Raw genomic sequence first — 53,840 nt, forward strand, 5'->3', positions numbered from 1 at the left:
CCAGGGGCCCGGGCGTTGAGCCACATTTCCATCTTCATGGCCTCGACGCTGAGCAGCGGCTGGCCTTCGGTGACGGTGTCGCCAGGCTTGACCAGCACCTGCGCCACCACGCCAGCCACGGGCGAGACCGCGCGGCTGGGGTCGTTGGCGACGTCTTTGCTGGGCCAGGGTGAGACTTCGGTGAAGACAAAGGTGGCGGCCTGGATGACCACGTGCAGGGCGTCGTCGATCCACACGGCCAGCACGCGCTTGCGCACACCGTCGATCTCGTAGCGCAGGGTGCCGCCTTGCCCATGGCCTCCGTGGTCGATGAGGCGGAGCTTGTGCGCGGTCGGGTCCTTGTCGATGTTCAGCGCGATGGCGCCTTGCGGGCCAGGGCGGATGTGCAGGCGGTGCTGCACGCCATCGCAGGCCAGTTGCAGTTCGTAGTCGGTGACGCTGGCCGAGCGCAGGATCTTGGCGCTTGGGTCTTCGCGGCCCTTCTGGGCGTAGGCAGCGGCGGCGATCAGCCAAGCCTCCGTGCCGGCCACCGGTCGATCGAGGATGGGCTGCTTGGCCAGTCCCCATTGGTCGATCAGGGCCGTGGTCATGGCGCCATCGCGGAAGGATTGACTGTCGATCAGGTCGCGCAGGAAGCGGCTGTTGTTGCGCAAACCGAGCAGAGGCGCGTCGTCCAGCGTGGCGATCAGGCGGCGAATGGCGTCGTCGCGGTCGCGGCCGTGCACGATGAGCTTGGCCACCATGGGGTCGTAGAAAGGCGTGACTTCGCCGCCTTCGCGGATGCCGCCGTCGATGCGCACGCCGTCGTGCAAGGCGTGCTGCGGGCGCCACCAGCGGATCGGGCCGGTTTGCGGTGCGAAATCGGCGTAGGGGTCTTCGGTGTACAGGCGTGCTTCGATGGCGTGGCCGGTGAGCCGGATCTCATCTTGCTTCAATGGCAAAGGCTGGCCGGCGGCCACGCGCAGTTGCCACTCCACCAGGTCCAGGCCCGAGATCATTTCGCTGACCGGGTGCTCGACCTGCAGGCGCGTGTTCATCTCCAGGAAGTAGTGGTTCAGGTCGGCATCGACGATGAACTCGATGGTGCCGGCGCCCCGGTAGCCGATGGCCAGCGCGGCGGCCACGGCATCGCGGCCCATGCTGGCACGCATGGCGGGGCTCACGATGGGCGATGGTGCTTCTTCGATCACCTTCTGGCGGCGGCGCTGCGCGCTGCAATCGCGTTCGCCGATGTAGACGGCGTTGCCGTGCGCATCGGCGAACACCTGGATCTCGATGTGGCGGCCATTCTCGATCAGGCGCTCCAGCATCAGGGTGCCATCACCAAAGGCACTTTGCGCTTCGCGGCGGGCGCTGACGATGGCTTGCGCCACCTCGCCCTTGGCGTGGACCAGGCGCATGCCCCGGCCACCACCACCGCTCACGGCCTTGACCAGCAAGGGGTAACCCAGCTTCTCGGCTTCGTTGATGAGGTGCTGGTCGTCCTGGTTCTCACCCAGGTAGCCGGGTGCGGTCGGCACCTTGGCCTCGATCATCAGCTTCTTGGCCCGGGCCTTGTCGCCCATGGCGTGGATGGCTTGCGGAGGTGGGCCGATGAAAGTCACGTTCGCGTCGAGGCAGGCCTGCGCGAAAGCCTCGTTCTCGGACAGGAAACCGTAGCCGGGGTGGATGGCGTCGGCGCCAGTCTTCTTGGCGGCATCGAGGATCGCGTCGATGCGCAAGTAGGACTCGCTGGCGGCCGAGCCACCGATGTGCACGGCCTCGTCGGCCAGGTCCACGTGGGGCGCTTGCGCATCGGCATCGCTGTAGACGGCCACGGTGCGGTAGCCCAGCTTGCGCGCGGTGCGGATCACGCGGCAGGCGATTTCGCCCCGGTTGGCGATCAGGATTTTATTCAACATGGTGTCTCGATCAGTGACCTGTTCAGCTTGCTTGCGGAACCCAGTTGGGCTTGCGTTTCTGGATGAAGGCCGTCGTCCCTTCCACACCTTCGGGGCTCTGCACGGCCTGCGAGAACATCACGGCCGCATCCTGGATCAGGTCCTGTGGCGGCTCGAACCGCGTGCGGGCCAGCAAGGCCTTGGTGGCGGCGATGGCGCCCGGCGCGCAGCCCATGATGCGGTCGACGACCGCGCGCAAGGCCGCGTCCAGCGAGGCCGCATCGCCATGCACTTCGTGAACCAGGCGGATCGCCAGCGCTTCACCGGCCTCCACCTTGCCGCCCGTCACCGACAGGCGCTTGGCCTCGGCATAGCCGATGCGCTCGACCAGGAAGGGCGCGATCTGCGCGGGGATCACACCCAGCGAAGTCTCAGGCAAACGGAACACCGCGTTGCCCAAGGCCAGCGTCACGTCAGACACGCAAGCCAGGCCGAAGCCGCCCCCCATCACCGTGCCTTCCAGCACGGTGATGATGGGCAGGCTGGAGCGCGCATAGGCCAGGCACAGGCGGCCGAACTGCGCATTGACCTCGGCGGCGGCGTCCACGCCGGGCTGGGGCGGGGCCATGCGCGCCTTGGCCATGTCCTGCAGGTCGCCACCGGCACAGAAGTGCCCGCCCGCGCCGCGCAAAACCACCACGCGCACGCCAGCATCCTGCTCGGCTTGCGACAAAGCCTGGATCAACTCGTTCACCATGGCCAGCGACATGGCGTTGCGCACCTCGGGCCGGTTGAGCGTGATGCTCAACACGCCATCCGATCGCTGCAAGAGCAAGGTGTTCATCGTGGCTTGCGTCATGGCTTACTTCGCCTTCTTGGGCAAGGTGCCTTCAAGCTTGGCGATGATGCCCAGCATGATCTCGTCGGCGCCCCCACCGATGGACACCAGGCGGCCATCGCGGTAGGCCTGCGAGACTGGGTTGTCCCAGGTGAAGCCCATGCCGCCCCAGTACTGCAGGCAGCTGTCGGCCACTTCGCGGATCAGGCGACCGCACTTGAGCTTGGCCATCGAGGCCAGGCGCGTCACGTCGGCGCCACCGATGTACTCATCGACCGCGCGGTAGGTCAGCGAGCGCAGGGCCTCGACCTCGGTGCGCAACTCGGCCAGGCGGAAGTGCACCACCTGGTTGTTGATCAGCGGCTGGCCGAAGGTGTGGCGCTCTTTGCAATAGGCGATGGTCTGGTCGATCAGGTTGTCCAGCATCTTCAGCGAATTGGCGGCGCCATACAGACGCTCTTCCTGGAACTGCAGCATCTGCATCATGAAACCGGTGCCTTCCACGCCGACCAGGTTGCGCTTCGGCACGCGCACGTTGTCGAAGAAGATCTGTGCGGTGTCCGACGAGTTCATGCCGATCTTCTTGATCTTCTGTTTGTCGATGCCCTTGGCGTCCATCGGCACGATGATCAGCGACTTGTTGGAATGCACCTTGCCTTCAGAGGTGTTGGCCAGCAGGCAGCACCAATCGGCCTGCATGGCGTTGGTGATCCACATCTTCGAACCGTTGATGACGTAGTCATCGCCTTCAGTGCGGGCCGTGGTCTTGAGGGCCGCGACGTCGGAGCCGCCACCGGCTTCGCTCACGCCGATGCAGCCGACCATGTCGCCGGCAATCGCGGGCGCCAGGTATTCCTTCTTCAACTCATCAGAGCCGAAGCGGGCCAGGGCCGGGGTGCACATGTCCGTCTGCACGCCAATGGCCATGGGCACGCCGCCGCAAGGGATCGCGCCCAGGGTCTCGGCCACCACCATCGAGTACGAGAAGTCCAGGCCCATGCCGCCATAGGCGGGGTCGTACTTCACGCCCAGCAGACCCAGATTGCCCATCTTCTTGAAAACCTCGTGCGCCGGAAAGATCTCGGCTTCTTCCCATTCCTTCACGTAGGGGTTGATCTCCTGCTCGCAGAAGCGTTTGACGGTGTCGGCCAGCTGGATGTGTTCGGGGGTGAATTTCATGGGGTTCCTTCGTTACAGGCGTGCAACGCCAAAGGTGTTCGCGTTCAAAGTGCGCTGGGCGGCTTCCTTGGCCAGGTCCAGGCACATCGACAGCACGCGGCGGGTGTCGCGCGGGTCGATGATCCCGTCGTCCCACAGGTGCGCGGTGCCGAAGAGCACGCTGGATTCGGCATCCAGGCGCTTCTTGATCTCGTTGGACATGCCTTCCAGCATGGCGTCGTTCACGGGCATGCCGGCGCGTTCCATCTTGCCGCGCGTGACGATCTCCATCACCTTGGCTGCCTGCGCGCCGCCCATCACCGCCGTGCGCGCCGAAGGCCACGAGAAAATGAAGCGCGGATCGAAGCCCCGGCCGCACATGCCGTAGTTGCCCGCGCCAAAGGAGCCGCCCAGCACGATGGTGAACTTGGGCACGCGCGCATTGGCCACGGCCTGGATCATCTTGGCGCCATGCTTGATGGCCCCGGCGCGCTCGGCCGCCGAGCCCACCATGTAGCCGGTCGTGTTCTGCAGGAAGAGCAAAGGCGTGCCGCTTTGGTCGCACAGCTGGATGAACTGCGCGGCCTTGGTCGAGCCATTGGGCTGGATGGGGCCGTTGTTGCCCAGGATGCCCACCAGGTGCCCATTGAGGCGGGCGTGGCCGCACAAGGTCTCGGGCGCGAGGTTGGCCTTGAACTCCAGGAAGTCGGAGCCATCGACGATTCGGGCGATGACCTCGCGCGTGTCGAAGGGCTCACGCTCGTCGGCAGGGATGCAGCCCAGCAATTCTTCTTCATCGAACAAGGGCGCGGGCACTGGCAAAGCCGTCGGCACGCTGTCCCATTGCAGTTTGTCGACCAGCTCGCGGCACAAGGCCAGCGCGTGCGCGTCGTTGTCGCTCAGGTACTCGCCCAGGCCGGTCACTTCGGCGTGCATCTGGGCGCCGCCCAGGGCTTCGTCCGTGGTGTCTTCGCCGATGGCGGCCTTCACCAGGGGTGGCCCGGCCAGGTAGATGCTGGAACGATCCCGCACCAGGATCACATAGTCCGACAGGCCTGGCAGGTAAGCCCCACCTGCGGTCGACGAGCCATGCACCACCGCGATCTGCGGGATGCCCATGGCCGACAAGCGAGCCTGGTTGGCAAAACTGCGCCCGCCCTCCACGAAGATCTCGCTCTGGTACATCAGGTTGGCGCCGCCGCTTTCCACCAGGCAGATGATGGGCAGCTTGTTCTCGCGGGCGATTTCCTGCGCGCGCAGGGCTTTCTTCAAGCCCATGGGCGAAACCGTGCCGCCCTTGAGCGCGCTGTCGCTGGCACTGACCAGGCAGCGCTTGCCGCCCACCAGGCCGATGCCGATGATGGTGCCGCCGCCCAGCACATTCTTCTTGCCATCGTCGTCGTGCATGTTGAGGCCAGCCAGTGTGCTGATCTCGAGGAAGGGCGAATCGCGGTCGAGCAGTCGGGCCACGCGTTCACGCGGCAGCAACTGCCCGCGCTTGTCGAACTTGTCGCGCTTGGCGGCCGACTCGCGGCGCACCTGGGCCTCCAGCGCCTGCACCTCGGCCAGGCGCTCGCTCATCCGCTTCACATTGTTCTGAAAGGCCTCGGACTTGGGGTTCAAGGCGGAACGCAGAGCTGGCATGTCAGGCTTTCCCGTTCTTCTGTTGATCTTGCGCCGCGATGTCCTGCAGCACCTTGGGCACGCTGGACCGGTGGAAGCCATCGAAAGCCGGTGCCGGCTGGCCTCCCATTGAAGGCCAGGTGGCGCTGTGTAGGGGGGCGCCGCCATCGATCGGCAAGGTGATGCCGGTGATGAAGGTCGAGCCCGGACTCAGCAGGAAACAGATGGCCGAGCTGACCTCGGCCTCCAGGCCCATGCGACGCATCGGCAGGTTGTCCTTCAGGCCACGGATGACGGGCGCCATGGCGGGACCATACGCGTCCATGCCGCTGGAGGCAATCCAGCCTGGCGCCACCGCATTCACACGAACGCGCGCACCAGCCCATTCAAAGGCTGCCGTCTTCGTCAGGTTGACCATGCCCGCGCGCGCCGCGCCCGAGTGCGCCATGCCCGGCATGCCGTTCCACATGTCGGCGGTCATGTTGACGATGGCGCCGCCGTGCTTCTGCATCGATTGCAGGTAGACCTCGCGCGCCATCAGGAAGCCGCCGGTCAGGTTGTTGGCCACCACGGCCTCGAAGCCGCGCTTGGAAATGGCCTCCATCGGCGAGGGAAACTGCCCGCCCGCGTTGTTGACCAGGCCATGGATGCGGCCATGCTTGGCCACGATCTCTTTCACGGCGTTCTTCACGGCCTCGTCGTCGCGGATGTCGAAGGCGATCGAATCGACCTTGCCGCCGTCTTCCAGAATCTCGGCCGTGACCTTGGCCAGCTTTTCAGCGCTGCGCCCGGTGATGACGACGGTGGCACCCAAGGCCGCCAGTTCGTGCGCCACGCAACGCCCGATGCCGCTGCCACCGCCGGTGACGACGTGCACCTCGCCCTGGAACAGGCCGGGCTTGAGAACGCTGTCATAGCGCTTGGAAGCTGTGGGAGGGGCGTCGGCGGGATGCGTCATGACCTGGGCTTGTGTTGAAGGACCAGCACAAACTGTAGGTCATGCTGACGTTAACGTCAACAAGCTACACCATTGGGTAATCCCTCGAACCCATGGGGAAGGCATCGTTCATAATGCGGGGATGACGGAAGACAAGAACCCTGGTGACAGCGAGGCCCTGATGGGGATCGCCGAGATGTGCGCAGCCTTCGAGGTCTCGCCCCGCACGCTGCGTTTTTACGAAACCAAGGGTTTGCTGTCACCGCGTCGCCTGAATGGCACGCGGGTTTATTCCAAGGTCGACCGTGCCCGCCTGTCGCGCATCTTGCGCGCCAAATCGCTGGGCATGCCGCTGTCAGAGGTCAAAGCCTACCTTGACATGTATGGCGACCAGGGTGAAGGCCGCGTGCAGCAACTCACTTACGTGATCGAGACCACCGACGCCGCCATCCGGGATCTGGAAACGAAACGTGCCCAGATCGACACTTCGCTGGCCGAACTGCGGCTGATCAATGAACGCAGCCGCCAGGCGCTGGACAGCAAGCGTTCGTCGCCTTCAACCAAGGCCAAGCCGCGCTGACTGATCATCCCGATCAGCAGTCTTCGGCGCAGCGCGCCCGGGCCACGATGGTGCGGGCCATCACTTCGGCGTCGGAGCTCGCCTGCAACGGCGAGCGGCACAGGCCGGCGCGTTCGTAATTCACGTTTTCGTACAACTCGGCCATCGCGGGAAACGAGTCCAGCAATGGCTGCAGGGCCACGCCGGGCCCCACGGTGCGCAAGGCTTGGCTCAAACGCGCGGTCAGTTGCTGGTATTGCCGAGGACTGACCGAGCTGAAGCCGCGTTCGACGCGTTCCAGCGCATACGCCAGGGTCTCGATGATCGACAGTTGGGCGGAACCCGCCGTGGGCGAAGGTTGGGTCATGGCTGACATCTCCTGTTCGAAAACTTGCGAAGGCACCCACAGCATGTAGGGATGTGCAGGCGCCAATCAAGAGGCATGACCCGTAATCCCGTGTGTAAAAGCTGCATCGGCCCGCGGGGTTCAAAAGGTTTTCACATCGAAAGCTTTCACCGTGGTGAAAGGCACCTTGGGCGAAGCCTGGAATTTCCAGACACCGTCCGGCTCGATGTTGCTGGCCCGCGTTTCCGCATTGCCCACCAGGTTGCCCTGGCTGTCGTAAAGGTTGAAGTGGATCACCGCTTCCTTGATGACGCGGCCCGCCACATTGCGAGCCTCGCCGGTGAACGAACTGGTGGGAATGCCTGCGACCACATCCAGCGACCGGATCTGAAGCGATTCGTTGCTTTGCGCCACGACCACAAAGGCACTCGCGGCCATGAGGGCCGCGGTCAACCATTTCTTCATCATGATCACCTGAGAGGTTGATTGCGATGACTGTGCATCGCAATCAACGTGCCCAAGACCGATCAAGGCATGGTGTACACCGAGTCGAAGTAAGCCTTCTCAAGGATGCCCTGGGCGCCAGCGCCACCCGACACGTTCGAATTCAGGAACAGCACGCCCACCAAGCGGGGACCCACCACCGGGCCAAACACCGCCACCGACGTGCTGACCGTGTCACACACCTTGTTGGCGTCACAGTTCGCGCCCCAGCCGCCGTTCTTCTCGAGTTCGGTGTTCAAGACGACGTCCCAGCCCAGGCCACGCTTGCGCATGGTGTCGAACAGGTCCTTGCCCGCAGTGGCCGACAGGATCTTGCCGTCCTTGGCATTCAGGCTCAACAACACCTTGGCGATGTCTTCGGTCGACAGGTACCAACCCGCGGCACCACACACCAGGGACACGTCGCCGAAGTCGGTGCCGTGCGCATTGCTGCCCACGCCCTTGTAGGCATACGCATGGTTGTTGGACACGGGTGGCTTGCAGCTCACGCCCGCCTGACCCACGCGGTCGAACACATTCTGCTGCACCAGTTGCACATACTGATTGGCCAGTGTCTGGGGACGCGAACCCTGGTTGGCATCCTCGGCGAAGCCCGCCACCTTGGGCAACAGCACCCGCATGATCGCGAAGTTGTAGTTGCTGTAGCACCAGCCCATGTCAGTGGTGTTGATGGGGTTCATCGGATTGACCACATCGGACTTCTGGCATGAAGTCGAGCCCTTGGGGTTGACACTGGCCGTGAAGAATTTCTTGAGCTGCGCATAGTCCTGCGACACATTGCCATAGTCCTTGATGCCACTGCGCTGGCCCAACAGTTGCGAGAAAGTGATGCCCTTGACATAAGCACTGGCCGACGACCAATCGGCCGGCAGATAGGGCCCGATTGCCGCGTCCAGGCTGACACCGGCCTTGTCCAGGATGCGCACCGCGGCCACGGCCGTGACGAACTTGCTGACGCTGGCCACCGTGATTTTGGTGTTCGAGGCGAAGTCCAGGTCCCCGTCGACGTTGGTGCGCGCCTGCCCACCGCTGCCGAACTTGGGGTAGTTGCCCACGAAGAAGGAGTAACCCGTCACCTTGCCGTCCAGCTGGGCACGGATCTTCTTCTCGATCTCGCAGACCGACACGCAGGCCTTGCCATTGCAGACCGGCACGCTGGGCGGCACCTTGGCGTAATCGCTCCAGCCTTCCTTGACCAGCAGTGATTCAAGGTGGTCACCCATCGGCGTGTTCGCCTGGGCGCCACGCCAATCCATCACGCTGCGCAGCTGGATGCCGCAGGCCGCGCGGTACTGCTGGCTCCACTGGGCATATTGCTGGTCTTGCGGCAGCTGGGACTGGGCCGGGGGCAGCACCGCGTCGAGGTGCACGGTCAAGGTCTGCGATGCGCCAGCAGCCAGGGCGGGGATCGCGATCCTTGAACTGTTCTGGCGCATCAGCACATTGAAGTCCTTCAAGGACAACCACATCGGGTCGGTGGCCTGGTTGGTCTTGTTGCTCACACGCAAGGTCACGTCGGCACCTGCGTAGTGGATCTGCGTTTGTGGCACCACGCCGATCTTTTCGTCGTAGTTGATGATCTCGACCTTGGGGAACTTGGCCGGGTCACCCAACACGATGGGCGGCTGGGTGGTGTCGGGCACCTCCGTCACCGTCACGGTGGGCGATGCAGCGCCCAGGGCCACGTTGGCCGCGTTGTGCGGTGTCACCTTGATGTTGAACTTGGTGGCGGTGGCCACGGTGGGCGCCACCAGGAAGGCATTGGCCGGCAGGTTGAACCGCAGGAAATGGCCTGGCGTGGGCGCGGCGGCTTCACCACTGGCCACGACCTGGTTGGCGGCATTGGTCACCTGCCAGGTGCCCCCGGTGGCCGCGGCCTGGTCGGTGGTCCACTGCAAGGTGAGGATCTGCGGCTTGACCACGGTGACCGCGGTCTTCAGGAACTGGAACTCGCCGCTGCCCTCCACGATCTGCAGCGTGGCCGCCGCGATGGCGGTGGAGGGAAGGAAGGCGGCGCCCAGGCCGCCGATGATGAAAGCGCCTGCACCGAGCAGGGCATGTGAATTGAGTTTCATGAAGTATCCAGACAAAGTTAAAAAAATGGAGCGGGCAACCGCGAGCACCACCGCGCAACGCCAGCAGGCGGGGCGTCAGGTCATGAGGTCACGGAGGACATCGGAGCCGGCTGCGTTCCGATGAAATGAAGTTTGCGCAAGCCTCGTTTCAGCAGCGCTTCATCCAAAGAACACTTGTGTTGCAATTGTTGCGATGGAGGACCAGCCGTGTTGGCGTTGTGCTTTGCAATGCACAACAGGCGCCATTGGAATCAAACTGGACCCGGGGGTCGATCCCAAGCTGTAGGGGGTTTTGCCCCCCTACCCACCTCAGAGGGATAGGGACCCACTTCATGCTTAAACTGGGCCCCATCACACATCAAAAGGAGCCCCCATGAAGAAGCTGCTTGTCCTGTCATTGAACGCCCTGCTGGCCAGCGCCGCATGGGCCGCCCCGGTCACCTACACCATCGACCCGACCCACACCTTCCCCAGCTTCGAGGCCGACCACATGGGCATTTCGGTCTGGCGCGGCAAATTCAACAAGACCAGTGGCCAGGTCACGCTGGACAAGGCCGCAGGCACGGGCACCATCGACGTGACCATCGACACCAGCAGCGTCGACTTTGGCCTGGACATCATGAACGACAAGGCCCGCAGTGCCGAGCTGTTCGACACGGCCAAGTACCCGCAGGCGCGCTACAAGGGCAAGCTGGAGGGCTTCAGCAACGGCGCGCCCACACAGGCCGTGGGCGAGTTGACCTTGCACGGCGTGACCAAACCCGTCACGCTGAAGATCAACGGCTTCAAGTGCATCCCGCACCCCATGCTCAAGCGCGAGCTGTGCGGCGCAGACGCGGTGGCCACCTTCAACCGCGACGACTTCGGCATCGACGCGGGCAAGCCTTATGGCTTCAAGATGGCCGTGGACCTGCGCATCCAGGTGGAAGCGGTTCAGGCCCCCTGAGGCGGCCCACCGATCAAGCCTGCTCGGTCGATTGCTGAGCCAGGTAATGCAGGATCAGCTTGTCGCGCTGTGACACCGTCTTGAACGACATGCCCACGTGAACCCCGTCGCCCGCCTCGGCCTTGTGGCTGTGGCACAGGGCGGCGGGGATCTCGAGGTTGACCGCTTCGCCTTCGAAGTCGATGCCCACGGCCAGGTTCACCAGGTCGCCAATCGCACCCACCGTCGTCGGTGCGTGCACCATGGCGCCAAAGGGACTCACGTCGATCAAGGTGGCGTCGATGAAACTGGAGCCGCCAGGCAAGGCCAGCTTCGCCGGCAACGAGGTTTTCATGCGCATGGAGCGGCGCACCAACCGCGCCTTGACCACCTTGGGATACACCAGCAGCGCATAGGCGAAAGGCACTTCGAAGGTTTGGATGACCTGCGCCGTGAACGAGAAGGCGTGCTGGCCGGTGAAGCCCTGGACCGTGACCTCGTCCCCGGCTTTCAAGGGCGATTTGCCGCCGGTGGAGCCGTGGGGGCCCACCATCACACCCTTGCCTTCGATGGCCGCCAGGAATTGGGCCTCGAACTTGGCGGCGCCGGGCGCCGTGCCTTGTGTCTGCAAAGCGACACCGGGGCGCAGCTTGAGTGACCTCAGGCCCATTTCGGTGACGGGGGCCGGGTTCGTGTCGTTTGGCATAAGCCCTCTCGGTTGAAGAACGGCGGTTTTGGTTTTCAGTGTATGTCGGCCCAGGTGCGGGCCAACATGGCCAAGCCCGATTGCCTGGCAAAGCTACGCCATTCTGGAAGGCCGCGACAGCGTCGAGGGCACCATGCGCCCAGCGGCTCAGGACTTGTCGAGCGTGTTCTTGAAGCTGGACGCGGCCAGCTGCTCGCCCATCAGCGCTTGCAAGAATGCCGTCACGCGCTTCGTGTCGATGAAGACCACGCCGATGCGGAAATTGCGGGGCGAGGTGTAGGACGAATAAACCGCCTTGGCGCCCAGTTCGATGGATTCAGGCGGGCCGCCAGCCTGCCCTTCGAAGCGCACCTGGCACCGGCTGCCGGGGGCAATGGGCTTGTCGGTGCTGAGGGACAGCCCCAGTTGGCTGACATCGACGGTGGTGCCGACGCGGGTGCTGCCATCGGCCATGACCAATGAAATGGTTCGCCTGACGGCCAGGCGGGCGTGGATCCGGCGACTGGCACCCGACGCGGCATCGCCGGTTGAGTCAGCGCTGTCATTGGCCAAATGGGGCAAGCGACTCATGGATTGACCCTTGTAAAGCGAAGGCAAGCGCTCACATTTTATTCATGAAACGCCTCGCTTGACGAGTGTCTTCAGGCCAGCAGTTGTCGCCAGGCCACCGCCGGGGCCTTCAACGCCTGGCCGACCAGGCCATCCGCGCCTATTCGGGCAGTGACATCGCGCGCCACAAGATGTTGAAGAGTTCGTCGAACTGGTCGATCAGGGAACGGTCCTCGCGCCGCACGATGTGCATCAGCACCACGCGGCCGACGATGCCCATGAACACGTCCAGCAGGATCTTGCTGGACACCCGGTTGTTGAGCACCCCGCGCTGCTGGCCGTCCTTGAACACCCCCAGGAAGGCGCCCATCAGCTCGGGGCTTTCGTAGATGCGGATGTTGCGGTGGCGTGACACCGGCACGGCCGTGAACAGCAAGAGCATCACGGCCGGGTGCTTGTCCATGTAGTCCAGCGTGACCCAGCAGGTCTTGCGCAGGCGCTCGCGCGCGTCGTCGATGCCCTGAAGGTGGTCGATCATGCGTTCGGCCAGGCGGCCGAGCATCACGTCCAGCATGGCGTAGACCAAGGTTTCCTTGCTGCCGAAGTACTTGTAGATGGTCTGCAGGGACACATTGGCGGTCTTGGCCACGTCCAGCAGGCTCACATCGTGGAAATCCTGCCGCGAAAACAGGTCCAGCACCGCTTTCTCGATGCGCTTGAGCGTGTCGGGGCGCATGGTGGCCAGGATCGCCTGGCGGTCATCGGCCGCGGGATTCGGGGTGGGTGGGTTGGCGGTTGCACTCATGGGTCAGGCGGTTTCCAGCATGGAAATCAATATTACCAAATGATGCATCAGTGGGGCCCGCAAGTCATTTTTGCTTGCCAAGCCACCGCCCTGCCGCCAACATCTCCAGACTTTGCGGTGCACTACCACCAGAGGAATGCATGGCGACAACCCACTGAAGTTTGTCGCCTTTGCCGCCCTGCATGGTGGATCGATAAAAAGGTAATTCAGATTACCGAAATGATCCAAGCCATGCCGCACCGCAGCAATTTTGGCAAGAGCGATACCGAGGACACACACGATGGCGATTCAAAACTTCCCCGCGACCTGGATGACCGACGAACACAAGATGGTGTTCGAGTCAGCCAAGCGTTTCATGACCGAGCAGTGGGGCCCCAAGGACGAAGCATGGCGCCACGCCGGTGTGATGGACCGCCAGGCTTGGCTGGACGCAGGTGCCAACGGTTTCCTCTGCGCCTCCACGCCTGAAGAGTACGGCGGCGGCGGCGGCGATTTCGGCCACGAAGCGGCCCTGGTGCTGGCCCAGGGCGAAGCCTGCATCGGCGGCTTCGGCGGCTCGCTGCACTCGGGCATCGTCGCGCCCTACATCTTCCATTACGGCACCGAAGAACAAAAGAAGCGCTGGCTGCCCCGCCTGGCCACGGGCGAGCTGGTCAGCGCCATCGCCATGACCGAACCCGGCACGGGCTCCGACCTGCAAGGCGTGCGCACCCTGGCCCTGAAAGAAGGCGACACCTACAAGATCAACGGCAGCAAGACCTTCATCACCAATGGCCAACTGGCCAACCTGGTGATCGTGGTCGCCAAGACCGACAAGGACAAGGGCGCGCAAGGCATCTCGCTGTTCGTGGTCGAGACCGATGAAGCACCGGGGTTTCGCCGTGGCCGCAACCTCGACAAGATCGGCATGGACGCGCAGGACACCTCCGAGCTGTTCTTCGACGACGTCGTCGTGCCCGCCTCCAACCTGATTGGCGGCGCGGAAGGCATGGGCTTCTTCCAGCTGATGGAACAGCTGCCGCAAGAGCGCATGCTGGTTGCGCTGGCCGGCATCGCCGCGATGGAGCTGGCCATGAAGGTCACGCTCGAATACACGAAGGAGCGCAAGGCTTTTGGCAAGCCGATCTTCCAGTTCCAGAACACGCGCTTCAAACTGGCCGAATGCCAAGCTTTGCTGCTGGCCTCGCGCGCCCTGGTCGATGCCGCGATGGTGGAACACCTGCAAGGCAAGCTGGGCGTGGACCGCGCCGCGCTGATCAAGTACTGGGTCACCGACAACCAGTGCAAGCTGATCGACGAATGCCTGCAGCTCTTCGGTGGCTACGGCTACATGAAGGAATACCCGATCGCGCGCCTGTGGGCCGATTCGCGTGTGCAGCGCATCTATGGCGGCACCAATGAAATCATGAAAGAGCTGGCTTCGCGCTTCCTCTGATCCTCACTCATTTTTCAAGGAGCTTCTCCATGACCGAAGCCTACATTTTCGACACCGTGCGCACGCCGCGCGGCAAAGGCAAGAAAGACGGCAGCCTGCACCAGGCCACGCCCGTGTGGCTGCTGCGCACGCTGCTGCAGGCGCTGCAAAGCCGCAACCAACTGGACACCTCGCTGGTCGATGACCTGGTGCTGGGCTGCGTGACGCCCGTGGGCGAACAAGGCGCCGACATCGCGCGCACCGCCGTGCTCGACGCGGGCTGGGCCCAGTCCGTCTCGGGCGTGACGCTGTCGCGCTTCTGCGCTTCCGGCCTGGAGGCCGTGAACCAGGCCGCCCAGCGCATCGGCTCGGGCATGGAAGACATGATCGTGGCCGGTGGCGTTGAATCGATGAGCCGCTGGCCCATGGGCAGCGACGGCGGCGCCTGGGTCATGGACCCGCGCATCAACAGTGGTACCGCCTTCGTGCCCCAAGGCATCAGCGCCGACCTGATCGCCACGCTGGAAGGCTTCAGCCGCGCCGACCTCGACGCTTATGCGTCCGAGTCCCACCGCCGCGCCGCCCTGGCCCAGGCCGAAGGCCGCTTCGACAAGTCCATCGTGCCAGTGAAGGATCTGAATGGCTTGCTGATGCTGGGCCGCGACGAAACCGTGCGCCCTGGCACTTCGGTGGAATCGCTCGCCAAGCTGATGCCCTCGTTCGAGATGATGGGCACCATGGGCTTCGACGCGACCGCGCTCGACAAGTACACCACCATCGAGAAGGTGGTCCACAGCCACCACGCCGGCAACTCCTCGGGCATCGTCGATGGCGCGGCCCTGGTGCTGTTGGGCAGCAAGGAAGCCGGCATCAAGGCTGGCCTGAAGCCACGGGCACGGGTGCGCATGTGCTCGGTCATCGGCTCCGAGCCCACCATCATGCTGACAGGCCCCACGCCGGCCTGCGTCAAGGCCCTGAACAAGCTGGGCATGACCGCGGGCGACATCGACTTGTGGGAAATCAACGAGGCCTTCGCCACCGTGCCCATGAAGACGGCCCGCGACCTGGGCGTGCCCCTGGACCGCGTGAACGTCAACGGCGGATCCATCGCCTTGGGCCACCCGCTGGGGGCCACCGGCGCCATCATCCTGGGCACGGCCCTGGATGAGCTTGAGCGCACCGGCAAGGCCACCGCGCTGGCCACTTTGTGCATCGGTGCCGGCATGGGCATCGCCACCATCATCGAACGCGTCTGATCTTCCGGAGGCACACACCATGACTCAATCACAAGCCTTCACCTTTGACATCGACGCCGACGGCATCGGCCTGGTCACCATCGACATGCCCGGCCGCGCGATGAACGTGCTCAACCCGACCTTGGTCGAGCCCTTCGCGGCGCTGGTCCAGCAACTGGAAACCGACGCGGCGCTCAAGGGCCTGGTCATCACCTCGGGCAAGCCGACCTTCATCGTGGGCGCCGACATCGACCAACTCACGCAGATCACTTCGGCTGAAGAAGCCTTCAAGTTGTGCGAAGACTTGAAGAGCATGCTGCGCCGCATGGAAAAGTGCGGCAAGCCCGTGGTGGCCGCGCTCAATGGCACCGCCCTGGGTGGCGGCCTGGAACTGGCCTTGGCCTGCCACGCCCGCATCGCGCTCGACGATCCCAAGCTGAAGCTGGGCCTGCCCGAAGTCAAGCTGGGCCTGCTGCCTGGCGGCGGCGGCACACAGCGCCTGCCGCGCATGATCGGCATCCAGAAGAGCTTCGAACTCATCACGCAGGGCAAGGAGTTGACCGCCGCCAAGGCCAAGGAAATGGGCCTGGTCACTGACCTCGCTTCGTCACGCGACGAACTCCTGGCCAAGGCACGCGCCTGGTGTGCCGCCAACCCCAAGGCCTCGCAGCCCTGGGACAACAAGGGCTTCCGCATCCCCGGCGGCGACAGCAAGAGCCCGGCCGTGGTCCAGGTGCTGGCCATCGCGCCGTCCATGGCGAATGCCAAGGCGCATGGCAACTACCCGGCCATCACGCACATCATGTCCTGCCTGTTCGAAGGCTGCCTGCTGGACTTCGATGCCGGCTCGCAAGTGGAGTCGCGTTACTTCGCGGCCTGCGTGGTGTCGCAGACGTCGAAGAACATGATCGGCACCTTGTGGCACCAGCTCAACGCCATCAAGAAGGGCCAGTCACGTCCCAAGGGCGTGGCTGAGAGCAAGGTCAAGAAGGTCGGCATTTTGGGCGCCGGCATGATGGGCGCGGGCATCGCCTACGTGTCGGCCAAGGTCGGCATCGACGTGGTGCTGCTGGACACCACGCAAGACAACGCGGACAAGGGCAAGGCCTATTCGCAAGGCCTGCTGGACAAGGCCATGGCCCGTGGCCGCAGCACGCCGGACAAGCGCGATGCGCTGCTGGCCCGCATCAAGACCACCACCTCGTACGACGACCTCGCCGGTTGCGACCTGGTGATCGAGGCCGTGTTCGAGGACCGCGCCATCAAGGCGGTCTGCACGCAAAAGGCCGAGGCGGTGATCCCCGCCAGCGCCGTGTACGCGTCCAACACGTCGACTTTGCCGATCACCGGCCTGGCCACCGCCAGCGCCCGCCCGCAGAACTTCATCGGCCTGCATTTCTTCTCGCCCGTGGACAAGATGCCCCTGGTGGAGATCATCGTCGGCAAGGAGACCTCGGACGAAACGCTGGCACGCGGTTTCGACTACGTGCTGCAGATCGGCAAGACGCCCATCGTGGTCAACGACAAGCGCGGCTTCTACACCTCGCGCGTGTTCACGACCTACATCATGGAAGGCATGGCCATGCTGGGCGAAGGCGTGCATCCGCGCTCCATCGAGGTGGCCGGCATGAAGGCGGGCATGCCCATGCCGCCGCTGGCCTTGCAAGATGAAGTCTCGCTGAGCCTGTCGCTGTACATCGCCGAGACCACGAAGAAAGACCTGATCGCCGAGGGCGGCCCGCTGCCTGCGGTGCACCCAGGCTTCGCCGTGGTGCAGAAGATCGGTGGCGAGCACGAGCGCATCGGCAAGAAGGCCAGCAAGGGCTTCTACGACTACAACGGCAAGGAGAAGTCGCTGTGGCCCGGCCTGCTGGAGGTCTACCCGCCTGTGGCCGATCAGCCTTCGCAACAAGAGCTGGTCGACCGCATGCTGTACGCGCAAGCCAACGAAGCGGCCCGCTGCTATGAAGAGAAGGTCGTGCGTTCGGTGGCCGACACCAACATCGGCTCGATCTTTGGCTGGGGCTTCGCGCCCAACCAGGGTGGCGCCTTGCAGTTCATCAACGCCGTCGGCGCCAAGCAGTTCGTCGAGCGCGCTCGCGAGCTGGCCGCGAAATACGGCCCGCGCTTCGAGCCCGCCGCCATCGTCGTCAAGCAGGCGCAAGAGGGCGGCCGCTTCGAAGACGTCGGCGCATGATCGGCGGCAGCCAGCTGCTGTCGGGCTTGCGCGTGATCGACATCACGCGCAACCTGCCCGGCCCCTTCGCCACGCGCATGCTGGCGAACCTGGGGGCCGAGGTGATCAAGGTCGAGCCGCCTGAGGGCGATCCGGCGCGCGCACTCGGGCCCCTGTTCAAGTCCTTGAACGATGGCAAGGAGTGCCGCACGCTGGACTTCAAGTCGGAAGCCGATCTCGCCCAGCTGCGCGACTGGCTGGCCAACGCGGACGTGCTGCTCGAGGGTTTCAGGCCCGGCATCATGGCCAGCATGGGCCTGGATTTCGCCAGCCTGAAGGCGTTGAACCCGCGCCTGGTCGTGTGTTCGATCACCGGCTATGGCCAGCGGGGCCTGTGGGCCCACCGGGCGGGCCATGACCTGAACTACATGGCCATGTCCGGCGCGCTCGACCAGATGCGCAGCGCGCAGGGTGAAGCCACCTTGTCCAACATCCAATGGGGCGACCTGGCCGGTGGCAGCTCGATGGCCTGCATCGCCACGCTGGCGGCCGTGTTCAGCGCCAGGCAAAGCGGCACCGGCTGCCATGTCGATGTCAGCATGACCCATGGCCTGTGGGCCCATCAGGTGATGCCACAGGCCACCGGCGCCATGCTCCAGCCCATGTTGGGCAAGCTGCCCGGCGCACGTGAAGACCTGCTCAACGGCGCCCTGCCCTGCTACAACCTTTACACCGCGCGAGATGGCCGCTCGCTGGCCATCGGCGCGCTGGAACACAAGTTCTGGAAAGCCACCTGCGACGTCCTGCAGCGGGCCGACTGGGCCCCGCAGCACTGGCAACGCGGCCTCATGCCCAACTCGCCCGAATCCAATGCACTGCGCGACCAGGTCGCCGCCCTGATCGCCACGCAACCCTTGTCGCACTGGGCCGAACGCTTCGCCGACGTCGATGCCTGCGTCACCCCCGTGCTGACCTTGGCCGAAGCGCAACAACACCCCTTGTTCACGGGCGACCAGACCCGCCAGCCCTGGACCATCACACCATGACCGACTCTGCCCTGTTCGTCGACTACTTCAACGACACGCACCGCCAAGCCCGCGAAGCCACCAAGCGCTTCGTCGACCAAGCCATCAAGCCGCACATCAACGACTGGGAAGAAGCCGGCACCTTCCCGCGCGAGTTGTACAAGCAACTGGCCGAGCTGGGCTTCCTGGGCATCGGCCACCCCGAGCAATGGGGCGGCGGCGGTGAGCACGATGTCTTCCTCAAACTGGCTGTCAGCGAAGAGCTGATGCGCAGCGGCTCCGGCGGTCTGGTCGCCAGCCTGGGCTCGCTCGACATCGGCTTGCCGCCTGTGTGGCGCGTGGGCTCCAAAGAGCTGCAGCAGCGCGTCGTCCCCGGCGTACTCAGCGGCAACAAGATCGCCGCCCTGGCCATCACCGAACCCAGTGGCGGCTCCGACGTGGCCAACCTGCGCACCCGCGCGGTCAAGGATGGCGGCCACTACATCGTCAACGGCGCCAAGACCTTCATCACCTCGGGCACGCGCGCCGACCACTACACCGTGGCCGTGCGCACCGGCGAGGCCGGCTACGCGGGCGTCTCGTTGCTGCTGATCGACCGCGAGACCCCGGGCTTCACTGTGGGCAAGCCGCTCAAGAAGATGGGCTGGTGGGCCTCCGACACGGCCGAGCTGTTCTTCAGCGATTGCCGCGTGCCTGTGGGCAACCTGCTCGGTCCCGAGAACTCGGGCTTCCTCACCATCATGATGAATTTCCAGGCCGAGCGTTTGGCCCTGGCCGTGATGGCCTACATGACGGCCCAACTGGCGCTGGAAGAATGCCTGGCCTACGTCAAGACACGCGAGACCTTCGGCAAGCCCCTGGCCAAGCACCAGGTCATCCGGCACAAGCTGGCCGAGATGGCCACGCGCGTCAACATCGCGCGTGAATACTCGTACCGATGCGCCGCGCAAATGCAGGCCGGCAAGCAGGCCGTCACCGAGGTCTCCATGGCCAAGAACTTCGCCACCGACGTGGCCGACTACGTCACCTACGAAGCCGTGCAGATCTTCGGCGGCATGGGCTACATGCGCGAATCACTGGTGGAGCGGCTCTACCGGGACAACCGCATCCTGTCCATCGGCGGCGGTACGCACGAGATCATGAACGAGATCATTGCCAAGCAACTCGGCCTGTGACTTTGTGCCAGCAAAGGACGCCCCCATGCCAATGCTGCACTGCGTTTGTCGCCCTCGATCATCCAAAGAAGGTTTTCAAAGCCTCAAGCTGACCCCATGATGAACACGCATTCTTCCGAACACCCCATCGTTCCCCGCGAGAAGCTCGACTTCGGGCTCGACGGCGACATCCCCCGTTTCTGGCTCGACAACGACCCCTTCAAGTCGCGCTTCTTCGACGCCATGTCCACCTTCTTTCCCGAAGGGGAGCGCTTCTTCATCTCGTGCGTGCGCGATTTCCGCGACCAGATCGACGACCCCAAGCTGCTGGCCGAGGTGAAAGATTTCACGCGCCAGGAAGGCCAGCACGGCATCGTGCACCGCCAGTTCAACGACCGCGTCAAGGCCCAAGGGGTTGACGTCGACCGCATCGAGCGCCTGACCGTGTTCCTGCTGTTCAAGGTCCTGCGCGTGTACCTGCCCAAGAAGGCCACGCTGGCCTTGACCGCCGCCTTCGAGCACATGACCGCGCTGATGGCCCACGGCTTCGAAGCCGCCAAGGTCATGGACAAGGCCGACCCGCGCATCCGCGCCATGTACACCTGGCACGCCATCGAAGAGGTCGAGCACAAGGCGGTGGCTTTCGATGTGATGCAGAAGGTCGCGAAGGTCGGCTATGTGCGCCGCGTCTTCGCGCTGATCCTGGCCACCATCGGCTTTCCCATCGGCACCTTCCTGGTCGTCAACCACATGTTGCAGGCCGATGGATTTGGCCTCTTCAAGCGCCTGGGCCTGATGGCCAAGGGCCTGTGGTGGTTGTACAAGCCCGGTGGGCTGTACATGCCCATCCTGGGGCATTTCATGGCCTACTTCAAACCCGGCTTCCACCCCTGGCAAACTGGCCAGATGGATGGCTATGCCGTGTGGCTGGAAACCTTCAACCGCACGGGCGATCCCATCGCCGCGGGCGACGCGTCCATCCGGTCCCACTGAACCCGGCGGCGCTGCCCTCAGCGCCCGCCAACGAACATCTTCCAGCGGCGTTCGTTCTGCTTCTTGGCGTCGTACAAGGCCTGATCGGCCTGCGCCAGCAAAGACCTCACCGACTCCACCGAGTCGTTGTAGGCCGCGATGCCCACCGAGATGCCCACGCCCACGGTGTCGCCGGGGGGCAGGGTGATGGGCTGGCACACCGAGCGCACGATGCGCTTGGCCAGCACCTCGGCCGAGTCCTTGGCACCGTGGCGCATCACCACGCCGAATTCGTCGCTGCCCAACCGGGCCAGCACATCGCCCAGGCGAACCTGCTGGTTCAGGCGGTGAGACACCTCGCACAGCACCGCGTCGCCCGCCGCGTGGCCGAAGCCATCGACGATCTCCTTGAAGCCGTCCAGGTCCATGCACAGCACGGTGAAGGGCTCGCCGGTGCGCATGGAATGGCGCATCTCCACGTCCAGCGCGAGGTCGAACTGGGCCCGGTTGGCCACGCCTGTCAGGTGGTCGGTCTTGGCCAGGTGGCTGAGTTGCCGGGCATGCTGGCGCCCGACCAGCAAGGCCATGGCCAGGCCGGCCAGGTCTTGCAAGGCGGTTTGCTGCGCCTCGGACCAGGCACGCGCCCGGGTGTCCGCCACCGCGACCACGCCAAGGGCGTGGCCCTGCGCGTCCACGATGGGGGCACTGGCCTGAAAACACAGGCCGGGCTCGCCAGCGCTCAAGTCCAGATCGCGGGGCCACTCGGCATCTTCCACACCCACACTGGCTTTGCACCACACGCGTTCGGCGTCCACCAGGCCCACCCAGGCCAGCGGGGCACCAGACCACTGGGCGGCCAGGCGGGCGATGGCGTCGAATTCAGGCTCGGGCGCCGTGTCCAGGATCTCATGGGCACGCAGCGCCGCCACGCGTTCGGTTTCTTCGGTCGACATCACTTCACCTTCATCCTCATGACAGGGATATCGGATGAATCGGCGAAATATCGAGGCCTCTCAAACCGGATGGGCCGATTCCACCTTCGCGACTGGCCGCCGGCGCCCCCACAGGCCCAACATCGCCACGCCGCCCAGGACCAAGGCCAGGGCCTCGGGCTCGGGCACCGGGATCAGCACATAGCCATGCCCTTGGTTCGTCAGGACGTTGTAGGAATCACCCACGATCCAGCCCTGGTCATTGATGGCGTTGGCCCTCAGCAAGGTCCAGCCGGTGCCTGCCGCGAACGTGTTCAGGTCGATGACGTCGGTGCCGTCCCACAGGGTCGCGTGGGTCTCATTCGAGGCCAGGTCGAATTCGCTCAGGCCGACCGCCAGGCCGGCGCCATTGATGTCGAGCGCGCGGCTGTCCAACCCGCCCAGCGTCCCCAGGTCGATCGCGGACGACCCGCTCCACAAGGCGGCATGCACCGCCCCCGAAGAGCCCGCGATGTCGCTGTGCCCCACCACCTGGCCGGCGTTGTTGATGCCGCGCGCCTGGCTGCTGACCCCGCCCAACGTGCCCAGGTCGATGGTGTTGCCACCGCTCCACAGCGTGGCATGCGGGTTGGGCACACCTTCGACGTACCCGGCCACCTGCCCAGCATCGTTGATGGCGTGGGCGTAGCTGGCCACGTCGGGCGAGCCCAAGGTGGCGGCGGTGCCGCCCGTCCACACCGTGGCCTGCGGGGGACCGCTCGACGAACCTGCGCCATACCCCGCAACCTGGCCTGAACTGTTGATGCCTGTGGCGAAGTTGTTCCTGGCCGCCGAGTTCAGGAATGTCGCCGTGCCACCGGTCCACACGGTGACCGTGCCACCGACATTGCCGGCGACCTGCCCCGCGTCGTTGATGCTGGCAGCCGTGCCATCGCCAAACGGCGTGGTCAAGGTGGACACGCCGGCGTTGGTCCAAACCGTCACCGGCGTGCTGGCATTGCCTGCCGTGGCGCTGATCCCCACGACCTGCCCTGCGTTGTTGACATCCACGGCAGAACTGTAGGTACCCCCCAACGTGCCCAGATCGACAAAGCGATAAGCAGGCGCCGCCGCATGGGCGTTCGCGCTGAAAAGGCATGAAGAAGCGATCAGCACCGAAGACACGAGCAGCCCATGTGGGCGAGACCAATGCAGCAACGATTTCATGACATTCCCCTTGATTTGGATGAGGGGATGGATTTCAACACTCAGGTGGAAACCCCGTCAAATGATCCGATGTTCTCGACCAGGCAGGCTGGACATTCGGAGATCGGGTGGTGCGCCCGGCTGGGATCGAACCAGCAACCCCTGCCTTCGGAGGGCAGTACTCTATCCATTGAGCTACGGGCGCAACGCAAGGGGAGATTCTAGCAGTGGGCCAATACAAGCCCCCCTATAATCCGGCGCTCATGGCAGGATTTTCTGCCATGCCCGCAGCCGCAAGGTCTGCGCCCACGACAAACCAGTGCCACTGAGGATCCCATGAGCCAAGCGCCCAATTCTCACGACAGCGATCACGAAGGCCCGATCAAGACGCCCAAACAACTGGCGGTGGCCGTGGGACTGGCCTTCGTGGTGCCTGTTCTCATCATCATCATGTTGGCGACGTTCGTGACCACCGCCGGCAAAGGCTCATCGGGCAGCGATGCCTTGTCCAAGCAGGCCACGGCCCAGCGCATCCACCCGGTGGGCACGGTCGAGGTCAAGGCCGTCTCGGCCAACGCCGGACCCCGCGCAGGCGAGGAAGTCTTCAAGGAACAGTGCGCCACCTGCCACGCGTCCGGCGCCCTGGGCGCTCCCAAGCTGGGCGATGCCGCGGCCTGGGGCCCTCGCATCGGCGCGGGTCTGGCAGCGCTCATCCAGTCGGCCCTCAAGGGCAAGAACGCCATGCCACCTCAAGGTGGCGGCGAGTTCAGCGACCTGGAAGTGAGCCGCGCCGTGGCCTACATGGGCAACGCCGGTGGTGCCAAGTTCACCGAGCCAGCCGCGCCTGCCGGAGCCGCTTCGGCCGCCTCCGAGCCCGCCAGCGCCGCGAAGTAAGTCCTCCAGACTTCGCCTTCGCCCAATCCCGAAGCCGGCCCGTGCAGCCGGCTTTTTTCATGCCTTGCCGGCAGGCACATCCCGAATCGAAGGTTGAGGCGTCAGGCAATAGGCGAAGCGTTGCGGCAACTCGGCGAAGGTGATGTCTTGCGGCACCCAGCGCCCGGCCTCGACCGCGCTGGCCGCGGCGTCCATGTCCATCGAGCGCACCACCCCCAACCCCAGTTCCGTCTCCAGGAACAAACGTCCGGACTCGTCCAGCCAAACGCCACGCACTTCGTTCACGGCTTGGCGCGTGTGTGTTTCCACCTTGAAGCCATCACCTTCGCGCTGGACACCCAACACCCAGGGCGCCGCCTCCAGCAACAGGTACACGCGCTGTGGTCCGTTCTGAAAAAACCACGCCCCCTGCTCATCGGCCTCGTAGTTGCGGTTGATGAACTCGATCAACTTGTCGTGGACGATGCGGCTGCCCTTGACCTGCGGAAAGGGCCCCTCGGCCTGGGTGCGGTCATCGCGCATGTACCAGTCGCCGCGGGCGTCCAGCCCCAGCCAGCCATGGCAGTTGGGCACATTGGGCCACTTCTTCAACGCGGCCTTGACGATGTCATCCATGAGGTCCCCAGTGGTGTGGTGTTGCGGTCACAGATGCTGGGCAAGCCATGGGCCCACGGCCTGCGGCAAGGCGCTGACATGGCCCGGCATTGGCCCCGCGGGAAAGCCCACATGGCCGCCCTCTTCTGGCTGCCACAGCGTCACCCAAGGCCCCACATCTTGCGGCCTTGGCAAACTCGCGCCCGGGATGAAAGGATCGTTCCGGGCATTGAGCACCAGGGCAGGCATCCCCGTGATGGCCTTCAAGCCAGGCTGCGACGAACACCGCGCCCAGTAGTCCGGTGTGCCACTGAAACCATGCAATGGCGCGGTGAACACGTTGTCGAATTCGAACAGATCCCGGGAGGCGCGCAGGGCCTGCTCATCGAACAAGCCCGGGAACTGCGCCAGCTTGGCCAACGCCTTGGGTTTCATCGACTTCAAGAACATGCGGGTGTAGACCTGCCGGTTGAAGCCCCGCCCGATGGCGTCCCCGGCCGCCGCCAAATCCAGCGGGGAAGACACGGCCGCCACGGCCTTGGCCACCTGGATGGCCTCGCTGCCGGCCTCCTGGGCCCAGCGCAACAAGGCATTGCCTCCCATCGAGATGCCCACGGCCACCATGGGGCCGCCATGCCGGGACAGCAAGCGCCGCAGGATCCAGTCGATCTCCACGAAATCACCTGAATGGTAGGAACGCGGACCCAGGTTCAATTCGCCCGAACAACCTCTGAAATGCGGCACGGCGTAAGACCACCCCTGGGCCTGCGCCCAATGGGCGAATGCCAGCGCATAGTGGCTCCGCGACGAGCCTTCCAGGCCGTGGAACAGGACCAGCAGAGGTACCCCCGCACGGTGGACCGCGCCCAGCCCATCGCCCGTGGTGGCCGGCAGCAGGTCGACATCGATGAAGTCACCGTCGGGAGTGTCCCAACGTTGGCGCTGGTAGCTCACCTCGGCCGAGGGCGCAGACTGCCCATTCGGCCGCGAGAACAGCGCCGGCCAGATGGTCTGGGCATTGCCACCCCAACTCCCCTGCCCGGCCAGCCAACGCGGCGCTTTGTACAACTCCATGGCGGCACTCCGACCTGGTCTCAGCCTCAATGCAGGGTGGCGGCCGGCTCGGCCAGTTCCTGCAACTCGTGCGCCTGACCGGGACTGGCATGGTGCAGCACCATCCGCCAACCCAAGGCCGTGCGCAAGTAGACGTTCGTTGCCAGCACGAAAGCCGTCTGCAAGCCATCCGGCGTGAGTGCCTGCACTTTCTCGAGCACATGGTGCACTTCGCAATGGCCACTTTCAAGGCGCCGCACCTGCTGCAGGCTCACCTGCACCGGTCCGTTCGCGAAAATGGCCTCGAAGGCAGCCCGGATCGAGTCCTCGCCCACCACCCGCGGCCCGCCCGGGTGCACACAGGCGATTTCCTCGTCGTCGGACCAGACCGACATCAGCCGCTCCAGGTCGCCCTGTTGCAAGGCCTCGTAGAACGTGGTCTCGGTGTCGTCCGCCGACGCCATGAGCGCGGCCTGGGAAGCTTTGCGGGCACGGGGATCACTCATGGCGGCAGGCGTCAGACAAAGTTGAACACAGGGATCGGACTCAACGGAACACCACGGTCTTGTGACCGTTCATCAGGACACGGTGCTCGACATGCCACTTCACGGCACGCGCCAGCACCACGCATTCCACATCCCGGCCCACGGCGGTGAAATCCTCCGGGCTCAAGGTGTGGTCCACACGCTCCACATCCTGCTCGATGATCGGGCCTTCGTCCAGGTCCGCCGTCACGTAGTGCGCGGTGGCGCCAATCAGTTTCACCCCGCGGTCGTGCGCCTGGTAATAAGGCTTGGCCCCCTTGAAGCTGGGCAGGAAGCTGTGGTGGATGTTGATCGCCCGCCCCGCCAGGAAAGCGCAAAACGACGGACTCAGGATTTGCATGTAGCGTGCCAGCACCACCAGGTCGATGCCTTCCTGGTCCACCAGCGCTTCGACCTGCTGCTCCTGGGCCCGTTTGGTTTCGGCACTGGCGCCTGTCGGCAGCGCCAGATGGTGGAAAGCGATGCCGTAGCTGGCCGCCAATTCCGCGTAATCGGGGTGGTTGGACACGATGGCCGGGATGTCGACCGGCAACTGGCCTGACTTCCACCGGAACAACAGGTCGTTCAGGCAATGGCCATGCTTGCTGACCATGACGAGCATGCGCGGCTTGCGCGACAGCGCACGGATGGTCGCCGTCATCGCGAACTGCTCGCGCACATGGCCAAACAACTTGCCCAGCGTGGCCTCGTCGGCCAGTTGCTCGGGCGCCTCGAAGTGCACCCGCATGAAGAACAGGCCGGTGCTGTCCTCGTTCTGCACATCGCCGAACTGCTGCGAATCGATGATGTTGCAGCCGGCCTGGTACAGCAGGCCGGAGACTGCATGGACAATGCCCTTGGTGTCGCGACACGACAGGGTCAGAACGAATTCGCGCTTGGTATTCATGGTGGCCGGATTGTAGGGGGCCGCTCACAACTCCTGGTGACAGCCCCCTGGAACGCACCACCATTCGGGCAGCGGGCGCATGGCGTGCATCACGGCACGCCCAAGCCCCGCCGACGAGCCAAGAAGGTCGCCTCAGTGGCCGTGGCCGATCTTCTCGCCGTCCTTGAGCTTGTAGGCCGTGCCGCAATAGGGACACGCGCCGACACCCTCGGTGGCCACATCGATGTAGACACGCGGGTGGTTGCTCCACAAAGGCATCTTGGGGTTGGGGCAGAACACCACCCCGGGCCCTTGCAGGTCCTTCGCGGTCACCTCGACCACGGCTTTGGCTTGTGCACTCGTGCTCATCGCAATGCGCTCCTCATCAGACCTTGGTCAGCCACTCTGCGTACTTGGGGTTGCGGCCATTGACGATGTCAAAGAACGCACTCTGGATCTTCTCGGTGATGGGCCCCCGCGAACCCTGGCCCAACTGAATGCGGTCCAGTTCGCGGATGGGTGTCACTTCTGCCGCAGTGCCCGTGAAAAAGGCCTCATCGCAGATGTAGACCTCATCGCGGGTGATGCGCTTCTCGCGGATTTCCAGGCCCAGGTCCTCGCAGATCGCGAAGATGGTGTTGCGCGTGATGCCATTGAGCGCGCCAGCCGACAGGTCGGGCGTGTACAGCTTGCCGTTCTTGACGATGAAGATGTTCTCGCCGGCCCCTTCGCTCACGAAACCATTGGAATCGAGCAACAAAGCCTCGTCGTAACCTTCCTCGGTCACTTCCAGGTTGGCCAGGATCGAGTTGGTGTAGTTGCTCACCGCCTTGGCCTGCGTCATCGTGATGTTGACGTGGTGGCGCGTGTAGCTCGACGTCTTGACGCGGATGCCCTTCTTCAGGCCGTCTTCGCCCAGATAAGCCCCCCAAGGCCAGGCCGCCACCATCAGGTGAACCTTGGCACCCTTGGGGCTCACACCCATCTTCTCGGAACCCAGCCACGCCAGCGGGCGCAGATAGCAGCTTTCCAGCTTGTTCTCGCGGACCACATCCAGTTGAGCCTTGACCACCTCGTCGAAAGTGAAGGGGATCGCCATGCGCAGGATCTTGGCGCTGTTGAACAAACGCTCGGTGTGCTCACGAATCCGGAAGATCGCAGGACCTTGGGTGGTATTGTAGGCACGCACGCCCTCGAACACGCCGCAGCCATAGTGCAAGGTGTGGGTCAGCACATGGATCTTGGCATCGCGCCATTCCACCATCTGGCCATCCATCCAGATTTTGCCGTCGCGATCGTCCATCGACATGAGGAATCCTTTCGGGGAATTGTCTAGTAATCGTTTGTTTTGCCCGGCCACCAAGCACTCAAGCGCACCTTGCCGGAAACCTTCGATTGTAATCGTCCAGCATCCAGGCAATGCAGCAAGGGTGGGCCGCAATGACAAAAGCCGACCCAAAGGATCGGCTTTCATGACATTCTTTGGTTGCGGGGGCAGGATTTGAACCTACGACCTTTGGGTTATGAGCCCAACGAGCTACCAGACTGCTCCACCCCGCGACAGAGAATTAGACTATAGCATGCTTTTTTGATTTGTCACGCTTTTTGTGCAAGTGATGCACCAAAGCTTGAAAAACCGCACCAGAGCCGACCATGCCCTGAAATGCAAAAGGGCCAGCAATGCCGGCCCTTCATTCAACGCCCCGAAAGACGCGATTTTTTCGATCAAGCAGTGGCTTGATCGTCAGCGGCTTCAGCCACTTCGGTGCGCTCCACCAGTTCGACATAGGCCATGGGGGCATTGTCGCCCACGCGGAAACCCATCTTCAGGATGCGCGTGTAACCGCCGGGACGGGCAGCGAAGCGAGGACCCAGCACGTTGAACAGCTTGACCACATTGTCGCGGTCGCGCAGGCGGTCGAATGCCAGGCGCTTGTTCGCCAGAGTGGGGTTCTTGGCCAGGGTGATCAGGGGCTCGACCACGCGGCGCAATTCCTTGGCCTTGGGGACGGTGGTCTTGATGGCTTCGTGCTGAATCAGCGAGTTGGCCATGTTGCGCAGCATCGCCAAACGGTGCGACGAAGTGCGGTTCAGTTTACGGAGTCCATTTCCGTGACGCATGGTGCTATTCCTTTCTTACTTTATAAAACCGGCGGCCGGTTCAAGGTACCGCCGGGTGCACCGGGCGGCGTTCCTGCTCGCGACTGCTTGCAGGCTCACCAACCCATTTCTTCTTCAATCCAACAACAGCGTCAAATCAACGCTTGTCCAGACCTTGGGGAGGCCAGCTTTCCAGGCGCGAACCCAGGGCCAGACCACGGGAAGCCAGCACTTCCTTGATTTCGTTGAGCGACTTGCGACCCAGGTTGGGGGTCTTGAGCAGCTCGGTCTCGGTGCGCTGGATCAGGTCGCCGATGTAGTAGATGTTTTCGGCCTTCAGGCAGTTGGCCGAACGCACGGTCAGTTCCAGCTCGTCGACAGGACGCAGCAGGATCGGATCGAAGTTCTGGGCCGACTTGGCAGGCGCGTCGAAAGCGGCGATCTCGCTGCCTTCCAGTTGCGCAAACACCGCCAGTTGTTCCACCAGGATCTTGGCCGAAGCACGGATCGCTTCCTCGGGCGAGATGGCGCCGTTGGTTTCGATCTCCATGACCAGCTTGTCCAGGTCGGTGCGTTGTTCGACACGGGCGCTCTCGACCGTGTAGCTCACGCGCTTGACCGGCGAGAACGAGGCGTCCAGCACGATGCGGCCGATGGCCTTGGTGCTTTCGTCGCCATAGCGGCGGATGTTGCCAGGCACGTAGCCGCGGCCCTTTTCCACCTTGATCTGCATGTCCAGCTTGCCGCCGTGCGACAGGTGGGCGATCACGTGGTTGGGGTTGACGATCTCGACGTCATGGGGCGTCTGGATGTCGGCGGCGGTGACAGGACCTTCGCCGTCCTTGCGCAGCACCAGGGTGACTTCGTCGCGGTTGTGCAGACGGAAGACCACGCCCTTCAGGTTCAACATGATGTGGACGACGTCTTCTTGAACACCGTCAACGGTCGAGTACTCGTGCAGCACGCCGGCGATGGTCACTTCTGTCGGAGCAAAACCCACCATCGACGACAACAGGACGCGGCGCAAGGCGTTGCCCAGGGTATGGCCATAACCACGCTCGAAAGGCTCGAGGGTCACTTTGGCACGGTGGCCGCCCAGCGGCTCCACCTGGATGGCTTTGGGTTTCAGCAAATTGGTTTGCATGAGCTCTTCCTGTCAATACCCTCGGCTCGTTACACCGATAAGGCTGCTGGATCAACCGAAGCAACATGCTTCGGCTTTGAAAACAAAACGCACAAAGCCGCGCGACACGACCCAAGGCCGTGAAGCGCAGCTGATGTGTGAATCAACGCGAATACAGTTCGACGATCAACGATTCGTTGATGTCCGAGCCGAATTCATCGCGGTCAGGCGTCTTCTTGAAAACACCTTCCAGCTTGGTGTTGTCCACTTGCACCCAGGCTGGCATGCCGATCGACTCGGCCAGCTTCAAGGCTTCCAAAACGCGAACTTGCTTCTTGGCCTTTTCGCGCACGCCCACCACATCGCCCGTCTTGACGTTGTACGAGGGAATGTTCACCACTTGGCCGTTGACGACCACACCCTTGTGCGACACCAGCTGACGAGCTTCGGCGCGGGTGGAGGCAAAGCCCATGCGGTAGACGACATTGTCCAGGCGCGATTCCAGCAGGAACAACAGGTTCGAACCAGTGTTGCCCTTGCGGCGATCGGCTTCGGCGAAGTAGCGGCGGAACTGGCGCTCCAGCACGCCGTACATGCGCTTGACTTTTTGCTTTTCGCGCAGTTGCAGACCGAAGTCCGAGGTGCGCGAACCAGACGTGCGGCCGTGCTGGCCGGGCTTGGTGTCAAACTTGGCCTTGTCGCTGATGGGGCGACGGGCGCTCTTCAAAAACAGGTCGGTGCCTTCACGGCGGGCCAGTTTGGCCTTGGGTCCGAGGTAACGTGCCACGTGCTTTTCCTTGGGTCTGTCTGACGTCAGTTTGAGCGGATGAAACCGTCAATGGCCGACGCGAGTCTGGCGGATGTTGTTCGAATCGCTCAGACGGTGGGCTTAGATAAACCTGCCAAAGTGCACAACGGTCTTGCAGGCTATTTGGGCCCACCAACACAAAGCGCACCCAGTCAGGTGCAGAGAACTCGCAATTATAACACTTGCGAACAAATACTCAAGATGCCACGCATGGCATCGTTGAGCACTTGCAACATTGAAAGGGGTGAACCCAAACAATGAAGCCCCGCCGCGCCCTTGAGGAACGCGCACGAGGCCTTGACGTCACATCAGATGCGGCGACGCTTCTGAGGACGACAGCCGTTGTGCGGCACTGGCGTCACGTCAGAGATCATGTTGATCCGGATGCCGAGAGCGGCCAGAGCACGGACCGAGGACTCGCGACCAGGACCAGGGCCCTTGATCTCGACGTCCAGGTTCTTGATGCCTTGTTCTTGGGCAGCGCGGCCAGCCACTTCAGCGGCCACCTGGGCAGCGAAGGGGGTGGACTTGCGAGAGCCCTTGAAACCCTGACCACCACTGGAGGCCCACGCCAGGGAGTTGCCCTGACGGTCCGTGATCGTGATGATCGTGTTGTTGAACGACGCATGCACGTGAGCGATGCCGTCCGCGATGTTCTTGCGGACCTTCTTGCTCACACGACGTGCTGCCGTGTTGGCAGGTGCTTTAGCCATGGTTATCTTCTCTCATCTTAATGAACGGCGACACCCAGACGATCACTTCTTACCAGCGATCGACTTGCGCGGGCCCTTGCGGGTACGGGCATTGGTGCGGGTGCGTTGACCGCGCATGGGCAAGCCACGACGGTGACGGAAGCCGCGATAGCAGCCCAAGTCCATCAAACGCTTGATGTTGATCGAGATTTCACGGCGCAGGTCACCTTCAATGGTGATCTTTGCCACTTCGTCCCGGATTTTTTCCAAATCGCCGTCCGTCAGGTCTTTGATCTTCTTGTTGAACGGGATGCCGCTTGCTTCGCAGATTTTCTGCGCAGTGGTGCGACCGATGCCGTAAATAGAAGTCAAACCGATTTCGGTGTGCTTGTGCGGCGGAATGTTGATGCCAGCAATACGTGCCATAACTGTCCTCTGAAGGCGTGTGTCGTCGCTAAACCAGGATCAACCCTGGCGTTGCTTGTGGCGGGGATCCGTGCAGATGACACGGACCACACCCTTGCGACGGATGATTTTGCAATTGCGGCACATCACTTTGACGGAAGCCGAAACTTTCATGATCTTCTCCTAAGCCGTTGAACTCAACGGGATTCGCCCACGTTTCCGGGGTCAACAAAAACTCAACTCACTTCGCCCGGAATACGATGCGAGCACGACTCAAATCATAGGGAGTCAGCTCCACGGTCACTTTGTCTCCTGGCAGGATGCGGATGTAGTGCATGCGCATTTTGCCGGAAATGTGACCGAGAACCACGTGCCCGTTCTCAAGCTTCACGCGAAAGGTGGCATTCGGGAGATTCTCCAGAATTTCACCCTGCATCTGGATGACGTCGTCTTTCGCCATGTCTTCCTAAGTTGCATTGACCAGCGTCACCGCGATCAGCTTGATTTAAAGTTTGCCTTTTTCAGCAGCGATTCGTACTGCTGAGACATCAGATAAGACTGAACCTGGGCCCAGAAGTCCATCGTGACCACCACGATGATCAACAGCGAGGTTCCGCCGAAATAGAAGGGGACGTTGTACTTGAGCACGAGGAACTCGGGCAGCAGGCACACGGCCGTGATGTAAACAGCACCCACCAGGGTCAGACGGGCGAGGATCTTGTCGATGTAACGCGCCGTTTGATCACCCGGGCGGATACCGGGAATGAATGCACCGCTCTTCTTCAGGTTGTCTGCGGTTTCACGGCTGTTGAACACCAGGGCCGTGTAGAAGAAGCAGAAGAAGACGATGGCAACAGAATACAAAATCACGTAGATCGGCTGACCAGGCGACAACATGCCGGCCAGGTCCTTCAACCAACGCATGCTCTCACCGGTGGCGAACCAACCCACTGCCGTGGCCGGCAGCAAGATGATCGACGAAGCGAAGATCGGAGGGATCACACCCGCCATGTTGACCTTCAGCGGCAGGTGCGACGATTGCCCACCGTACACGCGGTTGCCAACTTGACGCTTGGCGTAATTCACCAAGATCTTGCGTTGACCACGCTCAACGAAGACCACGAAATAAGTCACCAGGACGATCAGCGCCACGATGAAAATCGCCGCGGGGATGCTCATCGCACCGTTGCCGACCAGCCCGAACAAACCAGCGATCGCGCTGGGCAAACCCGCCGCAATACCGCCGAAGATCAGGATCGAAATACCGTTGCCCAGACCGCGCTCTGTGATCTGCTCACCCAGCCACATCAGGAACATCGTGCCCGCCGTCAAGCTCATCATCGTGGTGAATCGGAAACCGACACCAGGGCTGATGACCAGGCCAGCGGTCCCTTCCAGGGCCACGGCAATGCCGAAGGACTGGAACAGGGCCAAACCAAGCGTGGCGTACCGCGTGTACTGCGTCGTCTTGCGCCGCCCCGCCTCGCCTTCCTTTTTCAAGGCCTCGAGGGTGGGAACCACGTAGCCCATCATCTGCATGATGATGGACGCCGAGATGTAGGGCATGATGCCCAGCGCAAAGACGGTGAAGCGCGACAACGCGCCGCCCGAAAACATGTTGAACAGACTCAGGATGCCGCCTTGCTGGCCCTTGAACAACTGCTGCAACTGGGCAGGGTCGATACCAGGCACGGGGATGTGTGCCCCGATGCGGTAAACGACCAGCGCCAGCAGCAGGAAAACCAGGCGACGCCGGAGGTCGCCGAATTTTCCGCTTTGAGCCAGTTGATTGGGAGAAGTCGCCACGCTTGAATCCGTTCAGTCAGACGTCATCACTCAGCGATCGCGCCGCCAGCAGCCTCGATGGCCACCTTTGCAGCTGCAGTCGCGCCGATGCCCTTCAGGGACACCTTCTTGGTGAGTTCGCCGGTCTTGATCACTTTCACGACCTTGGCAATTTGCGGCACCAGACCGGCTTGCTTCAGGGTGAGGATGTCGACTTCGGCAACGCTCAGCACTTCCAGATCAGACAGGGTGATCTCGGCGTTGTACTTCAGCAGATGCGACTTGAAACCGCGCTTGGGCAGGCGACGTTGCAAAGGCATTTGACCGCCTTCGAAACCAACCTTGTGGTAGCCACCCGAACGCGACTTCTGACCTTTGTGACCGCGACCTGCGGTCTTGCCCAGACCCGAACCGATCCCGCGGCCAACACGGCGCTTGGAGTGCTTCGAACCCGAGGCGGGCTTGATGGTATTGAGTTCCATTAGATCACCTGAATCAGATAGCTGACCTTGTTGATCATGCCGCGAACGGCAGCGGTGTCCTCAAGGACAGCGGTGCTGTTCAAGCGACGCAGACCCAAGCCGCGCACGGTGTCACGGTGATCCTGACGGGTACCGATGACGCTGCGAACCAGCTTGACTGTGACTGTTTTCTTTTCGCTCATGACGGTTCTCCGGCGATCAGTTGAAGATGTCTTCAACCGACAGGCCACGCTTTGCAGCGACATTGGCCGGGGTGGTCGACTTGTTCAAGGCGTCGAACGTGGCGCGAACCATGTTGTAAGGGTTGCTCGAACCGAAGCTCTTGGCCACGATGTCGGTCACGCCCATCATCTCGAACACAGCGCGCATGGGGCCACCAGCGATGATGCCGGTACCAGCGGGGGCCGGGGCCAGCATGACGCGTGCAGCGCCGTGCTCACCGAACACCGTGTGGTAGACCGAACCATTCTTCAGGTTGACCTTGACCATGTTGCGACGGGCTTGTTCCATCGCCTTGGACACGGCCAGAGGCACTTCACGCGCCTTGCCCTTGCCCATGCCGACCTTGCCGTCGCCGTCGCCAACCACGGTCAGGGCAGCGAAGCCCATGATCCGACCGCCCTTGACCACTTTGGTCACGCGGTTCACCTGGATCATCTTCTCGCGCAAACCGTCGTCACGACCTTCGTCAGCGACCTTGGGTTGAAATTTAGCCATTTGAATTCCTTCTTCCGGTACGCGGCTTAGAACTGAAGACCGGCTTCGCGAGCCGCTTCAGCCAATGCCTTGACACGGCCGTGGTAGGCAAAGCCCGCACGGTCGAAAGCCACCTTCTCGACGCCGGCAGCCTTCGCCTTTTCGGCGATACGCTTGCCAATCAGCGTGGCAGCGTCCACGTTGCCACCCTTGCCAGCCGCGCCCAGTTGAGTGCGGATTTCCTTTTCGGCGGTTGAGGCCGAAGCGATGACGGTGTTGCCGTCGCCGGAGATCACGCTGGCGTAGATGTGCAGGTTGGTGCGGAACACCGTGAGACGCGCGGCGCCCTGGAGCGCGATGCGTGCACGGGTTTGACGCGAGCGACGCAGGCGCTGTTCTTTCTTGTTGGTAGACATGAATCAGCTCCTTACTTCTTCTTGGTCTCTTTCAAGACCACGCGCTCGTCGGCATAACGAATGCCCTTGCCCTTGTAGGGCTCGGGCGGACGGAAAGCGCGCACTTCTGCGGCGATCTGGCCGACGACCTGACGATCCACACCCTTGATCAGCACTTCGGTCTGAGACGGGGTCTCGACCTTGATGCCGGCGGGCATGTCCTTGACGACTGGGTGAGAGAACCCGATTTGCAGGTTCAGCTTCTGGCCTTGGGCTTGGGCACGGAAGCCCACGCCGACCAGGGTCAGCTTTTTCTCGAAACCCTTGCTCACGCCGTTGACCATGTTGTTCAACAGGGCGCGAATGGTACCGGACATGGCATCAGCTTCAGTGCTGCTGTCGGCCGGCGCCACGCTCAACACACCGGCGTCGTTCTTCACGGCGACCAGGCGATGCTGAGGGCGGGTCAGGGTGCCCAGGGCGCCCTTGACGGTGATTTGTTCTGCAGAGATCTGCACGTCCACACCCTTCGGGACGGCGATCGGCATTTTTCCTACGCGGGACATTGCGATGCTCCTGAAGGTTAGGCGACGTAGCAGAGCACTTCACCACCGATACCGGCAGCGCGTGCTTTGCGATCAGTCATCACACCCTTGGGAGTCGTCACGATGGCAACACCCAGGCCGTTTTGGACCTGAGGAATGTCGTGGCGACCCTTGTAGATGCGAAGGCCGGGACGGCTGACTCGCTCGATGCGCTCGATGACCGGGCGACCAGCGTAATACTTCAGCGAAATTTCCAGCGCAGGCTTGGTAGCCTCGCCAGCAACGACGTAAGAGTCGATGTAACCTTCGTCCTTAAGGACCTGGGCGATCGCGACTTTCAGCTTTGATGACGGCATCGAAACGCTGGTTTTTTGAACCATTTGTGCGTTGCGAATGCGAGTCAGCATGTCGGCGATGGGATCACTCATGCTCATGGAATAACTCCTGTTCCTAGCCGATTACCAGCTTGCCTTGGTGACACCAGGGATGTCGCCAGCGAAAGCCAATTCACGAATCTTGGAACGACCCAAGCCAAATTGGCGGAACGTGCCACGCGGACGACCAGTCAAGCCGCAACGATTGCGCAGACGGGTCGGGTTTGCATTGCGGGGCAGCTTTTGCAGTTCAAGACGAGCGAGGTATCGCTCTTCGTCGGACTTCTTGGCATCATTGATGATGCCCTTCAGTTCGGCGTACTTCTTGGCGTATTGCGCCACCAGCTTTTCGCGCTTTTCTTCGCGTTGCTTCAGAGACAGTTTTGCCACGGTCTACCTCAGTTCTTGAAGGGGAACTTGAACGCGGTCAACAGGGCCTTGGCCTCGTCGTCCGTGTTCGCGCTGGTGGTGATGCTGATGTTCAGACCACGGATCGCGTCGATCTTGTCGTACTCGATTTCCGGGAAAATGATCTGTTCTTTCACACCGACGTTGTAGTTGCCACGGCCATCGAACGAACGACCGGAGATACCGCGGAAGTCACGGACGCGGGGCAGCGACACGGTGACGAAGCGGTCCAGGAATTCGTACATGCGGACACCACGCAGGGTGACCATGCAGCCGATGGGCATGTTTTCGCGGATCTTGAAACCGGCGATGGCCTTGCGCGACATGGTGACCACGGGCTTTTGGCCGGCGATCTTGGTCAGGTCGCTCACAGCGTGCTCCATGACCTTCTTGTCGGACACCGCTTCCGAGACACCCATGTTCAGGGTGATCTTGGTCAGGCGGGGCACTTCCATCACGGACTTGTAGCCAAACTTCTCAACGAGGGCCGGAACGACCTTCTCGCGGTAGAAGTCTTGCAGGCGTGCAGTTTGTTGAGTCATCTTGAACCTCAAGCCTTGATTTCTTCGCCGCTGGACTTGAAGACGCGAACTTTCTTGCCGTCTGCCAGGAGCTTGATGCCAACGCGATCAGCCTTGCCGGTGGCGGCATTGAAGATGGCAATGTTGGACTGATGAATGGGCATGGTCTTGTCAACGATGCCGCCGGTGGTGCCCTTCATGGGATTGGGGCGAACGTGCTTCTTGACCACGTTCACGCCGTCGACCACCAGGTGGCTGTCGTCAACGCGGACCGAAACGGTGCCGCGCTTACCTTTGTCGCGACCGGCCAAAACGATGACCTGGTCGCCTGTGCGAATCTTGTTCATGGGCTGTGTGTCCTTTGCGGTTGCGCCGGAGGTTCAGAGAACTTCAGGAGCCAGGGACACGATCTTCATGAAGCGCTCGGTACGCAGTTCACGCGTCACGGGGCCGAAGATGCGGGTGCCGATGGGCTCCAGCTTGGCATTCAACAGCACAGCTGCATTGCCATCAAACTTGATGAGCGAACCGTCTTGACGACGAACACCCTTGGCGGTGCGGACGACCACAGCGCTGTAGACTTCGCCTTTTTTGACGCGACCACGAGGAGCAGCTTCTTTGATGCTGACCTTGATGATGTCGCCAATACCGGCGTAACGACGCTTGGAGCCACCGAGCACCTTGATGCACATGACGCTCTTGGCACCCGTGTTGTCAGCGACGTCAAGTCGCGATTGCATTTGAATCATGGTGTACTTACCCCAACTTGGCTTTTCGGCTGCGCAAAAGCTGCACAACAACGAACAGTCAGTCTTGGGCCCGTAGAACGGGCGGATCTGAAATAAAGCCTGAGCCCTTGATTTACCCGCCGCAGCAACCGACTTGAGTTTTCATCAAGAGGATCGAGGGACTTGGGCTGGAACTCAAACCTTGTTTCAGCGAAGAAATCGATTATGCACCCGTTTTGACGCCAACGTCAACCTTTGCGTGATTTTTTCTTCAATGCCAAGCCCAAACCTCCGAGCCCGAACAAACAGAAGATCGATGGCTCCGGCACCGCACTCACGTCTCCGCTCCGAACCAGCCAGGCATAGGAGCCGCCCCAACGCCCACCATCGTTCGGACCCAAGGCGAATTGCCCATCGTCCTCGAAATCAAAGACCCAGTGGGCGCCAGGCTCTGGCTCGAACGCCTGCGCCGCCCAATATTCACCATGCTCGGGGCCCAGGTTGCGGATGAAACCACCGGGCACCTGGCTCACTGCCAGCGCGTCCACTCCTTGAGGACGACCGAAGCCCGCCTGTTCTTGACCTTGCTCATCGTAGTAAGACAACAAGCCCAGGTTCTCGTAGAACATGTAGCTCATCTCGCTGCGGGGGCTGCGGATGCCATAGCCCAGGTCAGAGCTGCCGTCGTAAGCGCCACGGTAGTCATAGCCCAGCCCATGGATCGGCAATGCATTGGGCAGACGCCAACCCGAAAGACCATGAACCGTGACATTGGCTGCCCACGTGGAAGCATCCTCCCAAGTCATCTGACCGTTAGCGCTGTGACCCGAGGTCTTGGCAAAGTTCGCATCGGCCAGCCAGGTGATGTTCAACACGGTGTCGTAGAAAGCCTCGTAACCGTTGACGGAGGCGTCAAGGTCCCGGCCTTGCAATTCGGCGTGGGCCAGGGAAGCAGACAAGGCCGCGCAGACGGCCAGCGCGGCCGTGGCCACGCGGGCGAACAATTTCTTGAAAGGCATGCGCCACTCCCTGTGTTTCGAACAAGCAGCCAGCTTATCCAAAATCCAGGGGCCGCATCCCCCTTGATCAGGCGGTGCCGCCGACCGTCAAGCCATCGATGCGCAAGGTCGGTTGCCCCACACCCACCGGCACGCTTTGCCCCTCTTTGCCGCAGGTGCCAACGCCGCTGTCGAGCTCGAGGTCATTGCCGATCATGCTGACGCGGGTGAGCGCGTCGGGGCCATTGCCGATCAGGGTCGCGCCCTTGACCGGGTATTGGATCTTGCCGTCTTCGACCCAGTAAGCCTCGGAAGCCGAGAAGACGAACTTGCCACTGGTGATGTCGACCTGGCCGCCACCGAAATTGACGGCGTACAGGCCACGCTTGATGGAGGCGACGATTTCCTGAGGGTCCTTGTCGCCGGCCAACATGTAGGTGTTGGTCATGCGCGGCATGGGGGTGTGGGCGTAACTTTCGCGGCGACCATTGCCCGTGGGCTTGGTCTTCATGAGGCGCGCGTTGGTGGCGTCCTGGATGTAGCCGCGCAGGATGCCGTCTTCGATGAGGACGGTGCGCTCGGTGGCACAGCCTTCGTCGTCGATGTTGAGCGAGCCGCGGCGATCGGGGATGGTGCCGTCGTCGAGCACGGTGACGCCCTTGGCCGCCACGCGCTGGCCGACGCGTCCGGAAAAGATGCTGGACCCCTTGCGGTTGAAATCGCCTTCGAGGCCATGGCCAACGGCTTCGTGCAAGAGGATGCCGGGCCAGCCGTTGCCGAGGACCACGGTCATCTCGCCAGCAGGCGCAGGGCGGGCTTCCAGGTTGACGGAGGCGGCGTGCACGGCCTGGTCGACGTAGCGCTGCAGCATGTCGTCGGTGAAGTAGGCCAGGCCGAAGCGGCCACCACCACCAGAGGAGCCAACTTCACGGCGACCGTTTTGTTCAGCGATGACGGTGAGCGACAGGCGAACCAGCGGCCGCACGTCGGCGGCCAGGGTGCCGTCGGCGCGGGCCACCATCACGACGTCGTACTCACAGCCCAGGCCGGCCATGACCTGCACCACGCGCGGGTCCTTGGCGCGGGCGCGCTTTTCGATGTTCTCGAGCAGGGCCACCTTTTCCGCACTGTCCAGCGAGGCGATGGGGTCGAAGGCGGGGTACAGGGTGCGGCTGCCGGCCACGGTTTGCGAACCGACCTTGACCCGCCGGCTTTGGCCGGCCGAAGCAATGGTGCGCACCGTGCGGGCGGCGTCAAGCAAGGCGGCTTCGGAGATGTCGTCGGAGTAGGCGAAGGCGGTTTTCTCACCGGCCACGGCGCGAACGCCCACGCCCTGGTCGATGCCGAAACTGCCGGACTTGACGATGCCTTCTTCAAGGCTCCAGCCTTCGGAGCGGGTGTACTGGAAGTACAGGTCCGCGTCGTCCACCCGGTGCTCGGTGATGACCTTGAGGGCCTTGAGCAGGGTGGATTCGTCCAGACCGTAGGGCGCGAGCAGGAGTTCGCGGGCGGTGTGGAGGCGTTCGATGGTGGCGTCAACAGCAATCATGGGGTCATTGTAGGAGCCTTGCCTTGGCCCGTCGATCAAATGGGGATCACAAATGCAAAAGGGCCTGCACGCGCAATTGCTCTTCGGGCGGGAAGTTGGATTTGACGTAAGCGGCGATCTCGGCCTTGCGCTGTGCGTCCGACAGGTTGGTGGCTTTTTGCAGGCGGTCCCATTCGGCCTTGGCCGCGTTCAGGCGGCGCTCCCAATCGGCCCAGTCGGCATCGGCCTTGTCGAGGCGGTCGGCGGCGGCCTCGCCATAGCGCGCAACGCGTTCGGCGCGCACGGCGGCGGGGTCTTTGCCCGGGGCCATCTGCGGCACGGGCTCGCCAGGATCAGGTGGGGGCGGCTGGCCGGATTCAAGCTGCGCGTAGTACTCCTGGAAGTGCTGCTCGTCGTCCTTGAAAAAGGCCTCGGCCCAGGGCTGCCCCAGGATCTGTCGGCGGACGGAGCGTTGCTCTTCGAACACGGGCATCCAGGTGCTCCGGTCGGACTGGACGAATTTGTTGCGCCAGCTGTAGGTGCGGACCTGCCAGTATTTGTCCCAGATGGCCATGATCTGCGCGGCCAGCTCATCGCCGTTGGCGCGCCTGGCTTCGTCCTGGACCAGGCCCCGGATTTCCTCGATGGTGACCTCGCCAAGCCCTAGCACGTAGTACTCGAAGCGGCTGCGCAGGCCCGGGCAAGGCTTGAGTTTCTTGTCGCTGACGCACCAGTCACCCGCAGGCTCGGTCCCGGCAAAGGAGCCTTCCTTGAAAAGGCGCACGCGCACCTGGTCCGGCGTTCGCGCCTGCGTGGTCGCCACGCCGCTGGCCGCCGAGTCCTTGCTGCCCCCGATGAAGCCCCAGCCTTTGCTGTCGTGGCGGGCATCCTGCCCCGGCACCGTTGGGGCCTCGGTGGACGAGCGCTGCCAGAGCACCACGCTGCCCACCCCGATGACCACGGCCAACAAGCCGGTCACCCACATTCCACGCATCTGCATCACACATGTCCTGTCTAAGCCAGGAAAGGTCCCGGCTGCCTGCATTATTCGGGCAAGTCACGGCCTCCGCACCCGGGAAAGCTATGACGTCAAACGGCAACAAGGGCCGCCTCTTGTGAAGGCGACCCTTGTCGAGTCCGGGGGGCCGGAGGTGTCCGGCCCGGCGCTAAACCATCACAGGAAGGCCCACTTCAGGCGATTGGCGTGCTGCTTGTAGAAGGCCGTTGGCTCAGGCGCGCCTTTGCCGATGCCACCGAAGACCTGGTTGACTTCGTCCAGGTGGTTCCATGGGTAGTTGTCCTTGATGACCTTGCCCCAGTGGCTGGAGCACTGCGACACCAGGCCATCGTTGGCCTCGCCTTTGAAGTAGTCGGCGGTGTAGGCCAGGATGGCATCAGAGATGTCGCTGCTGTTGGTCTTGACCGAGGTGCCGGAGAAAGAATAGAACAGGATGCTGTTGCCGGCCACTTTGGCGCTGCTGGGGCCCTGGCCACAGTTGGTGGTGGGCGCGCCAGCGGGGTACTTGGCGTTGAAAGCCGCGGCACCGGGGGTGCTCAGGGCGTTCAATGCCGTCAGCAGATCGGTGTCGCTGGTGGTCTTGTTGCCGGTCAACCAAGAGATCAGCTTCAAACCGGCCGTGGCGGTCTGGTCGAAGCCGCCACCAGGGGTGGTGCCCGCCAAAATGTCATCGGCGACCTTGCTCCCGAAGTGGGTGCCGGCCACGGTGGAGACGCTGGCCACCATCGTGGGAACGGTACCGGCAGCGTAACGCACGGTGGGGCCGCCATGGCTGTGGCCGATCAGGTTGAACTTCTTGACGCCGTCTTTCGCGGCCCATTGCTTCATTTGCTGGATCAGCTCTTCACCGCGGAATTCGGTGGTTTGCGAAGGATTGACCGAGGCGATGTAGACGGTGGCGCCGTCGTCGCGCAGGGTGTTGGGGATGTTGTAGAAGTACTGGATGCCCAAAATGTTGTCGAAGCCGATGAAGCCGTGGACCAGCACCAGCGGGTACTTGGTCTTGGAACCGGTGCCCGCATGGGCGGCGGGGGCTGCGAGGGCGCCGGTCACGGCGATGGCGGCGCACACGGCGCGCAGAGCGAATCCGAATTTCATGGCGAAGTCTCCTAAGTAATTACGACAATCGTTATACGAACGATGCGCGGAGTATTTCGTGAAATAGTCGCCATGGCGCTGGGGTTAGCCCTTGAGGCCCGGGTTTGCCCCGTCCCTTGCCGAGAGGGTCGAGGAACAAAAAATGCCAATGGGACGGGTCAGGCTGATTCGTCGGATTGCCGCCAGCGCAACGCCTGCTCGTACAGGGCTTTGCGGGGCAGCCGGGTGACATCGGCCACCAGGCCCGCCGCCTGTTTGACCGGCAAATGCTCGGCCAAGGCCTTGAGCAGGGCCAGCACCTCGGGGGAAAAGCCCTCGGGGGCATTGCCAGCGCTGGCGGCATGAACCACCAGCACGAATTCCCCCCGGTCGCGGTGGGGCTGCGCCTTGAGCCAATCGGGCAACTGGGCGATGCCCAGGGTGGCGACTTCCTCGAACTGCTTGGTCAGTTCTCGGCACAGGGTGATCTGGCGATGGGCAGCCTGGGTTTGCAGGTCGCGGGCCAGGTCGTCGATGCGGTGCGGGGCTTCGAACAGCACCACGCTGCCCGGCCAGGCCAGGGCCTCGTCCAGCGCGGTCATTCGGGCCGCGCCCTTGGCGGGCAGGAAACCGGCGAAATGGAAGGCGGTGCCAGCGGTGTCCCCCGCCACGCTGAGCGCGGTGGTGACGCTGCTGACGCCGGGGATGGGCACCGCGCGCAAGCCGGCCGCCTGGACACGGGCCACCAGTTGGGCCCCGGGGTCGGACACGGCGGGCGTGCCCGCATCACTGACGTAGGCCACGCGCTGCCCCTGCTGCAAGGCTTCGATGACCTGCTGGGCCGAGCCCGCCTCGTTGTGCTGGTGCACGGCCATCATGCGTTTGTCCAGGCCCAGGTGGCGCAGCAGCCCACCCGTGACGCGGGTGTCTTCGCAGGCCACGGTGTCGACCAGCGACAGAACCTGGATGGCGCGCAAGGTCAGGTCGGCCAGGTTGCCGATGGGCGTGGCGACCAGGTAAAGCGCCCCTTTGGGATACTGCTGGCCAGCGGCCGCGTGAGAAGCGGCCTGGAGCAGCACATTGGCATCGATGGTCACGACGAAATCCCGGGGAGATGAAGCGGAAGGCCGCGCCCTGGCCTATTTGCAGGCGCAAGGTCTGGAGCTGGTGGAGCGCAATTATCGGGTCGCGCGCGGTCCGTCGGCGCGCGGCGCGGAAGTCGACCTCATCATGCGCGACAACCGGGACGGCACGCTGGTATTCGTGGAGGTGCGGCAGCGCAGCAGCGCGGACCATGGCGGCGCGGCGGCCAGCGTGGGCCGCGGCAAGCAGCAACGCTGCATCCGCGGCGCGCGGCATTACCTGATGCAACTGAATCCCTGGCCGCCCTGCCGCTTCGACGTGGTCGCCATCGACGGCGATGTGCTGGAGTGGATCGTGGCCGCCTTCGATACCTCGGGATAGACCTTATCATCGGCCTTCATGTCGGACACTCAATTTCAGCCAGCGTTCTCGCAGCAGCCCTTCCTGGAAACCGCCGATGTGCTGTACCAGTCGGCGGATCGGCTGGCGCTGCACCTGCACTATGCCGCCCAGGCCATCACGCACACCCTGACCGCGGGCGGCAAGGTGCTGTGCGCGGGCGTGGCCGAGGCCGAATGGCTGGCCCGCCAGACCGCATCGTTGCTGGTCAAAGGCGTGAACCGCGAACGCCCCCCCTTGGCGGCTTTCGCCGTGCCGGGCCAGGACGACAACCTCGTTGCGCAAGTTCGTGCCCTGGGCCACCCTGGCGACATTTGGCTGGCGTTTTCGCTGGAACGAGACGAACCCGCGCTGGTGGCCGCCACCGAGGCCGCACGCGAACAGGATCTGACCCTGGTGCTCTTCACCGGAGAGGCCGCCTCGGTGCTGGGGCCCCTGCTGAGAGACACCGACGTCTGGGTGCCCTTGCCCGGACACCAGGCGGCCCGGCTGTACGCCGTGGCCTGGCTGGCCTTGCACAGCCTGTGCGAGGCGGTCGACACCCATTTGTTAGGAGACGAGGCTTGAAGAAGACCATCAACACATTGAACCTGGGCCGACTGGGCCGCTGGACGGCGCTGGCGCTGGCCCTGAACATGGCCGCTGGCTGCGCGCCGCTGGTGCTGGGCTCGGCCATCGGCGGCGCCTTCGTGGCCTCCGACCGCCGCACCTCCGGCACCCAGCTGGAAGACAAGAGCATCGAACTCAAGGCCGGGTCGCGCATCCGCGAAACGGTCACCATCGGCGCCCACGTCAATGCCACGGCCTACAACCGCATGGTTTTGCTGACCGGCGAAGTGGCCAGCGAAGCCGACCGGGCCGCGGTGGAACAAGCGGTGGCCCGGGTCGAGAACGTGCAGTCGGTGGTCAATGAACTCGCCGTGATGGGCGTCAGCTCATTGGGATCACGCTCCAGCGATGTGCTGATCAACGGCAAGATCAAGGCCAGCTTCGTGGACGCCCGCGACATGTTCTCCAATGCCTTCAAGGTCGTGGTCGAACGCGGCGATGTCTACTTGCTGGGCCTGGTCACCGAACGCGAAGCCAACCGCGCGGCCGAAGTGGCCTCCGGCGTGAGTGGCGTGACCAAGGTGGTCAAGGTGTTCAGCCTGATCACCGAGGACGAACTGGCCCGCAGGACGCCTGCCCCGGCGCCTCAAGCCACGGCACCGGCCGCGTCCAACCCCTGATCAGCGCAGGCGGCGGATGAGGCTGGACGTGTCCCAGCGGCCGCCGCCCATCTGCTGCACATCGGCGTAGAACTGGTCGATCAAGGCCGTGGCGGGCAAACGCGCGCCCAGGCGCCGGGCTTCGTCCAGGCACAAGCCCAGGTCCTTGCGCATCAGGTCGACCGCGAAACCGAAGTCGAACAGATCGTTGACCATGGTCGGGCCACGGTTCTGCATTTGCCAGCTGCCCGCAGCACCCTGCGTGATGACGCCCAAGACGGACTGCATGTCCAGGCCGGCGGTCTGGCCAAAAGCCAGGGCCTCTGACAAGCCTTGCAGCAAACCCGCCACACAGATCTGGTTGACCATCTTGGCCAACTGGCCGGAACCGCTGGCACCCAGCAGCGTGACCGCGCGGGCGCAGGCCTGCATCACGGGCTGCACGCGCTTGAACGCCTCGGCATCGCCGCCGCACATGATGGTCAGCACCCCATTGATGGCCCCCAGGTTGCCACCCGAGACCGGCGCATCGATGAAATGCAGGCCCTGGTCTTGGGCGACCTGGGCCAGTTCGCGCGCCACCTCGGCCGAGGTGGTGGTGTGGTCCACCAGCACGCTGCCGTCGGGCATGGCCCCGAAGGCCCCTTCGGGGCCCATGGCAACGCTGCGGAGGTCGTCGTCGTTGCCCACGCAGGTGAACACGATCTGGGCTTCGCGCACCGCTTCACGTGGCGAGACCGCCCAGGCGCCGCCGTGCTCGGCCACCCAGGCCAGGGCCTTGGCCTGCGTGCGGTTGTAGACCGTGACCTGGTGCCCTGCCTTGAGCAGGTGCGCGGCCATGGGCGCGCCCATGGTGCCCAAGCCGAGGAAAGCCACCTTGTGCGGCACAACGGCCTCGTAGGTTTTGCTCACGGTCATCAGACGATCTTGAAGTGCTCGGTGCCGGAAGAAAGGTCCAGGCTGCGCGCGCGCTGGCTGTTGAGCTTGATCTGCAGGCGCAGGTCGTTGACGGAGTCGGCGTTGCGCAGGGCATCTTCAAACGTGATGTCGTTGCTCTCGAACAAGTCGAACAGCGCCTGGTCGAAGGTCTGCATGCCTTGCTCGCGCGACTTCTTCATGATTTCCTTGATCTCGCCGACCTCGCCCTTGAAGATCAGGTCACTGATCAGCGGCGTGTTGAGCAGGATCTCGACGGCGGCGGCGCGGCCCTTGCCTTCCTGGCGCGGCAGCAGCCGCTGCGAGACCAGCGACTTGAGGTTGAGCGACAGGTCCATCAGCAACTGCGCACGGCGCTCTTCGGGGAAGAAGTTGATGATGCGGTCGAGCGCCTGGTTGGCACTGTTGGCATGCAGCGTGGCCATGCACAAGTGGCCGGTTTCGGCGAAGGCCACGGCATGTTCCATGGTCTCGCGGTCGCGGATTTCGCCCATCAGGATCACGTCAGGCGCTTGGCGCAGGGTGTTCTTCAGCGCCATTTCCCAGCCATCGGTGTCGATGCCGACCTCGCGCTGCGTCACGATGCAGTTCTTGTGCGGGTGCACGAACTCCACCGGGTCTTCGATCGTGATGATGTGGCCGTAGGTGTTCTCGTTGCGGTGGTCGACCATGGCCGCCAGCGTGGTCGACTTGCCCGAACCCGTGCCCCCCACCAGGATGACCAGGCCGCGCTTGTTCATCGCGACCTCCTTGAGGATCTGCGGCAGGCCCATGGCGTCGATGGTGGGCAGTTGCTGGGGAATGGTCCGCAGCACCATGCCGACGAAGCTCTGCTGCACGAACACGTTCACGCGGAAGCGCCCCACCCCGCCCGGCGAGATGGCGAAATTGCATTCCTTGGTGCGCTCGAACTCGGCGGCCTGCTTGTCGTTCATGATCGAACGGGCCAGGGCCATGGTGTGCTGCGCCGTCAGGGGCTGGGGCGACACCTTGGTGACCTTGCCATCGACCTTGATGGCCGGCGGGAATTCAGCCGTCAGGAACAAGTCGGACCCCCCACGCGCCACCATCAGCTTGAGCAGATCGTTGATGAACTTGGAGGCCTGATCGCGTTCCATGGCGTGAATCCCGTGAATGTTTGGACTGTGTGAGTGAACTGTAAATCAACCGGCCGTCAGCAGGGCGCCCAGGCGCGCGCTGAGCTGGCGCATGCGCAGCGACAGGCGGCGGGCGATGCCGGCCATCAGGGCAAAGCCCAGGCGCGGGTCTTCGATCGCGAATTCATCGAGCGCGCTGCGCGTGACCACGGCCAGCGAGCAACGGCTCAAGGTCTGGCAGGAAGCGAACCGCGCCCCCGCATCGAGCAATGACATTTCGCCCAAGACGTCCCCTTCCCTCAGCTCGGCCAGGCGCGCACGCTCACCCGCCGGCTGCACGCGGTCGACCGCCACGAGGCCTTCCAAGATGATCAGTGCATAGTCGCCTTTTTCATCCTGGACAATCAACTCCCGGCCGGCCGGGACGGTGACGAATTCGAGGTGATTGCGCAGTTTTTCGCACTCGGGCTCGCCCATCAGGCTGGTGAAGGTGTCGTCGAGCCAGGCCTTGAGCAGCAGGGCAACGCCGGTGTGCGGGTCCAGCGCCTGGGCGCCCACGACCAGGGCGCGCGAGGTCCAGGCCGAAGCGGCCCGAGAGGTCTCGGGGCGTTCCATGAACTGGGTGGAAAAGAAACCTTCGTCGTCGGCCTCGCGCTCCTCCGAGGAGTTCTCGCCAGGGCCTGCCATCTTGAATCGGTCCAGCAAACTTCTCATGTCAGCCCGGGAAGTTTTCGGGCGTCTTGGCCCTGGACCGGGCTTCCGCGGGCGAGATCAGGTTGCGGCGCACCAGGTCGGAGAGGTTCTGGTCGAGCGTCTGCATGCCGGCGCTGTTGCCGGTCTGGATGGCGGAGTACATCTGGGCGATCTTGTTTTCGCGGATCAGGTTGCGGATGGCGGCGTTGGCCACCATGATTTCGTGGGCGGCCACGCGGCCCGAGCCATCCTTGAGCTTGCACAGTGACTGCGAGATCACCGCCACCAGCGATTCGGACAACATGGCGCGGACCATGTCCTTTTCAGCGGCGGGGAAGACATCGACCACGCGGTCAATCGTCTTGGCGGCACTGGACGTGTGCAGGGTGCCGAAGACCAAGTGGCCGGTTTCAGCGGCCGTCAACGCCAGGCGGATGGTTTCCAGGTCGCGCATTTCGCCCACCAGGATGCAGTCCGGGTCTTCGCGCAGCGCCGAGCGCAGCGCGTTCGAGAAGCTCATGGTGTGCGGACCGACCTCGCGCTGGTTGATCAGGCATTTTTTGGATTCGTGCACGAACTCGATCGGGTCTTCGACCGTCAGGATGTGGCCGTATTCGGACTCGTTCAGGTGGTTGACCATGCCGGCCAGCGTGGTCGACTTGCCCGAACCGGTGGGGCCGGTGACCAGCACCAGGCCGCGCGGACGCAGGGCCAGGTCGGCGAAGATCTTGGGCGCGTTGAGCTGTTCCAGGGTCAGGATCTTGGACGGAATGGTCCGGAACACGGCGCCGGCGCCCCGGTTCTGGTTGAAGGCGTTGACACGGAAACGGGCCAGGCCCTGGATCTCGAACGAGAAATCGCACTCCAGCGTCTCTTCGTACATCTTGCGCTGGGCGTCGTTCATGATGTCGTACACCATGTCGTGGACCTGCTTGTGGTCCAGCGCATCGACGTTGATGCGCCGCACATCCCCGTGAACCCGGATCATGGGGGGCAAACCCGCCGACAAGTGCAGGTCAGACGCTTTGTTCTTGACCGAGAAGGCGAGAAGTTGGGTGATATCCATGGATGATTGGGGCCGGATTCCTTGACAGACCATTATGGCGACGATCACCAACAAGCGACAACTCGTGCAAAGCCGAATAGAGCAGGCTTGTTCAAAAGTGGACCGTCCGGCCGATGGTGTCACATTGCTGGCCGTGAGCAAGACCTTCCCGGCGGCCGATGTGCGCGAAGCTTTCGAGGCCGGCCAGCGCCGCTTCGGTGAAAACTACGTCCAGGAAGCCATCGACAAGATGGCGGAACTGGCCGATCTGCGCACCCAGATCGAGTGGCACCTGATCGGCCCGCTCCAGAGCAACAAGACCCGCTTGGTGGCCGAGCACTTCGACTGGGTTCAGTCGGTCGACCGCCTCAAGATCGCCCAACGCCTGAACGAACAGCGGCCCGCGCACTTGCCGCCGCTGCAGGTCTGCATCCAGGTCAACACCAGCGGTGAAGACAGCAAAAGTGGGGTCGATCCGTCAGGTGCCCTGGCTTTGGCCCAGGCCGTGGCCCAACTGCCCCACCTGCGATTGAGGGGGGTCATGGCCCTGCCGGCGCCCAGCAACGATGCATCCACCCAACAACAATCCCTGAAAAAAGTACGGGAAGTGTTTGATGAGCTTCGTCACAACGGGTTAACACTGGATACTTTGTCGATGGGGATGAGCGCCGACCTCGAAATGGCCGTGGAACAAGGGTCAACCATGGTACGAATTGGCACCGCCCTGTTTGGACAACGCTGACAGCCCAGATAAGATCACGCCCTGAAGAAGGCGCCATGGATCACCACTCTCCGCATTACCTGTTAGTTGATGATCACAGCCTCATCCGTGAAGGGATGATGCACGCCATCCGCAGCCTGCAGCCATCGGCGCGCTTCTCGCAGGCCAATACCTGCCGGGGCGCCCTGTCGCAACTGGCCGGCGCCAGCGCCGACCCGATCGACGCCATCTTGCTGGACCTGGGCCTGCCCGACAGCAGTGGGGTCGACACGCTCAAGCACGTGCGCCAGGTGGCTCCCACCCAGCGGATCGGCATCATCACGGGCAGCACCGACGCGCAACTGGCGCTGGAATGCATCCACCATGGGGCCTCGTGCTTCATCCCCAAGCTGGGCGAGCTCGATGGCTTCATGACGGCGCTGCAGGCCCTGGTCGAAGGCCGCCTGCATTTCCCGGCCGACCTGCTGTCCAACCCGGGCGCCATGCCCGATTCGCCCGACCTGGTGCCCAGCGTCAAGCTCACGCCCCGCCAGAAAGACGTGCTGACCTGGATCACGCGCGGCTGCTCCAATCCCGTCATCGCCACGGCCCTGGGCATCAGCCCGGAAACCGTGAAGCTGCACGTGAGCGCCATCTTCCGGGCTTACAAGGTGCACAGCCGGACGCAGCTGGTGCTGCTGTGCTCACGCCAGGCGCCCGCCGAGGAGCAGCTACCGTGAGTTGGTGGCGCGGCTCCATCAAGGGGCTCGCGCCCATCGAGTCCCGCATCGACCTGCAATTGCTTCAAGACAGCTGGCGCATCACGCCCAGCTCGGTTTTGTCGCAGATCCCGGCCCTGCTGTTGCTGATCTGGATGGTGAAGGACTCGCCCCTGCCGCGCTGGCACTGGGCCGCGCCCGCCGTCGGATTGATGCTGGTGTGGGCGGCTGTGGGCCTGATGACGCAGCGATTCCAGCGTTTCGGCATCGCGGCCTCCGGTTACCGCACCTGGCGCGCCGCCCTGGTCGGCTGGCACCTGCTGCAAAGCGTGCTGTGGGGGCTCATGGGCGTGGCGCTGCTGGGCGTGGCCACCTCCAGCTGGAAGATGAGCCTGGTGGCGGCCGTCGTGGTCTATGGCTACACACTGATGCTGGTGCTGGTGCACGACTGGATCGTCGGCTTCTTCGGCAGTTTTCCGCTGCTGATGCTGGTGAGCATGCGCCTGTTGGTGGACCAGGAGGACAGTTCGGTCTACCTGGCCGTGGTGCTGATCCTGTCCATGATCACCTGCATGTTCATCTCGTCGGGGATCAGCCGCCGCCTGCGCGAAGGCGCCCTGCTTCGCCATGAAAACGCTGCGCTGGTGCTGCAGCTGCGCCACGAAATCAACCAGGTGACCCTGGCCAAGGCCCTGGCCGAGGGCGCCGATCGGCAAAAGAGCGAGTTCTTCGCCGCCGCCAGCCACGACCTGCGCCAACCCCTGCACGTGATGATGCTGCTGACCAGCGCCCTCACCCCTTGGGTGCCCAAGGCCGAAGGGCAAGACCTGCTGTCCAAGATCAGCACCTCGCTCAAATCGCTGAGCACCCTGTTCGAGCGCATGTTCGACGTGGCCAGCATCGACGCGGAGCGGGTCGAGCACCAGCCTCAGGCGCTGGCCCTGTCGACCCTGTACCGTCGGCTGGACCACGAATTCGCGGTGCTCTGCGCGAACAAGGGCCTGAGCTGGCAGGTCGATGCCACCGACGCCTGGGTGCAGGCCGACCCCCACCTGACCGAACGCATCCTGCGCAACCTGCTGAACAACGCGGTGCGCTACACCCCCCAGGGGCATGTGCACCTGCGCGCCCGGGTGCGCGGACGTTGGGTGCTCTGTCAAGTTTGGGACAGCGGTGTGGGGGTGGCCCGGGAGCACCGCGAACGCATCTTCGACGACTACTTCCAGGCGCACAACACGGCGCGCCGGTCTGGTGAAGGCCTGGGGCTGGGCTTGGCGGTGGTGCGGCGACTGGCGCGCCTGGGCCGCGTGCAGGTCACCGTGCGGTCTCGCCTGGGGCGGGGGTCGTGCTTCTCCTTGCGCCTGCCGCTGCGCGAGGCGATCGTGACGCCGCCGCCCACGGCCTTGGCGGCCAGCGCCAGCCACACCGATCGCAAGGACCCACAACAGCGCGGCGTGGTGGTGGTGATCGACGACGAGCCCCAGGTGTTGGACAGCATGGCGCTGGTGCTGCGCCAGAACGGCTGGCAAGCCGCCACCGGCACCACGCCCCAAATCGCCGTGGAGGCTGTCGCCGCCCTGCAAACCACGGGCGACATGCCTCTGGGCGACCTGCCGGTGGCCGTGATCAGCGATTACCGGCTGGGCCTGAGCATCACGGGCCTGGAGGCCATCGCCCAATTGCGCTATGAGTTCGGCGAAGAGCTGCCCGCGTTCCTTCTAACGGCGGACGCCACCAGCGACCTGGGCTCGCGCGCTGCCAGCGTCGGTGTCACCCTGCTGCGCAAACCGCTGAACCCCAGCGAACTGGTCCGCATCCTGGATGCGGCATGATCATGCCCATGAGCACTTCCACCACCCCTTTCGACATCGCCTTCATCGGCGGCGGCAACATGGCCACTGCCATCATCGGGGGGCTGCTGCGGCAAGGCCGTCCGGCCGGCAGCATCCTGGTCATCGACCCCAGCGAAGAGCAACGCCAGCGCCTGCAGCAAAGCCTGGGCGTGACCGCCCTGCCCGCGCCCGACACCGCCTTGTCCACCGTCGCCACCGTGGTCTGGGCCGTCAAGCCGCAGCAGTTCAAGGACGCGGCCGCTGCCTGCGTGGCGCACGTCGGCAAAGCCTTGCATTACAGCGTGATGGCGGGCCTGCGCACCACCGACATGGCCAGACTGCTGGGCACGCCGCGCGTGGTCCGCGCCATGCCCAACACGCCAGCGCTGGTCGGGCAAGGCATCACCGGTTTGTTCGCGCGCCCGGAAGTCACGGAGGCGGAAAAGCAAGCCGTGCAGGACATGGTCGAGACCACCGGCCAGTGGCTGTGGGTGAAGCAGGAAAGTGACCTGGACGCCGTGACGGCCCTGTCGGGGTCGGGCCCGGCCTATGTGTTCTATTTCATCGAAGCCATGGTGCAGGCGGCCAGCGACATGGGGCTGGATGCCGAGCAGGGGCGCGCCTTGGCGCTGGCCACTTTCGCGGGGGCGACCACGCTGGCCACGCAATCGACCGAAACGCCATCGGTGCTGCGTGAGCGGGTCACGTCCAAGGGCGGCACCACCCATGCGGCGCTGAGCAGCCTGGAGGCGAGTGGCGTGAAGGCGGCGTTTGTGTCGGCCATGCGCGCAGCGCAGAAGCGGGCGGGTGAATTGGGCGATGAGTTTGGGCGCTAGCCGAAAGCGCAGTCCAACCCCAGCCCCACGAACACCGTCAGACCCAGCCAGTGGTTGAGGCGGAAAGCCTTGAAGCAGTCTTCGCGCTCACGGCGGCGGATCAGCCACCCATGCCACAAGGCCTGAGCCGCCGCAGTGGCCAGGCCCATGAAATACCAAAGCCCGCGCCCCGCCGCCTGGCCCACCATGGCCCAGCACGCGATGCACAACGTGTAGAACAACATCACGCCCACCACATCGAAACGCCCCAGGGTGATGGCCGACGTGCGCATGCCGATCTTGAGGTCATCGTTGCGGTCGACCATCGCGTACTCGGTGTCGTAGGCCAGCACCCAGCCCAGGTTGCCCAACACCAGCCACCAGGCCTCGGCCGGCACCGTGCCCCGCGTGGCGGTGTAAGCCATGGGAATGCCGAAGCTGAAAGCCACGCCCAGCACCGCCTGCGGCATCGAGAAAAACCGCTTGGTGAAGGGGTAGAGCACCGTCACGCCCAAGGCCCCGAAAGACCAGGCGATGGTGAGTGGGTTGGTGGTCAGCACCAGTCCGAACGAGGCCAAAGCCAGCACCGCACCCACGGCCAGCGCCTCTTTCACCGACAGGCGTCCGCTGGTGACGGGCCTCTGCGCCGTGCGCTGCACATGGCGGTCGAAGTCCTTGTCG

Annotated in this window: 63 protein-coding genes and 2 tRNA genes (2 of these 65 cut by a window edge); 16 read left to right on the forward strand and 49 right to left on the reverse strand. The window is 63.5% G+C overall.

Translation table 11 applies throughout. From position 1 onward, the window contains the following. The 5 genes in view from ACREB4_RS08690 to ACREB4_RS08710 are tightly spaced (at most 22 nt apart) and all read right to left on the reverse strand, a layout consistent with a single transcriptional unit that may run on beyond the window. Positions 1-1,901: the 5' portion of a biotin carboxylase N-terminal domain-containing protein gene (locus ACREB4_RS08690; protein WP_431587823.1), read on the reverse strand. The gene continues 100 nt to the left of window position 1, outside the view; 1,901 of the gene's 2,001 nt are visible here — the first part of the coding sequence; its start codon is at positions 1,899-1,901; its stop codon lies off the left edge, out of view. A 22-nt stretch (positions 1,902-1,923) separates the two neighbouring features. Then, on the reverse strand, positions 1,924-2,739 hold the full coding sequence (locus ACREB4_RS08695; RefSeq protein WP_431587824.1) for an enoyl-CoA hydratase/isomerase family protein: 816 nt from the start codon (positions 2,737-2,739) through the stop codon (positions 1,924-1,926). 3 nt (positions 2,740-2,742) lie between these two features. Continuing rightward, positions 2,743-3,897 carry an acyl-CoA dehydrogenase family protein gene (locus ACREB4_RS08700; protein WP_431587825.1) on the reverse strand — a complete coding sequence of 385 codons (1,155 nt, stop codon included), beginning with the start codon at positions 3,895-3,897 and terminating at the stop codon, positions 2,743-2,745. Between the two features lie 12 nt (positions 3,898-3,909). Next, a complete protein-coding gene (locus ACREB4_RS08705; RefSeq protein ID WP_431587826.1) occupies positions 3,910-5,520 on the reverse strand; it encodes an acyl-CoA carboxylase subunit beta in 1,611 nt (536 codons plus the stop codon). A 1-nt stretch (position 5,521) separates the two neighbouring features. After that, on the reverse strand, positions 5,522-6,457 hold the full coding sequence (locus tag ACREB4_RS08710; protein ID WP_431587827.1) for an SDR family oxidoreductase: 936 nt from the start codon (positions 6,455-6,457) through the stop codon (positions 5,522-5,524). 121 nt (positions 6,458-6,578) lie between these two features. On the opposite strand from ACREB4_RS08710, the gene ACREB4_RS08715 reads away from it, so the two are divergent. Next, positions 6,579-7,016 carry a MerR family transcriptional regulator gene (locus tag ACREB4_RS08715; RefSeq protein WP_431587828.1) on the forward strand — a complete coding sequence of 146 codons (438 nt, stop codon included), beginning with the start codon at positions 6,579-6,581 and terminating at the stop codon, positions 7,014-7,016. Between the two features lie 13 nt (positions 7,017-7,029). Here the strand turns inward: ACREB4_RS08715 and ACREB4_RS08720 are convergent, their stop codons facing one another. The 3 genes from ACREB4_RS08720 to ACREB4_RS08730 all read right to left on the reverse strand — a co-directional run bounded on the left by ACREB4_RS08720 (position 7,030) and on the right by ACREB4_RS08730 (position 9,920). Then, positions 7,030-7,362 carry a hypothetical protein gene (locus ACREB4_RS08720; protein WP_431587829.1) on the reverse strand — a complete coding sequence of 111 codons (333 nt, stop codon included), beginning with the start codon at positions 7,360-7,362 and terminating at the stop codon, positions 7,030-7,032. A gap of 120 nt (positions 7,363-7,482) precedes the next feature. Continuing rightward, entirely contained in the window at positions 7,483-7,809 is a 327-nt protein-coding gene (locus tag ACREB4_RS08725; RefSeq protein WP_431587830.1) for an FxLYD domain-containing protein, read from the reverse strand. Positions 7,810-7,868: 59 nt separating this feature from the next. Further along, positions 7,869-9,920 (reverse strand): serine hydrolase domain-containing protein, encoded by a 2,052-nt coding sequence (locus ACREB4_RS08730; RefSeq protein WP_431587831.1) that lies wholly within the window; start codon positions 9,918-9,920, stop codon positions 7,869-7,871. Positions 9,921-10,293: 373 nt separating this feature from the next. Here ACREB4_RS08730 and ACREB4_RS08735 point away from each other — a divergent pair, with 373 nt between their 5' ends. Then, complete coding sequence (locus tag ACREB4_RS08735; protein WP_431587832.1) at positions 10,294-10,866, forward strand: YceI family protein; 573 nt, start codon at positions 10,294-10,296, stop codon at positions 10,864-10,866. A 13-nt stretch (positions 10,867-10,879) separates the two neighbouring features. On the opposite strand, the gene ACREB4_RS08740 is transcribed toward ACREB4_RS08735, so the two are convergent. The 3 genes from ACREB4_RS08740 to ACREB4_RS08750 form a co-directional block, all read right to left on the reverse strand. Further along, on the reverse strand, positions 10,880-11,551 hold the full coding sequence (locus ACREB4_RS08740; RefSeq protein ID WP_431587833.1) for a PilZ domain-containing protein: 672 nt from the start codon (positions 11,549-11,551) through the stop codon (positions 10,880-10,882). 147 nt (positions 11,552-11,698) lie between these two features. Further along, a complete protein-coding gene (locus ACREB4_RS08745; protein WP_431587834.1) occupies positions 11,699-12,121 on the reverse strand; it encodes a PilZ domain-containing protein in 423 nt (140 codons plus the stop codon). A gap of 139 nt (positions 12,122-12,260) precedes the next feature. After that, on the reverse strand, positions 12,261-12,905 hold the full coding sequence (locus tag ACREB4_RS08750; protein ID WP_431587835.1) for a TetR/AcrR family transcriptional regulator: 645 nt from the start codon (positions 12,903-12,905) through the stop codon (positions 12,261-12,263). A gap of 280 nt (positions 12,906-13,185) precedes the next feature. Between ACREB4_RS08750 and ACREB4_RS08755 the strand changes: the two genes are divergently transcribed. From ACREB4_RS08755 to ACREB4_RS08780, 6 genes are all read left to right on the forward strand, one after another. Continuing rightward, positions 13,186-14,340 (forward strand): acyl-CoA dehydrogenase family protein, encoded by a 1,155-nt coding sequence (locus ACREB4_RS08755; protein WP_431587836.1) that lies wholly within the window; start codon positions 13,186-13,188, stop codon positions 14,338-14,340. 29 nt (positions 14,341-14,369) lie between these two features. After that, positions 14,370-15,575 carry an acetyl-CoA C-acetyltransferase gene (locus ACREB4_RS08760; RefSeq protein ID WP_431587837.1) on the forward strand — a complete coding sequence of 402 codons (1,206 nt, stop codon included), beginning with the start codon at positions 14,370-14,372 and terminating at the stop codon, positions 15,573-15,575. Between the two features lie 19 nt (positions 15,576-15,594). Beyond that, a complete protein-coding gene (locus ACREB4_RS08765; protein ID WP_431587838.1) occupies positions 15,595-17,751 on the forward strand; it encodes a 3-hydroxyacyl-CoA dehydrogenase NAD-binding domain-containing protein in 2,157 nt (718 codons plus the stop codon). After that, positions 17,748-18,776 (forward strand): CaiB/BaiF CoA transferase family protein, encoded by a 1,029-nt coding sequence (locus ACREB4_RS08770; protein ID WP_431587839.1) that lies wholly within the window; start codon positions 17,748-17,750, stop codon positions 18,774-18,776. The genes ACREB4_RS08765 and ACREB4_RS08770 overlap by 4 nt, the downstream gene beginning before the upstream one ends. After that, a complete protein-coding gene (locus ACREB4_RS08775) occupies positions 18,773-19,930 on the forward strand; it encodes an acyl-CoA dehydrogenase family protein (RefSeq protein WP_431587840.1) in 1,158 nt (385 codons plus the stop codon). Before ACREB4_RS08770 ends, ACREB4_RS08775 begins: the two co-directional genes overlap by 4 nt. A gap of 96 nt (positions 19,931-20,026) precedes the next feature. Next, a complete protein-coding gene (locus ACREB4_RS08780; RefSeq protein ID WP_431587841.1) occupies positions 20,027-20,902 on the forward strand; it encodes a metal-dependent hydrolase in 876 nt (291 codons plus the stop codon). A 17-nt stretch (positions 20,903-20,919) separates the two neighbouring features. On the opposite strand, the gene ACREB4_RS08785 is transcribed toward ACREB4_RS08780, so the two are convergent. The 3 genes from ACREB4_RS08785 to ACREB4_RS08795 all read right to left on the reverse strand — a co-directional run bounded on the left by ACREB4_RS08785 (position 20,920) and on the right by ACREB4_RS08795 (position 23,203). Next, entirely contained in the window at positions 20,920-21,834 is a 915-nt protein-coding gene (locus tag ACREB4_RS08785; RefSeq protein WP_431587842.1) for a GGDEF domain-containing protein, read from the reverse strand. 60 nt (positions 21,835-21,894) lie between these two features. Continuing rightward, positions 21,895-23,019: a PEP-CTERM sorting domain-containing protein gene (locus ACREB4_RS08790; protein ID WP_431587843.1), complete on the reverse strand. Its 1,125-nt coding sequence runs from the start codon at positions 23,017-23,019 to the stop codon at positions 21,895-21,897. A gap of 108 nt (positions 23,020-23,127) precedes the next feature. After that, positions 23,128-23,203, reverse strand: a tRNA-Arg gene (locus tag ACREB4_RS08795). 131 nt (positions 23,204-23,334) lie between these two features. Here ACREB4_RS08795 and ACREB4_RS08800 point away from each other — a divergent pair. Further along, entirely contained in the window at positions 23,335-23,892 is a 558-nt protein-coding gene (locus ACREB4_RS08800) for a c-type cytochrome (protein ID WP_431587844.1), read from the forward strand. Between the two features lie 57 nt (positions 23,893-23,949). Here ACREB4_RS08800 and ACREB4_RS08805 read toward each other — a convergent pair whose 3' ends face one another. From ACREB4_RS08805 to rsmI, 30 genes are all read right to left on the reverse strand, one after another. Beyond that, the gene (locus tag ACREB4_RS08805) at positions 23,950-24,507 is read right to left on the reverse strand and encodes a DUF2946 family protein (RefSeq protein ID WP_431587845.1); all 558 of its coding nucleotides are present in this window, start codon (positions 24,505-24,507) and stop codon (positions 23,950-23,952) included. A gap of 27 nt (positions 24,508-24,534) precedes the next feature. Next, on the reverse strand, positions 24,535-25,560 hold the full coding sequence (locus tag ACREB4_RS08810; protein ID WP_431587846.1) for a YheT family hydrolase: 1,026 nt from the start codon (positions 25,558-25,560) through the stop codon (positions 24,535-24,537). A gap of 26 nt (positions 25,561-25,586) precedes the next feature. Next, positions 25,587-26,045 carry a YybH family protein gene (locus ACREB4_RS08815; protein ID WP_431587847.1) on the reverse strand — a complete coding sequence of 153 codons (459 nt, stop codon included), beginning with the start codon at positions 26,043-26,045 and terminating at the stop codon, positions 25,587-25,589. Between the two features lie 40 nt (positions 26,046-26,085). Beyond that, complete coding sequence (purU, locus tag ACREB4_RS08820) at positions 26,086-26,970, reverse strand: formyltetrahydrofolate deformylase (RefSeq protein WP_431587848.1); 885 nt, start codon at positions 26,968-26,970, stop codon at positions 26,086-26,088. A gap of 132 nt (positions 26,971-27,102) precedes the next feature. After that, the gene (locus ACREB4_RS08825) at positions 27,103-27,318 is read right to left on the reverse strand and encodes a zinc-finger domain-containing protein (protein ID WP_431587849.1); all 216 of its coding nucleotides are present in this window, start codon (positions 27,316-27,318) and stop codon (positions 27,103-27,105) included. Between the two features lie 16 nt (positions 27,319-27,334). After that, positions 27,335-28,258 carry a branched-chain amino acid transaminase gene (locus ACREB4_RS08830; protein ID WP_431587850.1) on the reverse strand — a complete coding sequence of 308 codons (924 nt, stop codon included), beginning with the start codon at positions 28,256-28,258 and terminating at the stop codon, positions 27,335-27,337. A gap of 174 nt (positions 28,259-28,432) precedes the next feature. Beyond that, a tRNA-Met gene (locus ACREB4_RS08835) sits at positions 28,433-28,509 on the reverse strand. A 165-nt stretch (positions 28,510-28,674) separates the two neighbouring features. Then, positions 28,675-29,070: a 50S ribosomal protein L17 gene (rplQ, locus tag ACREB4_RS08840; protein ID WP_431587851.1), complete on the reverse strand. Its 396-nt coding sequence runs from the start codon at positions 29,068-29,070 to the stop codon at positions 28,675-28,677. Between the two features lie 136 nt (positions 29,071-29,206). Further along, complete coding sequence (locus tag ACREB4_RS08845; protein WP_431587852.1) at positions 29,207-30,193, reverse strand: DNA-directed RNA polymerase subunit alpha; 987 nt, start codon at positions 30,191-30,193, stop codon at positions 29,207-29,209. Positions 30,194-30,335: 142 nt separating this feature from the next. Further along, complete coding sequence (gene rpsD, locus ACREB4_RS08850) at positions 30,336-30,959, reverse strand: 30S ribosomal protein S4 (RefSeq protein WP_431587853.1); 624 nt, start codon at positions 30,957-30,959, stop codon at positions 30,336-30,338. 329 nt (positions 30,960-31,288) lie between these two features. Then, positions 31,289-31,693 (reverse strand): 30S ribosomal protein S11, encoded by a 405-nt coding sequence (rpsK, locus tag ACREB4_RS08855; RefSeq protein ID WP_230180434.1) that lies wholly within the window; start codon positions 31,691-31,693, stop codon positions 31,289-31,291. A gap of 42 nt (positions 31,694-31,735) precedes the next feature. Beyond that, complete coding sequence (gene rpsM / locus ACREB4_RS08860) at positions 31,736-32,098, reverse strand: 30S ribosomal protein S13 (RefSeq protein ID WP_431587854.1); 363 nt, start codon at positions 32,096-32,098, stop codon at positions 31,736-31,738. 39 nt (positions 32,099-32,137) lie between these two features. Next, complete coding sequence (gene rpmJ / locus ACREB4_RS08865; RefSeq protein ID WP_058086633.1) at positions 32,138-32,251, reverse strand: 50S ribosomal protein L36; 114 nt, start codon at positions 32,249-32,251, stop codon at positions 32,138-32,140. A gap of 67 nt (positions 32,252-32,318) precedes the next feature. Further along, positions 32,319-32,537: a translation initiation factor IF-1 gene (infA, locus tag ACREB4_RS08870; RefSeq protein ID WP_009855680.1), complete on the reverse strand. Its 219-nt coding sequence runs from the start codon at positions 32,535-32,537 to the stop codon at positions 32,319-32,321. A gap of 35 nt (positions 32,538-32,572) precedes the next feature. Next, positions 32,573-33,883, reverse strand: coding sequence for a preprotein translocase subunit SecY (gene secY / locus ACREB4_RS08875; protein WP_431587855.1), 1,311 nt, complete (start codon positions 33,881-33,883; stop codon positions 32,573-32,575). A gap of 26 nt (positions 33,884-33,909) precedes the next feature. Continuing rightward, a complete protein-coding gene (gene rplO / locus ACREB4_RS08880) occupies positions 33,910-34,344 on the reverse strand; it encodes a large ribosomal subunit protein uL15 (protein ID WP_431587856.1) in 435 nt (144 codons plus the stop codon). Further along, positions 34,344-34,526, reverse strand: coding sequence for a 50S ribosomal protein L30 (gene rpmD / locus ACREB4_RS08885; RefSeq protein WP_230180430.1), 183 nt, complete (start codon positions 34,524-34,526; stop codon positions 34,344-34,346). The genes rplO and rpmD overlap by 1 nt, the downstream gene beginning before the upstream one ends. 16 nt (positions 34,527-34,542) lie before the next feature. Continuing rightward, a complete protein-coding gene (gene rpsE / locus ACREB4_RS08890; protein ID WP_431587857.1) occupies positions 34,543-35,061 on the reverse strand; it encodes a 30S ribosomal protein S5 in 519 nt (172 codons plus the stop codon). 26 nt (positions 35,062-35,087) lie between these two features. Continuing rightward, positions 35,088-35,456 (reverse strand): 50S ribosomal protein L18, encoded by a 369-nt coding sequence (gene rplR, locus ACREB4_RS08895; RefSeq protein ID WP_431587858.1) that lies wholly within the window; start codon positions 35,454-35,456, stop codon positions 35,088-35,090. Positions 35,457-35,467: 11 nt separating this feature from the next. Continuing rightward, on the reverse strand, positions 35,468-36,001 hold the full coding sequence (gene rplF, locus ACREB4_RS08900) for a 50S ribosomal protein L6 (RefSeq protein ID WP_296315914.1): 534 nt from the start codon (positions 35,999-36,001) through the stop codon (positions 35,468-35,470). A 17-nt stretch (positions 36,002-36,018) separates the two neighbouring features. Continuing rightward, the gene (gene rpsH / locus ACREB4_RS08905; RefSeq protein ID WP_431587859.1) at positions 36,019-36,414 is read right to left on the reverse strand and encodes a 30S ribosomal protein S8; all 396 of its coding nucleotides are present in this window, start codon (positions 36,412-36,414) and stop codon (positions 36,019-36,021) included. Between the two features lie 24 nt (positions 36,415-36,438). Further along, a complete protein-coding gene (rpsN, locus tag ACREB4_RS08910; protein ID WP_431587860.1) occupies positions 36,439-36,744 on the reverse strand; it encodes a 30S ribosomal protein S14 in 306 nt (101 codons plus the stop codon). Between the two features lie 8 nt (positions 36,745-36,752). After that, positions 36,753-37,304 carry a 50S ribosomal protein L5 gene (rplE, locus tag ACREB4_RS08915; RefSeq protein ID WP_431587861.1) on the reverse strand — a complete coding sequence of 184 codons (552 nt, stop codon included), beginning with the start codon at positions 37,302-37,304 and terminating at the stop codon, positions 36,753-36,755. Between the two features lie 8 nt (positions 37,305-37,312). Continuing rightward, complete coding sequence (gene rplX, locus ACREB4_RS08920; RefSeq protein ID WP_230180423.1) at positions 37,313-37,630, reverse strand: 50S ribosomal protein L24; 318 nt, start codon at positions 37,628-37,630, stop codon at positions 37,313-37,315. 33 nt (positions 37,631-37,663) lie between these two features. Then, entirely contained in the window at positions 37,664-38,032 is a 369-nt protein-coding gene (gene rplN / locus ACREB4_RS08925; protein WP_125241506.1) for a 50S ribosomal protein L14, read from the reverse strand. A 227-nt stretch (positions 38,033-38,259) separates the two neighbouring features. Beyond that, positions 38,260-39,030: a PEP-CTERM sorting domain-containing protein gene (locus tag ACREB4_RS08930; protein WP_431587862.1), complete on the reverse strand. Its 771-nt coding sequence runs from the start codon at positions 39,028-39,030 to the stop codon at positions 38,260-38,262. A 67-nt stretch (positions 39,031-39,097) separates the two neighbouring features. Next, the gene (tldD, locus tag ACREB4_RS08935) at positions 39,098-40,558 is read right to left on the reverse strand and encodes a metalloprotease TldD (RefSeq protein ID WP_431587863.1); all 1,461 of its coding nucleotides are present in this window, start codon (positions 40,556-40,558) and stop codon (positions 39,098-39,100) included. Positions 40,559-40,604: 46 nt separating this feature from the next. Then, the gene (locus tag ACREB4_RS08940; protein ID WP_431587864.1) at positions 40,605-41,537 is read right to left on the reverse strand and encodes a lipase secretion chaperone; all 933 of its coding nucleotides are present in this window, start codon (positions 41,535-41,537) and stop codon (positions 40,605-40,607) included. Between the two features lie 174 nt (positions 41,538-41,711). Then, entirely contained in the window at positions 41,712-42,653 is a 942-nt protein-coding gene (locus ACREB4_RS08945) for a lipase family alpha/beta hydrolase (RefSeq protein ID WP_431587865.1), read from the reverse strand. Positions 42,654-42,811: 158 nt separating this feature from the next. Further along, on the reverse strand, positions 42,812-43,729 hold the full coding sequence (gene rsmI, locus ACREB4_RS08950; RefSeq protein ID WP_431587866.1) for a 16S rRNA (cytidine(1402)-2'-O)-methyltransferase: 918 nt from the start codon (positions 43,727-43,729) through the stop codon (positions 42,812-42,814). Here rsmI and ACREB4_RS08955 point away from each other — a divergent pair. Genes ACREB4_RS08955 through ACREB4_RS08965 form a run of 3 tightly spaced genes read left to right on the forward strand, consistent with a single transcriptional unit; the run spans position 43,722 to position 45,343 of the window. Further along, entirely contained in the window at positions 43,722-44,096 is a 375-nt protein-coding gene (locus ACREB4_RS08955; protein ID WP_431587867.1) for a YraN family protein, read from the forward strand. The genes rsmI and ACREB4_RS08955 overlap by 8 nt on opposite strands. 18 nt (positions 44,097-44,114) lie before the next feature. Further along, positions 44,115-44,681, forward strand: a complete 567-nt coding sequence (locus tag ACREB4_RS08960; protein WP_431587868.1) for an SIS domain-containing protein — start codon at positions 44,115-44,117, stop codon at positions 44,679-44,681. Continuing rightward, positions 44,678-45,343 (forward strand): BON domain-containing protein, encoded by a 666-nt coding sequence (locus ACREB4_RS08965; protein WP_431587869.1) that lies wholly within the window; start codon positions 44,678-44,680, stop codon positions 45,341-45,343. The genes ACREB4_RS08960 and ACREB4_RS08965 overlap by 4 nt, the downstream gene beginning before the upstream one ends. On the opposite strand, the gene ACREB4_RS08970 is transcribed toward ACREB4_RS08965, so the two are convergent. The 4 genes from ACREB4_RS08970 to ACREB4_RS08985 are packed head-to-tail and all read right to left on the reverse strand — an operon-like array spanning position 45,344 to position 49,114. Continuing rightward, a complete protein-coding gene (locus ACREB4_RS08970) occupies positions 45,344-46,240 on the reverse strand; it encodes an NAD(P)-dependent oxidoreductase (protein ID WP_431587870.1) in 897 nt (298 codons plus the stop codon). It lies immediately after the preceding gene. Then, positions 46,240-47,376 (reverse strand): PilT/PilU family type 4a pilus ATPase, encoded by a 1,137-nt coding sequence (locus tag ACREB4_RS08975; RefSeq protein ID WP_431587871.1) that lies wholly within the window; start codon positions 47,374-47,376, stop codon positions 46,240-46,242. The genes ACREB4_RS08970 and ACREB4_RS08975 overlap by 1 nt, the downstream gene beginning before the upstream one ends. A gap of 45 nt (positions 47,377-47,421) precedes the next feature. Next, positions 47,422-48,069, reverse strand: a complete 648-nt coding sequence (locus tag ACREB4_RS08980) for a Crp/Fnr family transcriptional regulator (protein WP_431587872.1) — start codon at positions 48,067-48,069, stop codon at positions 47,422-47,424. 1 nt (position 48,070) lies between these two features. Beyond that, the gene (locus tag ACREB4_RS08985; RefSeq protein WP_431587873.1) at positions 48,071-49,114 is read right to left on the reverse strand and encodes a type IV pilus twitching motility protein PilT; all 1,044 of its coding nucleotides are present in this window, start codon (positions 49,112-49,114) and stop codon (positions 48,071-48,073) included. 34 nt (positions 49,115-49,148) lie between these two features. Here ACREB4_RS08985 and ACREB4_RS08990 point away from each other — a divergent pair, with 34 nt between their 5' ends. From ACREB4_RS08990 to proC, 4 genes are read left to right on the forward strand one after another with little or no spacing between them, the layout of a single operon-like run. After that, positions 49,149-49,835, forward strand: coding sequence for a YggS family pyridoxal phosphate-dependent enzyme (locus tag ACREB4_RS08990; protein WP_431587874.1), 687 nt, complete (start codon positions 49,149-49,151; stop codon positions 49,833-49,835). 35 nt (positions 49,836-49,870) lie between these two features. After that, positions 49,871-50,533 carry a LuxR C-terminal-related transcriptional regulator gene (locus ACREB4_RS08995; protein WP_431587875.1) on the forward strand — a complete coding sequence of 221 codons (663 nt, stop codon included), beginning with the start codon at positions 49,871-49,873 and terminating at the stop codon, positions 50,531-50,533. Then, positions 50,530-52,344, forward strand: coding sequence for an ATP-binding response regulator (locus ACREB4_RS09000; RefSeq protein ID WP_431587876.1), 1,815 nt, complete (start codon positions 50,530-50,532; stop codon positions 52,342-52,344). Before ACREB4_RS08995 ends, ACREB4_RS09000 begins: the two co-directional genes overlap by 4 nt. 8 nt (positions 52,345-52,352) lie before the next feature. After that, positions 52,353-53,180 (forward strand): pyrroline-5-carboxylate reductase, encoded by an 828-nt coding sequence (gene proC, locus ACREB4_RS09005; RefSeq protein ID WP_431587877.1) that lies wholly within the window; start codon positions 52,353-52,355, stop codon positions 53,178-53,180. Here proC and ubiA read toward each other — a convergent pair. Continuing rightward, positions 53,177-53,840, reverse strand: partial view of a 4-hydroxybenzoate octaprenyltransferase gene (gene ubiA / locus ACREB4_RS09010; RefSeq protein WP_431587878.1) — the 3' portion only. 218 nt of this gene lie beyond the right edge of the window; the window shows 664 of its 882 coding nt (coding positions 219-882); its start codon lies off the right edge, out of view; its stop codon occupies positions 53,177-53,179. The two genes, proC and ubiA, sit on opposite strands and share 4 nt — an antisense overlap.

The sequence above is a fragment of the Aquabacterium sp. genome (assembly GCF_050725395.1).
GTDB lineage: Bacteria > Pseudomonadota > Gammaproteobacteria > Burkholderiales > Burkholderiaceae_C > Aquabacterium.

What these genes read in the sequence shown, in the direction of transcription:
- infA (WP_009855680.1), bottom strand. Translation starts at nt 32,537, where the DNA reads ATGGCGAAAGACGACGTCATCCAGATGCAGGGTGAAATTCTGGAGAAT.
- ACREB4_RS08800 (WP_431587844.1), top strand. Translation starts at nt 23,335, where the DNA reads ATGAGCCAAGCGCCCAATTCTCACGACAGCGATCACGAAGGCCCGATC.
- ACREB4_RS08710 (WP_431587827.1), bottom strand. Translation starts at nt 6,457, where the DNA reads ATGACGCATCCCGCCGACGCCCCTCCCACAGCTTCCAAGCGCTATGAC.
- ACREB4_RS08735 (WP_431587832.1), top strand. Translation starts at nt 10,294, where the DNA reads ATGAAGAAGCTGCTTGTCCTGTCATTGAACGCCCTGCTGGCCAGCGCC.
- ACREB4_RS08995 (WP_431587875.1), top strand. Translation starts at nt 49,871, where the DNA reads ATGGATCACCACTCTCCGCATTACCTGTTAGTTGATGATCACAGCCTC.
- ACREB4_RS08830 (WP_431587850.1), bottom strand. Translation starts at nt 28,258, where the DNA reads ATGTCGATGGACGATCGCGACGGCAAAATCTGGATGGATGGCCAGATG.
- ACREB4_RS08945 (WP_431587865.1), bottom strand. Translation starts at nt 42,653, where the DNA reads ATGAAATTCGGATTCGCTCTGCGCGCCGTGTGCGCCGCCATCGCCGTG.
- ACREB4_RS08785 (WP_431587842.1), bottom strand. Translation starts at nt 21,834, where the DNA reads ATGTCGACCGAAGAAACCGAACGCGTGGCGGCGCTGCGTGCCCATGAG.
- ACREB4_RS08720 (WP_431587829.1), bottom strand. Translation starts at nt 7,362, where the DNA reads ATGACCCAACCTTCGCCCACGGCGGGTTCCGCCCAACTGTCGATCATC.
- rplF (WP_296315914.1), bottom strand. Translation starts at nt 36,001, where the DNA reads ATGTCCCGCGTAGGAAAAATGCCGATCGCCGTCCCGAAGGGTGTGGAC.
- ACREB4_RS08760 (WP_431587837.1), top strand. Translation starts at nt 14,370, where the DNA reads ATGACCGAAGCCTACATTTTCGACACCGTGCGCACGCCGCGCGGCAAA.
- ACREB4_RS08825 (WP_431587849.1), bottom strand. Translation starts at nt 27,318, where the DNA reads ATGAGCACGAGTGCACAAGCCAAAGCCGTGGTCGAGGTGACCGCGAAG.
- ACREB4_RS08980 (WP_431587872.1), bottom strand. Translation starts at nt 48,069, where the DNA reads ATGAGAAGTTTGCTGGACCGATTCAAGATGGCAGGCCCTGGCGAGAAC.
- ACREB4_RS08700 (WP_431587825.1), bottom strand. Translation starts at nt 3,897, where the DNA reads ATGAAATTCACCCCCGAACACATCCAGCTGGCCGACACCGTCAAACGC.
- ACREB4_RS08810 (WP_431587846.1), bottom strand. Translation starts at nt 25,560, where the DNA reads ATGGAGTTGTACAAAGCGCCGCGTTGGCTGGCCGGGCAGGGGAGTTGG.
- rplQ (WP_431587851.1), bottom strand. Translation starts at nt 29,070, where the DNA reads ATGCGTCACGGAAATGGACTCCGTAAACTGAACCGCACTTCGTCGCAC.
- ACREB4_RS08775 (WP_431587840.1), top strand. Translation starts at nt 18,773, where the DNA reads ATGACCGACTCTGCCCTGTTCGTCGACTACTTCAACGACACGCACCGC.
- ACREB4_RS08695 (WP_431587824.1), bottom strand. Translation starts at nt 2,739, where the DNA reads ATGACGCAAGCCACGATGAACACCTTGCTCTTGCAGCGATCGGATGGC.
- rplO (WP_431587856.1), bottom strand. Translation starts at nt 34,344, where the DNA reads ATGGAACTCAATACCATCAAGCCCGCCTCGGGTTCGAAGCACTCCAAG.
- ACREB4_RS08940 (WP_431587864.1), bottom strand. Translation starts at nt 41,537, where the DNA reads ATGCAGATGCGTGGAATGTGGGTGACCGGCTTGTTGGCCGTGGTCATC.
- tldD (WP_431587863.1), bottom strand. Translation starts at nt 40,558, where the DNA reads ATGATTGCTGTTGACGCCACCATCGAACGCCTCCACACCGCCCGCGAA.
- ACREB4_RS08815 (WP_431587847.1), bottom strand. Translation starts at nt 26,045, where the DNA reads ATGAGTGATCCCCGTGCCCGCAAAGCTTCCCAGGCCGCGCTCATGGCG.
- rplN (WP_125241506.1), bottom strand. Translation starts at nt 38,032, where the DNA reads ATGATTCAAATGCAATCGCGACTTGACGTCGCTGACAACACGGGTGCC.
- ACREB4_RS08975 (WP_431587871.1), bottom strand. Translation starts at nt 47,376, where the DNA reads ATGGAACGCGATCAGGCCTCCAAGTTCATCAACGATCTGCTCAAGCTG.
- purU (WP_431587848.1), bottom strand. Translation starts at nt 26,970, where the DNA reads ATGAATACCAAGCGCGAATTCGTTCTGACCCTGTCGTGTCGCGACACC.
- rpmJ (WP_058086633.1), bottom strand. Translation starts at nt 32,251, where the DNA reads ATGAAAGTTTCGGCTTCCGTCAAAGTGATGTGCCGCAATTGCAAAATC.
- ACREB4_RS08970 (WP_431587870.1), bottom strand. Translation starts at nt 46,240, where the DNA reads ATGACCGTGAGCAAAACCTACGAGGCCGTTGTGCCGCACAAGGTGGCT.
- proC (WP_431587877.1), top strand. Translation starts at nt 52,353, where the DNA reads ATGAGCACTTCCACCACCCCTTTCGACATCGCCTTCATCGGCGGCGGC.
- ACREB4_RS08770 (WP_431587839.1), top strand. Translation starts at nt 17,748, where the DNA reads ATGATCGGCGGCAGCCAGCTGCTGTCGGGCTTGCGCGTGATCGACATC.
- rpsK (WP_230180434.1), bottom strand. Translation starts at nt 31,693, where the DNA reads ATGGCTAAAGCACCTGCCAACACGGCAGCACGTCGTGTGAGCAAGAAG.
- ACREB4_RS08805 (WP_431587845.1), bottom strand. Translation starts at nt 24,507, where the DNA reads ATGGATGACATCGTCAAGGCCGCGTTGAAGAAGTGGCCCAATGTGCCC.
- ACREB4_RS08715 (WP_431587828.1), top strand. Translation starts at nt 6,579, where the DNA reads ATGACGGAAGACAAGAACCCTGGTGACAGCGAGGCCCTGATGGGGATC.
- rplE (WP_431587861.1), bottom strand. Translation starts at nt 37,304, where the DNA reads ATGACTCAACAAACTGCACGCCTGCAAGACTTCTACCGCGAGAAGGTC.
- ACREB4_RS08960 (WP_431587868.1), top strand. Translation starts at nt 44,115, where the DNA reads ATGTCGGACACTCAATTTCAGCCAGCGTTCTCGCAGCAGCCCTTCCTG.
- ACREB4_RS08725 (WP_431587830.1), bottom strand. Translation starts at nt 7,809, where the DNA reads ATGATGAAGAAATGGTTGACCGCGGCCCTCATGGCCGCGAGTGCCTTT.
- ACREB4_RS08990 (WP_431587874.1), top strand. Translation starts at nt 49,149, where the DNA reads ATGGCGACGATCACCAACAAGCGACAACTCGTGCAAAGCCGAATAGAG.
- rpsE (WP_431587857.1), bottom strand. Translation starts at nt 35,061, where the DNA reads ATGGCTAAATTTCAACCCAAGGTCGCTGACGAAGGTCGTGACGACGGT.
- rplR (WP_431587858.1), bottom strand. Translation starts at nt 35,456, where the DNA reads ATGTCTACCAACAAGAAAGAACAGCGCCTGCGTCGCTCGCGTCAAACC.
- ACREB4_RS08930 (WP_431587862.1), bottom strand. Translation starts at nt 39,030, where the DNA reads ATGCCTTTCAAGAAATTGTTCGCCCGCGTGGCCACGGCCGCGCTGGCC.
- rpsH (WP_431587859.1), bottom strand. Translation starts at nt 36,414, where the DNA reads ATGAGCATGAGTGATCCCATCGCCGACATGCTGACTCGCATTCGCAAC.
- ACREB4_RS08765 (WP_431587838.1), top strand. Translation starts at nt 15,595, where the DNA reads ATGACTCAATCACAAGCCTTCACCTTTGACATCGACGCCGACGGCATC.
- ACREB4_RS08745 (WP_431587834.1), bottom strand. Translation starts at nt 12,121, where the DNA reads ATGAGTCGCTTGCCCCATTTGGCCAATGACAGCGCTGACTCAACCGGC.
- rpmD (WP_230180430.1), bottom strand. Translation starts at nt 34,526, where the DNA reads ATGAGCGAAAAGAAAACAGTCACAGTCAAGCTGGTTCGCAGCGTCATC.
- ACREB4_RS08985 (WP_431587873.1), bottom strand. Translation starts at nt 49,114, where the DNA reads ATGGATATCACCCAACTTCTCGCCTTCTCGGTCAAGAACAAAGCGTCT.
- ACREB4_RS08955 (WP_431587867.1), top strand. Translation starts at nt 43,722, where the DNA reads ATGGTCACGACGAAATCCCGGGGAGATGAAGCGGAAGGCCGCGCCCTG.
- ACREB4_RS08740 (WP_431587833.1), bottom strand. Translation starts at nt 11,551, where the DNA reads ATGCCAAACGACACGAACCCGGCCCCCGTCACCGAAATGGGCCTGAGG.
- ACREB4_RS08780 (WP_431587841.1), top strand. Translation starts at nt 20,027, where the DNA reads ATGATGAACACGCATTCTTCCGAACACCCCATCGTTCCCCGCGAGAAG.
- ACREB4_RS08750 (WP_431587835.1), bottom strand. Translation starts at nt 12,905, where the DNA reads ATGAGTGCAACCGCCAACCCACCCACCCCGAATCCCGCGGCCGATGAC.
- ACREB4_RS08730 (WP_431587831.1), bottom strand. Translation starts at nt 9,920, where the DNA reads ATGAAACTCAATTCACATGCCCTGCTCGGTGCAGGCGCTTTCATCATC.
- ACREB4_RS08705 (WP_431587826.1), bottom strand. Translation starts at nt 5,520, where the DNA reads ATGCCAGCTCTGCGTTCCGCCTTGAACCCCAAGTCCGAGGCCTTTCAG.
- rplX (WP_230180423.1), bottom strand. Translation starts at nt 37,630, where the DNA reads ATGAACAAGATTCGCACAGGCGACCAGGTCATCGTTTTGGCCGGTCGC.
- ACREB4_RS08755 (WP_431587836.1), top strand. Translation starts at nt 13,186, where the DNA reads ATGGCGATTCAAAACTTCCCCGCGACCTGGATGACCGACGAACACAAG.
- ACREB4_RS08845 (WP_431587852.1), bottom strand. Translation starts at nt 30,193, where the DNA reads ATGCAAACCAATTTGCTGAAACCCAAAGCCATCCAGGTGGAGCCGCTG.
- ACREB4_RS08790 (WP_431587843.1), bottom strand. Translation starts at nt 23,019, where the DNA reads ATGAAATCGTTGCTGCATTGGTCTCGCCCACATGGGCTGCTCGTGTCT.
- rpsM (WP_431587854.1), bottom strand. Translation starts at nt 32,098, where the DNA reads ATGGCACGTATTGCTGGCATCAACATTCCGCCGCACAAGCACACCGAA.